The organism is Paenibacillus sp. FSL H7-0940 (genome assembly GCF_037979415.1).
Taxonomy (GTDB): Bacteria; Bacillota; Bacilli; order Paenibacillales; family Paenibacillaceae; genus Paenibacillus; species Paenibacillus amylolyticus.
In genome coordinates this window covers 2,941,242-2,998,912 of record NZ_CP150280.1, presented here as the reverse complement: position 1 = coordinate 2,998,912, position 57,671 = coordinate 2,941,242, and the positions used below count along the sequence as shown (strand labels likewise).

Genomic DNA, 57,671 nt, shown 5'->3' with positions numbered 1-57,671 from the left:
TGATATTAGAAAAAGTTATAAATAGAATTGCAATACAAAGTGAATATAAGGATTTGGTTGATAAGTATATAGATCATATACTTAACGAATTTAAAGATAAGATTCATAGCATTTATATGTGTGGCTCGATTCCAAAAGGAACGGCTCAACCTTTTAAGTCAGATGCAGACTTTACTATTGTATGTGCAAATCCCGAAGATATTGATTACGAAAGATTGTCAAATATCAAAGACAGGCTTTTGGAAGAATATCCATTCGTCACTAAGATGGATACGATCATTTGCTCGATTGATGATGTATTAAGTAGACCGAATGATTGGGGTTTTTGGATTAAGATCATTTGTGTTTGTATACATGGGGAGGACATTGGTGAAAAAGTACCCCCGATCATAATTTCTCCAGAATTCATTTTAGACTTAAATACAGATACCAAGGAGGAAGTAGATCGTGTACATCGTTCACTTTCTAATGTTAGTGATCACTCAATGAAAACTAGATATATTAAAGGTTACTCTAAGAGATTAATTCGTGCATTATACTCTTTGGTTTTAGAAGATACAGGGGTATGGGAAGATGAAATCATTAAGATGAAGAATGCCATATTAAACTATTGTGAGATTAACTCCGCTTTAGTTGAGTATCTATATGCTTGTTACTTGGATAGTAGCAATGTACTTGTTGAAGAGTTTTTGAGAAATGCAGATGAAGTATATCGCTATTTTGAGAACGCTTTAAATACAATGGCTGCTTCCAGAAATTCATTTGGCTAACAATATATTAACGATCTTAATCACCTTGAGAAGCGAGTGACCACATCCAGCCCCAAATCCCGTCGGGACATCGCCAATACAAAACGTTATCTGAAACTGGCAAGATTGAAAGGAGAAAACATGATACTTGGGTTATATGAAGCACATTTACCAGTGAGTAACTTACATCAATCAATCGAATTTTATTCTAAATTAGGATTAGAGCTGGCCTGGAGAGATGAAGATACAGCTTTCTTCTGGATTGAAAAAGATAAGAGTTGAGATGATCCAGATGGAAATAGTTTAGAATTAATGTGTTTTGTAAGTATCCCTGAAAACTTAAAGAATATATCAAATAAATTATCAATCGAAGAATGGGAAGATCTTTTGAAAGCTAAAAACTAAAGAATGTATTGGGGTATTTAAAAGAAGTATCAGCATCAGATAACATAATATTCACGCTGCGGCTCCTATGGAGCCTTGGTCTTGTAGATGGAAGCGCTTCAGCAGACACATTGAACTACGTTGGACGATGAATATAGAAACGTTAAGCGACATAATTGCTAGTGGAAGGAGATTTAAATGCATATTAGAGGAATAATTCTTGAAGGATACTCAAATGCCGGGAAGACTTCAGTATTAAAAGCAATTAAACGTTATCAATCACAAGAAGAATCCTCAGAACGGAGCGTAGTTATTCTTGGAGAACATTATACTCAAATTTTGAATAATAAACATGGAGAATATGTAAGTCTAACCCGAGAAGGACACATTGAGTTACTTAAAGAGCGGGTTGAAATGCTAAAGAAACTTAACGAATGGGCAATTCAACTTGGTCCTGCATCTAGAGGATCTAGGGGACTATTTTATGTTCTGGAAAGGTTTCACTTAAATCATAGAGCTGCATTTGTAGATTCGGATTTGGATGAGATAAATAAAATAGAAGAACAGCTTGAGTCTTTAGGTGCCAGGTGTATTCTGCTTACAATCTCGTCCGAAGTCGTAGAAGAAAGAATTAAAAGTAGACAACCAGAAGAATGGATCTATAAAACAGAAGAAGAAGTAAGATCGTCGGTAAGTGAATTATTAAAAATCCAAAATGTATTAAGACATCAAGCTCAAATCTCAAGAGTGCCAACAATAGAAATCAATACAGATGGTAAGGATTGGGATCAGTATGTAAGGGTAATCATGGAGGGCAACGACATCGCCTAACCAGATGTTCAAGCATCGTCGCTACTGCTCCTTGGTCGGATAGAAGCTATAAGCAGAAGAATGTATTTAGCCAGACGTATCAGGCATTCCCCGGTCGTCGTGAACACAAAATGTTAGATGAAATCAGTTAAAATCAATATCAATATGAGGTGCGTAATGGATCGTAAGATTATTCAAACCGCAAAAGAGATTGCAATAAGAATTATTCGCAAAGCAGGTTTAATCTCTAAAGAGAAGTTTGATAACTTTGTTGAACTGAGATCTAAAGATGAATTTGGGGATGTGGTTACTGAAGTAGATCATATCTGTGAAGAAATCATCATCAAACAAATACAAGACGTATTTCCAAATCATCAGATACACAGTGAAGAGGCAGGGCTTATCGGAACTAAGCACGATTGGTTATGGTTAATTGATCCTTTAGACGGAACTAATAATTTTGCGATTGGTTTACCTGTTTTTACGATATCAATTACCTTAATGTACAAAAGAGAGCCTGTGCTTGGAGTGGTCTATGAACCTCTAACAGAACGTTTATTTGTATCTGTTATTGGTGAAGGGACAAGCTGCAATAATCGACAAATACAAATTAAGAGTAACCCGAATATTTTCAAAGGAAATATAGGTTGGATTCAAGGTCACAGAGTACAAAACGACCCACAAGCAGTAAAACTAAGACAATACATTGATAATAGATTTAAACGAATGTTAAGATTGTGGGCTCCAACGCTTCAATGGTGTATGTTGGCCAGAAGATATTGATGGAATTGTTCTGTACAATTCTGAAGGTGATGACTTGTATTCAGGTATCTTAATGGTTAAGGAAGCAGGGGGGCTTGTTATAGATTTTGAAGGAAATAAGTTTAATGGAATGAAAGAAGAACCTTATTTAATTGCATGTCACCCAGACCACAAAGAAGAACTATTGCAAATTGTAAGAGAAGGATTGAGCTAACACCTAGAAGCAACTGACTTCAGCTAACATTATATCCACGTTTGGGAGCCTGACAGTTCCTCGATCGGCGAGAAGCAATCGGCAGGGAAGAGAATTCAGCGGACACATCCGTACGACTAACCGCATCGCGCCCGCTCCAATTGGTCGCTTAAGTTGGTGGGAGGGTCGTGGATACAGTAACGTTATGCGCCATTAAAGGAGATAATTTATGAAAGGTAAGATACTCTTATTAGTTTTTATTACAATAGTGTTTTCATCTTGCCAAAATAGTAGTCAATCGACTACCTTGAACAGCGAAACTAAATCAAAAATGAATTCTGAACTGCCTCCTGATGAAGAGAGTACAGGTAATGGAACAGAACCGAAAGAAATAACTGAAGGTCGATCAGATGCTTCTAACAATGAAGTGTTATCCATGAGCATTGGGAACTATGAATTGAAAGGAGAATTTTATGATGAAATGCTTCGAAATCCTATAGATCATGATTATGAAGTGGAATTTAATGAGGCTCAAAATTCAAAAGAGATTATTACAACAATGGGATGGGGGGCGTTGGAAAGCAAATATACAGAGATTTGGGATAAAGAGTTGAATCAAATATATAAAAAACTTCTTTCTAAGTTGGATAGAGAACCAAGAGAAGCACTAATCGAATCGCAGAAAGAATGGTTACAGTATCACTTAAAGGAAACAAAATTTGTAGAGAAGACATTTATTAATAATGGTTACCTTGGAACACAAGGATCGGTAAGCCTAGGCATGGTTATACGGGAGAGAATTAGGGAAAGAACAATGCAATTATTTGAATATCGATATTTGCTAGATGGTGAAGTTGAGTTTTTATACCAAAGTAAAAAATAAAGTTGGAATCTGGATCAAAGGTTTTTAGGTGATGCCTCGAAGCAGTAACGGCACATAACAATGTATTCAAGCTGGGGGGATACCACGCCTTGGTCGCCTGCGAAGTTTCGATGAAATGAATCCATACGACACTTTAATTTTACTTAAGATAAGAGCTATCTAAGGGGAATCAAAGTCAGGAATGGACATACGTTAGGTGAAACCGCGAAGTGCATTGAAAAAAAGGAGTTAGATGCAAACATGGAATTAAAACTTGTCCGAGTAAATTCTGAAGATAAAAGTATACTAATCAATTTATATGAATTGTACGAGTATGACTTCAGTAAATATACAGGTCGAGATATAGATAGAAACGGAAAATTCGAAGTAAACATAAATTATTATTGGGAAGGCGACGAAAGATGGAATCCATTTTTTATAGAAGTAGCAGGTAAACTCGTTGGTTTTATAGTAGTCCTTTTTGAGAATATGGATACTGATCCAGATCCGACGCATGTGATATACGATTTTATGGTTTTACAGAAATACAGAAGATCGGGCATAGGTCGTAAAGCAGCAATAGAAGCATTTAAGATGTACAAAGCGAATTGGAAGATTTCGCAAATGGAGAGCAATCTTCCGGCAAGGACATTTTGGAGAAGTGTAATAGAAAGTTTTAAAGGAACTAACTACACTGAACACTATGCACAAGATCGAAAAATATATATACAAGAATTTAGTACAAGAAATTAGAAAAAGAGGGTCATAAAACCCTCTAAATACTAGAATTCTGCAATTCACTAAATAGTTGTAGGGCATCTTTGAAACCTTGTATGTAGATACTTCTTTCTAGGATGGATTGGAGTGAGATTTGTGCGTCTTCGTAAAGAAAAACTGTATGTTGAAGTTGATCGGGCAAAGCATCACGAAGTGTTTTAAAATATTCATCTGTCTCAGCAGAAAGCTGAGTGTACTCTCTATGACACTCCAGAAGCTTAGTATAGAGCAAATCTAAACGTATTCTTATCAGTGGTTCTGTTAATGATTCTACAGTATTAATCATATTTAGTTCCTCCTTTAATTAACTCTATAAAGTTATTATATGACCTCTTAGAGTTAATTGCAAGGTGAATATTTGACTTTGTAGAGTTAAAACTTCGCTTTCAGTTGATGATTGCTAATATGAAAGATAAGATAGAATTACGGAGGGGAAAAGATGAACATAATCAAGTGTAATATACGAGAACTCATGGCAGAACATCGAATAGATGATATAACAGAATTGATGGCAAAATCGGGCTTAAGCCGGAATTCGATCAATAAACTCTATAGGGAAACAAATATAGAAACAACAAAGCTGGAAACTTTATTCAAGCTATGCGATACATTTAATTGTAAATTATCTGATTTGATCGAATACGTACCAGGAGAAAAATAAATAGTGAAGGTCCGGAGCCTTGGTCTGTGGATAGATTTTGAGAAGGAATTTCAGCAGCTCCCCCTTTGGGTTCAAGAATACAGAAACGTTATCCAATACTCCCAATCAAAACAACAAGCATAGGAGCAATATTATGACAATCATTTTCAAAGAAGTAAAAGACATTGATACACAAGCAATTCAAGAACTGTTTCACTCGGTTGACTGGAAATCAGGAGATTTCCCAGAAGATCTTAGACAAGCAATAAACAACTCGCATACGGTTATTACTGCATGGGATGATAACAAATTAGTTGGTTTAATAAATGCATTGTCTGACGGCGTGATGACAGTATATTTTCATTACATGTTAGTACACAAAGAATATCAATCATTAGGAATTGGAAAGAGAATGATGGAACAAATGCTTAGTCGATATTCTAATGTCAAAACAAAAGTACTTATATCCTATGATAGTGCAGAAAAATTCTATGGAATATTTGGATTTAAGCCAGAAGAAGGAACTAAAGCCATGTTTATTTCAGATATGGTATAGCATTGAAGTAAAGATTCCGATCAGATGAGAATTGATTAGATGAATTTGTTTTTGAGAAGGTCCTATATAAAGCTTCAATTCGGATATGAAGGGATACCAGATGATAAGTTATAAACCATTTCAAAAATTATTGATTGACAGGGAGATTAAGAAGCAGGAATTATTAAAAATCCCGGGGATCTCATCGGCAACGATGGCAAAACTCAATACGAATGAGTATGTATCTTTAGAAGTAATTGATAAATTATGTACGGCATTGGGATGCCAGCCTGGAGATCTATTGGAGCATATAGCAGATCAATGATGGGATGATAACATCTGCTGTTAACCAAAATTGAGATTCCGTCGTATGACATAAAGCAACGGCTCCTAACGGAGCCTTGGTCTGCTAAATGGATTTCGAAGTTGATATTTTGGCAGACACCTCCGAGAGTTTGTTGAACTGCATAAAAAAAGGAAGGTGATTAGAAATCACTGCAATAAATTAAAGAGGAGAAGCTAATTATGTCTAGACCTTTAAGAATTCATATTATAGGTTCAACTGGTAGCGGAAAAACATACCTTGGTCAAGTTTTGTCAGAGAAGTTAAATATAAAAATTCACGAACTAGATACAGTCATGTGGAGCAGTAAAGTGGAGTTTTCAGGAAAGAATTCTCCAGACGTGAGAGATAAATTACTACATAAAATAATTGATAATGATAGTTGGATTGTAGAGGGAGTATATTATAAATGGCTTTCTGATAGCTTTTCACGAGCAGATGTAATTTATTACCTAGACACTAATGTATTGATTCGACATTTTAGAATTATCATGAGATTTGTTAAACAAAGAATAGGCGCAGAAAGATCTATATACAAGCAAACATTAAGAGGACTAATTGAAATGCTTATTTGGAATCATAAATTTAATATTACAAATCGGAAAGAAATCTGTAGTTTCTTGTCCCCTTATAAAGACAAAGTGATAATCTTAAAAACCAACAGGCAAATGATAAGTTTACTCAATGAAGGCAGTGAAATCACATAACTCCGTATTTACACATCGGGATATACGTCCCTCTGTCAGCAGAAGTTTTGGTAGAGGACCAGAAGGTAATATAACAATTAAACGGTGGACATTGATCCTTGGGCCCAATAAGCAGTACACCCAGCCTACGCTGGGTCTTATATACAGATAAGTATGTGAAATCGACGAAACTATTTAATGAGGGTGAACGATGAAGATAATAAGAGATAGGGAAGAACTTGAAGGAACTGGTTATATTGAAGTTTTACCCGGGAAGTACCTTGGGCAATGTTGGAATGAGGACTCAATTTACTTTGATGAGGAAGTATTCGGCTTTGTAGAGAAAACAATAGAAAATATATTTTCTGGATATGATCATTATGCATTTAATGAAATACATCGAAAAACGTGGGAGGTGATCCTTGAGGATTTGAAAACGCTTGCTAATCTCCTTGATGAAAAAGTAACAATGGAATTAATAAATGAACATGTATATTTCTTCTTTGGCAGTTCTAAAGATGAGTTTCAACAAGATTTTCTCAATAGTGTTCGGAGACTTCGTGAATTAATCATAGAGTTTGTTGTATGGGTTGAAAAGCAATTAACAACTCAAGATTTTGTTTCAGTTCTAGGCATTTAGCTATTCCATTCGAGGAAGAGTGGTTATTTAAACCACCATAGGAGGAATTAAAATGAAATTTATCGTTTCTGCTAGTGTAATCGTTCTCAATGAACATAATGAGATTTTGCTCATGAAAGGTCGAAGAGGTTGGGAAATGCCTCAAGGTTGTGTTGAAGAAGGAGAGACTATTAGGCAGGCAGCGGTTCGAGAAGTGAAAGAGGAAACAGGGATTGACATTGAATTAATTAAATTTTGTGGTTTGTATCAGAACATAACGCGAGGCGTATGCAACAATATATTTACTGGAAAACCGATTGGTGGAGCTTTAACTACCAGTGATGAAAGTGAAGAGGTGGGCTACTTTACTTTAGAAGAAGCTGGGCAAATGATAACATGGGGGAATTTCTATGAAAGAATTCATAATGCATTAGATGAGAAAAGCCATCCTTTTTTGATTGAATTTTCAGAATAAGGTCACTCATTATGGTAGACTCCACCTTAAAGCCGCTCCTATCTTGGTTGGTGATGTTCTAGACAAACACCATTCGACCCAAGATAGGGGCGCTTTTTATATGCTTGTACCTTCGTAACTCAGGTTTAATTGCGCTAGTTTTCTAATCAAAATACAGATATGAGAGTAGTGTAATATAAGGAGCAGCCCGAGAATACAGGTTGCTTCTTTTTTTTGCTTTTACACTTCGTAAATGGAACATTGTGGGTTATATTGGATATGATTTGGTTCTATAGTAGAGAAATGGAGAGGTGGTCAACTTTGGATGAAAATGTACGCTTTCCGATAGGACACTTTGAGCCAAGTCTTAAATTCTCTAATGAGGACCGAATCCACATCATAGGTCGAATTCTCGGAATTACGAAAACCTTAAGAGAGATTACACAACATCTCAATGATGAACAACTTTGTACTCCTTATCGTGATGGCGGTTGGACAATCACACAGATTGTGCACCATCTTGCGGATAATGACATGAACGCTTATATCAGATTTAAGAGAGCCTTGACTGAAGATGAACCGATGGCAAGCTCATATCTAGAGGATTTATGGGCATCATTACATGATTACAGGAATACGCCCATCGAAGATTCAATTTTGTTGATGGAGATACTGCACAAGCGATTTCTCACTCTGCTGCTTGGTTTACATCCCGATCAGTTTAGACGAACACTCCGAACAGAAGTGTTAGGTACAATTACATTGGATATCGCGATTCAAAGATTTGTATGGCACGGGCAGCATCATATTGCTCAAATTAAATCTTGTATAACATCGCAGAGGTGGTAGGGTCTTATCTCAGGTGTGTAGGTAACATAATGGGAAATTGTGAATTGAATTTCTGAGGAGCCTTGGTTTGCTGCTATCATTTACTGAGCATTTGTATGTAAACGAATTCAGAACTAGATGAGTGACTACGCTTTAAATATAAATTCAAATAGAAGTAATTTTGATTTAGGGGGGATACAAATGTTGATTGAAGACGAAAAGTATACCCTGATTGCGCAGTTGAAATCAGAATAGTAGACGTTGGCGGTTTAACAAAACCACAGCTTATACAGAAACTGGACCAACACTCTATTTCATTGAATAAATATGGAGAACAGTTGTTAAATGATGAGAGATTTATAGTTTCCAGTACAAAGCGAAGATTGCAAACGGTTGAGTTGACCGTCAGACAACTTGGATTTTCGGATGGTGCTACGACTTTTCAGCTCTTTCGAAGAGCAAATGATCTTGGGTTAGAATGTTGTCCGGTTGAGTTAGGACCTTATCTAAGAATGCAATATTTGGATCAGCCTGAGATATGTTCTACCAATATTTCAGAGGGTAACAAAGCTCCGTCCGGCTCCATTACGATAGCATCTGCAGCCCTTACGGAGGATAATGAATTTCCAAAAGGTTTTTATCTCAGACGAATAAACGACAAGTTATGGTTACGAGGATATCTTGCGGACGATTTGCATATTTGGAGTCCTCAAGATCTTTTTATCTTCTGTAGGGCTCAGCTTCTATTGTATGAAGATCAGAAAGGTATTTTTGAAAACAAAGGAGTGAAGACCAATGGATATCAAAAACAAAAGCGGAGATGTGCTTGGAAAGATTCAAATTGAATCCTTACGCAATGATCATGCGATTGACCGGATCGTCATTGACTTAAAGCCTGGTGAGGGGAAGGCGATATACACCGCAGATGTTATAGAGAACCAATTCACGCAACAGACCAACTATGCACCCATTTCATGGGAAGACGGTTTGGAACAATTGCAGAAACATTATTCTCCATGGCAGCCGAAATTTCCGATTGATTCTGATATAGATGCCATTCATGTATTTTATGGATTTGATAATTTAACTCCGCAAGAAATCGATGAAATGATTGAAGAAAGTAACAGGTCAGGCAGAAATGTAGTGATACGAGACTTGAAGCCCAATAAGAAGGTTGTGGGCATCAGCATCACATATAAAGAATACGGTGGTTATAAACTTAATATTTTCGGGACAACAAAGAGCCGGATCGCATTGCCTGATCATGATGGTACTAAGGTTAAACAGGTAGCCATACGTGGCGTCCAAGCATTTTATATTTTCAATAACGAAACTTCCCAATTGGTATGGATCGAAGAGGATGTGCATGGGAAGGCGCTGCAATACGAGATCATTGGCGGAAACATGTCAGAAGATCTTGTGATGAAGATTGCGAAGTCAATGAACTGATAAATGATGATATTAATCTGAGTGAGGTGCAACGATGAGTTACAAAGCTATACTCATAGACCAATTAAACGCCTGTTATCATGACAAGAGCTGGTTTATTCCGCTTCATGATATTTTGACAGACCTCAATGCGGCGGAGGCCGCTTATGTAAAGAATGAGGGAGAGCATTCCATTTGGGCGATCGTCAATCATCTTATTTTCTGGAATGAGAAGTGGCTTGAGAGATATATTGCCGAACAGGTCAACGGGCAGAATTCAGTGAATAATGAGGATACATTTGACATAGATACGTCTAACCTGAATGATGTGGAGTGGGGCAAGACATTACATAGACTAAAAACCGTCTTTAGTGATTGGAACAGGGCACTTGAAGATAGTGAAGAACATAAATTGACACGTGAAGTCCCTTCCTATTTCAACGCGCCATGGTGGGGAGTTGTATCAAATCTATGTATTCATAATGCCTATCATATTGGCCAGATCATGCTGCTCAAAAAATCAATGAAACAAACGTAGTACATGCTGTATTTCGTTTATAAAATTATACTTAAGTAAGGAAGATGACTATCATGGAAAAAGGCAAAATTATATTTTTGAACGGTGTAACCAGCTCTGGTAAAACTTCAATTGTCGAAGCGATGCAATCATACGATGATCCGTTTTTCTATGTTGTGGCTAATGATTTATTTGAAAATACGATCGGTGATAAACACCTTCAGACGAATTACTGGAAGTATCTGAGTGAAGCGATTGTAATGATGTATCATACGGCAAAAGTATTTTCAGACCATGGAAAGCATGTTCTGATCGATGGCATACTTGTGGAAAGACCGGAGCTCGCACCTCATTATGAACAAGTCAAACATATTTTTGAAGGGTATCCACTGGATATTGTGGAACTGCACTGTCCTCTCGATATCTGTCGTCAGCGTAACATTGAACGTGGTGATCGAAGAGAAGAGCAATCGGATGAGCAGCATCAAATCATGGCCCAAAACATCAACTATAGCTACTCCATTGATACAAGTATGAACACACCGGAAGAATGTGCGGAGAAGATTATTGCAGCGCTGTTCAAGACCAATCATGAACCATTGAAAAATATGTAAAGATTATATTACGAAGCTGTAGTGGAATCGATATCTAGTAACAACTTTGTCTGCTTTGGTCTGGAGGATTAAATGAGGATTTCAATGGATTTACAATTAAGAAAAAGTATAGTTAATGATTTAAAGTCAATGGGGATAAGGGAGGGTATGACGATAATCGTTCATTCCTCCTTCAAAGCAATAGGTAAGGTTATAGGCGGCCCGGTAAGTGTTATTTTAGCTCTGGAAGAAGCCGTTGGAACCAATGGAACCATTGTCATGCCCACTCAAACAGAACATCTTTGTGAACCTTCAGAGCATGACGCGAATCTGTCCTCAGAGGAAATTGAGTTCATCAAAGACAATATGCCTATTTATTATCCTGATCTAACCCCAACCTCGTATATGGGCATCATTCCTGAGGTGTTTCGGAAGCAAGATGGTGTGTTTCGAAGCTCACATCCGCACATGTCTTTTGCTGCCTGGGGGAAAGAGGCAAAACGGATAATGGAAGATCACAACTTGCATTATGCATTAAATGAGAAATCTCCGTTAGGAAAAATCTATGATTTGAGTGGATACATTCTGTTACTTGGTGCGCCTACAAATAGTAACACCTCCTTGCACCTGGCCGAATATAAACAGCAGAATTCATTTGTTAAGCCAAAAGTTTGGGGAGTAAAAATGCTGGTGGATGGACTTGAGCAATGGACTACATACGATGATATTAACAATGAATCAGATGATTTTGAATTGATTTTTAATGAGTTTAAGATCCAAACTAACGCTGTTACCGAAGGAATGGTAGGGGAAGCTGTGAGTTATCTAATACCCCAAAGAGAGATGGTTGATTATGCTTTGGGATGGATGAATCGGAATCGAAGAGAACCTATAGAGCAGTGAATCATTTCAAAAAGAAAGAAAGGGGAAATGTAATCATGACTAAAGAGATTGAACATTTGCTTCAAAATTTTGAAGAATGGGCGTTGTTTGTCAAGACGATGAATCATCTTGAAGAGAAGACCTGGAATTCCAGCATGGAAGAAGGGAAATGGACGATTAAATCCATCGTCAGTCATATCATGTTATGGGACCGATATTTTTACAAGGAAGCGATTGAGAAGATTGCTCTGAAGCAGCCAGTTACGTTGAAACATATGAATTTTGAAGAGTTTAATCGCAAAGCTATTGAATTTGGTAACCGCACAGAGACGTCCGAAATCGTAAACAAGGCGATCACGTATCGCCATAAAATTATGAATGACATTCGAGGGTTATCGGAGGAACAGCTTCATCAGACGTATTTGGACGCAGAGGGAAACGTATTTTATATTCCCCAATATCTTAAAGATTTTATATGGCATGACCAGCATCATATGGAACCGTTGAAGGTATATCTTCTCCAGTCTTGAAGCGTAAAGGACTTAACATGTAGGAAGCGGCACGGAATGCAGCATGTGGCTTGCTTTGAAAATAATATGTATCCCAAACAAGGGAGGGATTGTAGTGAGTACACATACGATTGAATTAACTCAGGAAAATCTGATTGGTTCATTTACCAATGAGGTAACTCCCATTTTGAGCGTGAAATCTGGTGATTCCATTCGTTTTCAGACGCTGGATGCGGGCTGGGGAACGGGGGTGAGTTATGCGGAACGCATGAAACCTTTTGATCGTCAAGGTGAAAAAGATGGAGGTCATGCCTTAATCGGTCCGATCTATATCGATGAGGCGAAGCAAGGACAGACGTTGGAAGTTATTTTCAATGAGATCGTACCCGGGAGTTACGGGTTTACTTCCGCTGGCGGATATCCGAACTGGCAGAACCATAAGTTACATCTAACAGAGGTTGAAGAACTGTCGCTGAACTGGACACTTGATCGCCAAACGATGAATGGAACCTGTGAAATAAAAGGAAAGTCCTTCACTGTATCTCTCTCGCCGTTTATGGGTGTAGTGGGCATGCCGCCAGAGTCAGGTGGGATTCATACGACTTGGCCACCTCGCTATTGTGGAGGAAACATCGACTGCAAGGAACTGGTGCAGGGAAGTAAATTATATTTACCTATCCCCGTAGACGGGGGTTATCTCGCGATTGGTGATGGTCATGCACGGCAGGGGGACGGTGAAGTCAGCTGTCAGGCCATTGAATGTCCGATGGAAGTGGTGGATGTCACGCTTAATGTGATTGATGATATGATTTTGACCAATCCTCGTGCACATACGCCATCCGGCTGGATTACCTTCGGTTTTCATGAAGATTTGAATGAGGCTACGGTTCAAGCATTAGACGGGATGCTCAATCTGATGGGTGAGTTGTACGGACTAGATCGAGTGGAAGCGATTGCACTTGGAAGCGCGGTAATTGACCTGCGTATCACCCAAATTGTGAATGGCGTTAAGGGTGTACATGCTGTCCTTCCGCATGACGCTTTTAAGTAACTTGGGTCTGTTATACGTCGTATTAGTTGAACTCGGGGGTCGATAAAATGAAAGGCAGACCACAGATCGTTTTAGATATCGCAGGGGTTTTGTTAAGTAATATGTCGTTGACGTGCTGGAAAGATATGAGTGAGGAAACCAACCTATCGGCAGAATCTTTGAAAGTACATTTTGCAGGAATCAAACGAAAGCTCTGGACAGGAATGATGAGGGAAGAAGAGTTCTGGCAATCGTTGAAGGAGATGTATCCCGAATTATCGATAAGCCGAGCGAAGGACATCTTATACAATTCAATTGTTCCCTTACCAGCCGCTCAATACCTTGAGCGATGGAGTGAGTTCGCAGATATCCATCTACTCAGCAATCATTGTAAGGAATGGATTGAGCCGAATCTGAGCCGTTTAAGCTCATTTACCAAAAGTGTAACCATTTCTAATCAAGTGGGTTTATGCAAACCTGAGATTGAGATATACCAACGGGTCAAAACCCTCCTGGCAGCTGGAGAAGAGGTTCTATTTATAGATGATCAAGAGAAGAATTTACATTCGGCTAAGTTACTTGGCTGGGAGACTTTACTGGCTGACGAAGAAGGAGATTGGGTTAATGAAGTTGAGTCATTGCTAATTTAGAATGTAATCCAGAAACCAATCAGTTCCGGATATTACCTGCTGAACTCGTCAGTCAATGAAAGAGAGTAATAGAACAGCATGCATAACTGGCACACCGTGCATAACCGCTAAACTCCAAATTGCTTTAAATGATGATCTAAATGCTTATATATGCCTTTACCCCATTGCTCGGCTGTTAATTTTCCGAAGAAGGGATGGGGGTGGCGGGAGAATTTTTCTGAAGCACCTTGTTGAAAGATATTAATCTGCTGCTCAAGCTTTTCTTTTTCTTCCATAAACTGTCGTTGGTCATCAATAATGATTGTGGGGATCGTAGACATATTGTGGGGCAAGGGCTTGTCATTATAAAACATTGGTTTTGCGAACCGTCCTATAAGTCTCCCAAGTAATCCTCTAGGTGGAAAAGCATTTCCTAAGGGGATATCATGAAATGCTGAACAGTGAGCCAGCATTTGAGAGACCTGCATCGTGCCCCATTCAGGGATGGATTTTTCACTAAGTTGAGCCATGCGCTCTGTAATTTCAGCAGCATTCATCGTATCAAATATACTTTTCACAAGAACACCTCAGTCCTCTAGGATATAAAATTTGGACTTAAACTATCATCATTCTCCTATTGAAAGGTTTATCCTCTTACTATCAAGAATAATAAGATATGGTAAGTTTAGTCAATGTATTATAGGAAAACCACAATTGAAATCGGAGGATGCGAACTTGGAAAATAAGGAAACGTTTAATCTCGTAGCAGATGAATATGAACGATATAGACCCGTCTATCCGAGTGAAATGTTTGATGATATTTTTACATATCTGAATCTTAATAAAGAGGATTCCATTCTTGAGATTGGCTGCGGAACGGGGCAGGCCACTGGCGGATTGGTGAGCAAGGACTATACAAACATCACGTGTATTGAATTAGGCAGCAACTTGGCACAGTTCACCGCAGACAAATTCAAGTCATATCCATCGATTCAAGTAATCAACACTTCCTTTGAGGAGTGGAATAACGAAGGAAAGCTATTTCAATTGATTGTGTCAGGAACGGCCTTTCACTTCATTGATCCGGAGGTCGGTTACCACCGGGCTTGGGAATTGCTAGAGAATACAGGCGGCATTGGACTTTTCTGGACGATTCATGTACCGGTCTATGACCAGCTGCACAATGAAATTCGTTCCCACTACACAGCATTATCCCCTCATCTCGATGATTCGCACTATCCTTCGCCAGATGAAGTTATCCAAGAGCGTAAAGAAATAACAGAAAAATCCGGCTTGTTCACGGATATTGAGGTTAAGGAGTATAACTGGATACAGACTTGCTCCAGCGAAGAATATGTCGCTTTATTAAATACCAACTCCAAACATCAGCAGCTTTCTATTGATGTTCGGCGTTCACTTCTAGAGCGAATCAAACATTCCATTGATGCTGCAGGTGGAACGATAGAGAAACAACATAAGGTTGCGCTTTTTCTAGGGAAGAAAAAGGTCTAAGAATATATGTTTTTATTATTCTACTTAAGAACAGGAGAGAATATATGAGTGATCCGCGTTCAACATACAGTATCCAAACGGCAGTGTTAAGTTTACAAGAGGAATTAGAGAGGTTAAAGATGCAGGCGATAATGGGGTGGTCCAAAGAATTCCGAAATCTAGAGTGGTATGGTTTGAAAAATGGAATGCGTGTATTGGAGGTCGGAAGCGGACCAGGTTACATTACAGAGCAACTTTTGAACAGTCTGCCGGAGAGCGAGCTTACCTCTCTTGAGATTGATCGTTCACTGCAAGCACAAGCCAAAGAACGGCTGAAAGATATTCCTTCCACGCGATTACAATTTGTAGAGTCTTCCATCTACCAGATGGATCTGCCTGATGATTCTTTTGATTTTGTCGTGGCAAGACTGATCTTTCTTCACTTGAACAATCCTGACGAAGCTGCACAAGAGATATATCGTGTACTGAAGCCTGGCGGCCGTCTTGCCATTATTGATGTAGATGACGGCGTTTTTGGAGCAGTGAATCCTGATGTTCCTGCTTTGCATACGGTATTAATGAAAATTTCGGACTATGTAGCACAACACGGTGGTAATCGCTTAATTGGCAGAAGTCTGCCGCGTCTCCTTTCTGAGAGCGGATACATCGATGTTGACATTGATTCTGTCCTTCAACATAGTGATCTGTTAGGCATAGAAGGGTTTAAGCACCAGTTTAATCTTAATCGTTTTGTACATTTTGCTGAAAAAGGTGTGATCAGTTCGGAGGAATTTGCTCAGCTGCAACAAGCTTCTGAAGCGATAAATCATTCGCCGGAAGCCTATGCCATGATGAATTTCATTACAGCTTGCGGCACGAAGCCATTGACATAGCTGAATTGAAACTAATTAAGGACGGAGGATGGGGATGAATATCGTTCATTCTTTTCAGGAATTATTAGTTCGAGGGGATCATCAGGGTATGATTGAGTTACTGAAAAACTTCGAACAATCCAGGAAATTGTCTGTCCATGAACAAGGCTGGGTCTACTGGAATATTTCAGATGGTTATGCCTTGTTAAGAGAGCCTGAACCGCTTTATGCCAATCACCGGGAATTCTTCAAATGGGGGAAAGAAAATCTCGCCCCGGAGCAGTTACACTGGATTGTTTCGGATTCAACACAAGCGTTGTCATTATCTCTGGGAAACTACTTTGATCATTGGATGGACTGGTACCAATATGCTTGCGATAATGCTCCGAAGTTGGATACCAATCGAGGTGTTCGATTCGAGAGCCATCGGGCTTTGGGTGGTTCGCTTTGGGTTTTGGAGAGATACAGTGAAATGGACAGTGTGCTTGAAAATATGAACCAGCTTATACAAGAAGATGAGACATGGTCCAATATTCTTTTTGCCCGAATTACATACAACAAACAGCGTTTGGCCTATCTGCATCATGTTGGGGAGGTTAGAGAAGTAAATCTGCTTCTGGATGAAACGCCGAATTTGATAAACAAGATCGACTGGTCAGCATTAGATCAAATAAAAAATCAGGAAGTTGTAGGTAGCTGGAGACAATTGAATTCATCCAGTAACTCACAGAGAGATGTTCACATCGCGATGAACAATCTGGCATGTATTTTGACAGATATTGAAAAGGTAGAGGAAAGTGTGGGGTTATTCAGACGGCTACAGGACAATGGATATGCTTTGAATGGGTATGCTTTTTCTAAATATGTCTGTTCGGTCTGGAAGTCAGAGGGGGTTGAAGCTGTTAGGGAAGTGTTAGGTGCCAATAAATCTTTTGAAATCGCTGAACTGATTAAACATAGCCCTATGCTTTCAGAGATCGAAGATTAGGTTTTAGGTTGTCTAAAAGAGGACTGAACTTCAAGGACTAAGAAAGAAGGAATGCATGAAGTGAACCATGACATCTTGTTAAACAGATTTCCGAATGTGAACATTGTTAAGCTAACAGGTGGTTATACCAATACGACCCTTTTACTTGAGGGAACTGATCCGCAGATGATTGCTAAAATCTATCATGTAGAAAATACAGATGCAAGGACAGAAATAAGCGCGCTAAGGTTGTTAAATCATTCTGGCGTGACTCCGCGAGTGCATGATTGCTTTGAAAAAGAAAACTGGCTGTTTGTTATGATGGATTATGTTCCAGGAATAAATGCACAGAGGCTGCTGGATCAAGATGGACGTGACCAAGGCAGGAAAATTTATGAGCAACTTGGTATATATCTCGCCAGAGACGTGCACACAATCAAACGAGGTGACTGCGAAGCAGAGCTGCCAGTCATAACGAAGTCCGCTAATGATGTGGAGGAACTTGAGTTTGTACCCTCCGGAATCAAAAGCATGGTAAAAGAAGTGTTGGACATTTCCGATCATGGGGAGCAAACTCTGATTCACGGAGATTACGGACCACATAATGTCATGTTATCCAACGATTCAATGTTCATTTTGGACTGGGAGTGGGCAGGATGGGGCAATCCGTTGTTTGATATCGCATGGGTGGTCTGGTTTGTGCATCTTCATTACCCTCACATGGCAAAGGATCTGTCAGAAGTCTTCTTAAATGCATATACAGAACGTACAAATATTGATGTAACAAATGATCTAATTCGGGCATATTCCACATCCAAAGTAATACAGATCATGCACCGAATTAAGAATGCTCATCCAGATGTACATAGGGAATGGCTCCGCAGATTAGAATGGACACTGCAAGCGAGCTTTAACAAGGCTTAATCGTGAAATTTCGTTGAAACGCTGAAATATACGTGAAAGGAGTGATGTGATATGAGAAACAATACAAATCTGAGTAGAAGAAATGAAGTTGCAAGAGGTGTTTTTGTCTAGCACAGAGGACCAAAGGAAGGTTTCCGAGGGATTCCTCTGTGTAATTTTCACGAGGAGGAGTTTCAATTTATGATTCAATTAAAAAGTGTGTCGGTGGATAATTGGTATGCTTGCACCCAACTGGATGTAACTGAAGAGCAGAGAAAAAGTTTTCCAGCGCCGGTTGTATATTGGATTGCTGAATCCAAGGTTGTGACCGATTTTCAACCCATGGCCATCTATTTTGATTCGGATCTGGTTGGTTTTGCCGTGTACTCAGATAAGGCGGATCATGAGGATAACTATTGGCTTCTTGCTCTAATGATAGATACAAAATATCAGGGCAGAGGTTATGGAAGAGAAGCGTTGAGGAAGTTAATTGATCTAATGAAAGAATCGCTGAATTGTAAACGCATCATGATTGGACACAGGCCGGAAAATGGTATCGCCGGATATCTCTATGGATCACTTGGTTTTCACAGCGTAAGTGAAGGGCTGATTGATGGCGAAGTCGTTCGGCTTCTAAGATGCAAGTAGTGCCAAATCACACGCGATTTGGATTGTAAAGGAGGTAGCTTGTCTTTGAAGCATGTACACATTATTTTCTCATTACTCTTTATCATGTTAGGAATTGTGATTATTACGATCTCGAAAATGATTGAAGAGGTGATTCCCAAGCTAGGGTATGCAGCATTCCAGTCAGCAGCAGCTGGCAGTTATGATTCGAGTGCTTATCAAGTGGATTTTGTACTGAATTATTGGATAGGCGCGATATGCATTTTAGGTGGAGTTATCTGTTTATTAGCTAGAATGAATTGGGTTCAGAACTCCATTCGTGAATTGAATATAAGAAACAAAGCGTTTGATGAAACTCATAATTATGACGACACAAGAGAACTGAAATAGGATATGATATGACGTAAAAAAGAGGGGCGGATATACATGATTACATTCCAATACTTTGAACCGGAGGATTTTGATCTACTGATCGAATGGAGTGGGGATGAAGCATTTTTGCTCCAGTGGGCCGGTCCTCAGTTCCAATATCCACTTTCCAGAGAACAGCTATCGGATTATTTGCATGGTGCCAATGATAAGAACACTTCAAATAAGTTCATTTATAAAGTGATGGATGAGTCGACTCAGGAGAGTGTGGGCCATATTGCTCTTGGCGGTATCGATCGATATAATCGTTCAGGGCGCATTGGTAAGGTGCTCCTTGGCAAGCCATATCAGGGTAAAGGCTATGGAAAGCAAATGATCGATGAGGCACTTCGAATTGGATTTGAAGAGGAGAAGTTACACCGGATCAGTCTGGGCGTATTTGATTTTAATGTCGCAGCCATCCGATGTTATGAAAAAGCGGGCTTTGTACAAGAAGGACTTATTCGTGATGCGAGAAGATATGAAGATACCTTCTGGAATCTTATTGAGATGAGCATATTAGAAAACGAATGGAAAAAATAACTTCTCATAAGGTATCATATACTTGAGGTTCATATTTCTTGAGAAACCCTTCGTTGAATGGAAGTCATAACTACATTTGCGAAATTTAAAAGGGGATGTCCGCCTGTCATCAGAATGACAGGCAGACATCCCCTTAATTGCTTCCTTCCTGATTTATTTCAATGATCCCCGTATCAATAAATTCCTTCACAGGCACACCTTCGCTTGCAAGTAACAGGGTCTCCATCATTTTGGTACCCCAGACTCCTTCATTCTGAGAAATGACGGCAGACAATTGACCGTTGAGCAACCCGTTTTCACTGGTCGGGCTGTCACCGAACGCGATTAAATGCCGATTAAGGCCTTTTGCTTTCCAGATCAGGGTAGAGGCAGAGACAGAAACAAAATCGAGCCCGATAATCGCATTGAAGTGAGGGTGAGCTTGAATCATGTTCTCCATATCGGACATGGCCTGATCTTCATTCCCTTGATGATAACGAACTTCCAAGATTTCGATGTCTGTTTCACTGCGGATATAATCAATGAATCCATTAAGCCGCTGCTGCAAACCTTGCATCTCCTCCAAGCCATTCTCGACAAGAATCATACCTTGATTATGCAGGAGTCGTGTAGTCGTCATTGCGAACTGCTGGCCAGTACGGTAGTTATCGGCGCCCACATAAGCGATTCGATGACTCGATGGGACATCTGACTCAAATGTAATGACAGGAATACCTGCAGCTTGGGCTGCATCAATAACGGGGGTAAGTGCAGCAGCATCCACAGGAGATATAGCGATCCCGTCCACATGCTGTTTGATCATATTCTCCATGATACGGATCTGTTGTTCGGTGTTGGCTTCATCAGGGGCGTTTACAATCAACGTGATATTGTGTTTCCCTGCATACTCCGTTGCATCCTTCGTGATCATCTCATAGGTTGGATACGTCATTGGATAAATAATACCAAAAGTTTTGCTCGCTGCAGATTTCTCTACAGGTGAAGTTGCAGGAAGTGTTGCAGCCATTTGCTGTGGACGATTGTGTGCCGAACCGGATGAAATGATCATCGGGAACAGAAGTATTAGTGTAAGTAAAAGTGCAAATCTGGCTTTATTCATACATCGGCTCTTTTCTCATATCTGATGGTCCGGCTTGCGATTCCTCGGTTCCTTGAGTTCGGTATTCTCTTGGTGTAAAACCTGTTGTTTTCTTGAATATATTGGAAAAATAGTGAGAGTCGTTGTAACCAACTTTATAAGCAATCTCAAAGGTTTTGTTGTTGGTTGTTTTCAGTAGCTCCTTGGCTTTACCGATTCGAATCTGGGTTAGATACTCCGTTATCGTTTGACCGGTTTCCTGACTGAAAATCTTGCTTAGATGACTTGGACTGATTCTAACGTGTGCAGAAATCATCTTCAACGAGACCTGTTCGTTATTGTATTCACGGGATACATAGGCTTTCACCTGATCAATGACATCACTGTATTTTCCAGAGCACGCTGCTCTTCTCTGCCATAACAGGTTAAGCAGGGAACACAGATATTGGTTACAATCCTCCCAGCACGTAATCTTCCGAATCGTCTGTTGCAGGGAAGTAATGTTCTCATCCGAATGGTCACTCATGCGGAACAACTGATTCGCGAGCCGAAACGACTCCAGCGTAAGATCATTCAACAGATAGAAGCCATACGAGGAGGACTTCCAGTCGAAGGACTGTAATGGAGCGGCAAACTCTTGCACAAAATGGTCACGCAGATTGGGGCTGCCGATTTTGAGAAATTCAAGAAACGAATTCCTGTCGAGAAAAAGAGTCGTTTGCTCATCCAGGTTAATTTCATGTAGAGAAGCTCTGTTCTGAAGGGTGAGTCGATTAATATATTTGTCCTCCTCCGCTTCCAGATACGAGACATGAATTCCTTGCAGCCGCTCCTGTTGACTGCCAATGCCCAGAATAATATTACATTTGAACGTATGCTCAAGTTCCATACGAACCCGCCCGCGAAGCTGCTCCAGATATACGGATATGCTGTCATCGGAGTGATACTTGAGTAGAAGCACCAACTCGGTCCGGCTTCGAATATAAGGAAGAAGTTCAACGTGGGGATCACGAGTTTCCTCCAGTATGGGAAGCAGCTTCTTCATCAGGGATTCCGGGTCCCGGGAGTCATCTGTTAATCGAACGTCGATAATGACAATTGTATAATACCTGGCCGAGAGAGGAAGTGAGAGTTGTTTAGCTGATTCAATCGCATCGGTTGTACCGATGAGTCCTCCGCACAGATCGGCCAGCAGTTTTTCTTTGGTGATCGTCCGGTTTGTCATGCGTTGATGTTCTTCATCCATTTGTTTGCTGACCTTATGCAGCATTTGGATTAGCTCTGCTGCGCTAATGGGCTTTAGACAGTACTCGGTCACACCAAGCCGGATGGCCTCCTGGGCATAGCTGAATTCATCATGACCGCTCATAATAATGATTTTGATATCAGGTTGTTGAGTGCGAACGATGGAGGTCAGTTCCAATCCGTTCATAAATGGCATTTTGATATCTGTAATCAGAATATCCGGAGCCCATTCATGAATTAAAGGTAACGCAAGCTCGCCGTCGGGTGCATCCCCGCAATAGTGAAAACCTTCCTTTTCCCAATCAATGCAGCTCCGTATATTCTCCCGAATTCCAATTTCGTCATCCACGATCATCACCTTTTTCAACGGTTAACCTCCTTGCTTTTGGGGATACGAATCATAAATGTGCTGCCTTCCATATACGTACTTTCCATTTCAACGCCATAAGATGGTCCGAAATAGAGTCGAATCCGGTGATGTACATTGAGCAGACCAAATCCGCCCTCCTGCTCGTCATCTTGGGGTGAACGGGAACCGGCCGGCTTCTCCAGCTCTTCACGTAATTGTGTCAATCGATCCGCAGACATGCCAATTCCGTTATCCTGTACGGTCAGAATGATGCTATTGTCCTCTACATATCCGTGTATGGATATCAGCCCTTGACCGCGTTTGTTCTTGATCCCATGGTAGAGCGCGTTCTCAATCAGGGGCTGCAGCGTCATTTTCAAAATGGGATAATCCTGAAGATCACGATCAACGCTGATCTCGTAAGTGAGAATATCGTGGTACCTCATCTGTTGAATAACCAAGTAACTCCGCGCATGTTCAAGCTCGGTTTGAATGGATACCCAGTCGAATCCTTTGTTCAGACTCAAACGAAAGAACTTCGAGAGGGCCTGCACAAGTTTGATTACATTTTCTTTTTTCTCAGCTTCAGCCATCCATAGGATGGATTCCAACGTGTTATACAGGAAATGAGGGTTGATTTGAGCTTGCAACGTACGTAGTTCAGCTATTTTCACCTGTTCATTCTCTCGAATGCTCTTTTCGATTAGCATTTTGAGTTTATCCAGCATCACATTGAAGCTTTTGCCCAGATCAGCAATTTCGTCCGAGCCGTGTGGTGTGACTTTGGCTTCCAAGTAACCGTTTGCAGCTTTACGCATCTTGTTCATCAGAATTCGGATGGGAAGAATCAATCGGTTATTCAGGAAAAAATATAACGATATCGCAAAGAAAGCACTTAACAAAACCGTAATGATGATCAATTGGCGAATGCTATTGGCCTCTGCAATGATTTCCTGATAAGGAGCTACCCCGATCATTTTCCATCCGGTCTGTTTTGAGGTGCTGTATACAACAAACTGGGGCTTGGATCCTGCAGACAGGATAAAGCTGTCGTGCTGTAGATGTAAAGGGACCGATCGGATCTGATCCATCATGGTTATGGATGCAGGGGTGACATCTGGCCTAAAGAGTGTATTTCCGTATTGATCACTAATATAGAAAAAACCGGAATCCTTAATTGGGGTATTCGTCAAAAAATCATCAATGAATGAATCATTCAAATCAATCACTATGAACCCGATGACCTCATGCGTAATTCGCTCTTTGACCGTGGTTATAATTGAAAGCGCATTCTGTTTAGGGTAAGCAAACCCATCCAGCCTGTTATATTCGGCATAGGCTGCAGAATGAGGGATGCGCAGAATGGCATCCGGATACTGTATCAGATACTTGAAGTACGGGTTACGCAGCGGATTTCGTTCCAGCTTGAACACGCCTTTTCGTTCACTTATGCCTTTTCCATAGAAATTCACGAATGAGATATTAAGTACCTTGTCATACTTGTAGGTTTCCCGATAAAGATTGTATGTCTGAAGGATGGCTTTGGCTTCCGGGTAGGACTCCGATTGAGAATACAAGTATTGAAGCACTTGCGGGTTCTTGCCCAGTTCGAGCAGCCTTTCCGTATCCTCAAACAAGATGTCAATGTTCCTGGCAAGCTGGTCGGCAACCAGCTGTGTTGAGGCCTTGTTATGATTGGATACGACCGTATAGGATTTGTGGTAAGAAATCAATCCAACCACGATCAGTGGCACTGAACTGAGGATGATAAACATGCTGAGTAATTTAAGCCTGAGGCTTGAAGCAATCCATTGAATGAGTTTCAACGTATTCCACTCCATCTGAAGGGATCAAAAATGTATCATTAGTATAACATGATTTTCTAATATGTAAGAGAATCGCTAAATACTACACAATTAAACAAAAAAATTACACTTTTTAAACTCCATTTTTTGAAATTACTAAATTATTACATAAATAAAGTATGAGACTCCATATAAGCTCGGAATGAAAGCGTTCTATAATGTGGTCACACCACAAGGTGAAACGAAAAAAGGGAGGATCACAACATGCGAACCAAAAAAAAGTGGGGACTTGCCATAACATTGGCTATGGTGATGCTGGTCAGCACGGCATGTAGCAGTACCAATGGAGGAGCAGGCTCCGATAATGAAACTTCAACGAGTGGGAATGGCAGTACACCTGCCAGCGCCAAAACAATTACGCTTGGTTTTTCGCAGGTTGGTGCGGAGAGTGGCTGGCGTTCGGCGAATACCAAGTCGATTCAGGATTCAGCCAAAGAAGCGGGTTATGATTTGAAATTCTCCGATGCGCAGCAGAAGCAGGAAAATCAAATTAAAGCTTTGCGATCCTTCATACAACAGAAGGTGACGGTGATTGCTTTTTCCCCTGTTGTAGAATCCGGTTGGGATACCGTATTGAAGGAAGCGAAGGATGCAGGAATTCCCGTGATTTTGACGGACCGTGCTGTGGATTCGCCGGATAAAACCCTCTACAAAACCTTTATTGGTTCCGACTTTGTAGAAGAAGGACGCAAAGCAGGTCAGTGGCTTAGTGACCAATACAAAGACACACAAGACGAAATCAACATTGTTGAGCTGCAGGGTACAACAGGCTCCGCACCAGCGAATGACCGTCAAGAGGGCTTTATGGAATTGATTGCTTCCAATTCGAAGCTTAAAGTGATTGCTTCACAATCGGGTGACTTTACACGTGCCAAAGGCAAAGAAGTCATGCAAGCTTTCCTCAAAGCACATAAAAAAATAGATGTTCTCTATGCACATAATGACGATATGGCACTTGGGGCAATCCAGGCCATTGAAGCGGCAGGATTGAAACCAGGCGTAGATATTACCATTATCTCTGTGGATGCCGTGAAGGATGGGATGCAGGCTGCTGCTGATGGCAAAATCAACTTTATCGTTGAATGTAATCCGTTGTTAGGACCTCAATTAATGGAAGCGGTTCAATCGGTAGTGGACGGGAAAGACATCGAACCCCGAATCGTTACGGATGAGACGACCTTCACATCGGAGCAAGCCAAAGAAGCATTGCCAACACGTGAATATTAAAAGCAGATTCGTATAACACCGAAAAGTCATTTTTCGACCAGGCTGTCGCTAAATGACTTTTTTCCATAACAAAGGAGAGGGTTATATGGCCGAGCAAGCACCCATTTTGCAAATGACAGGCATCACCAAACAATTTCCCGGGGTTAAAGCACTATCCAGCGTCAGCTTTCGCTTGTTTCCGGGCGAGATTCATGCCTTGATGGGTGAGAATGGAGCGGGGAAGTCGACGCTTATTAAAGTTCTGACTGGCGTTTATTCCATTGATGAAGGAACGGTAACCATGGATAACCGGCATCTTTCGATCTCCGGTCCGCTTGAAGCGCAAAAGGCGGGAATCAGTACCGTTTATCAAGAGGTCAATCTTTGTCCGAACTTAACGGTCGCTGAGAATATTTTCATCGGGCGGGAGCCGATGCGATTTGGAAAAATCAATTGGAAGCAAATGAACAAAGATGCGGAGAACATTCTGCGAGACAGATTACATCTGTCCATCGACGTTAAGGCTCCTTTACAGACTTACTCGGTCGCGATGCAACAACTGATTGCAATTGCAAGAGCACTCAGCATCTCGGCAAAAGTGCTCATATTGGATGAACCCACATCCAGTCTGGACAAAAACGAGGTTCAGCAACTGTTTCGTATTATGCACAAATTAAAGAGTGAAGGTCTCGCAATTCTTTTTGTTACTCATTTTCTTGATCAGGTATACGAAATGTCGGATCGTCTAACGGTGCTACGTAACGGGGAATTGGAAGGAGAGTACATAGCCGCAGAACTTCCACGCATGGAACTGGTGCTCAAGATGATCGGCAAGGAGCTTGAGGTGCTTGAGGAGCTTCCGAAGGAAGCGGATACTGCCCAGGCGGAGTCGGGAGAAATGTTAATTACCGCTAAGGCACTTGGACGCAAAGGAGCAATTGAGCCATTTGATCTGGACATTCGCAAAGGAGAAGTCGTTGGCTTGGCTGGATTATTGGGGTCTGGTCGTACTGAGATTGCTCGCCTTTTCTTTGGTGCAGATCGTTCAGATGAAGGCAAGCTGCTCGTTGTAGATACAGGAAGTACGGTCAAGTCTCCCCGTCATGCAATTGATCAGAATATTGCTTTTTGCTCCGAGAACCGTAAAACCGAAGGCATAATCGATGATTTGACCATTCGGGAGAACATTATTCTGGCTTTACAAGCGACACGAGGCTGGTCCAAACCCATCTCACGCAAGAAACAGGATGAGATCGCCGAAAAGTACATCAACCTGTTAAATATCCATCCGAAAAACCCGGAGCATTTAATTAAAAATCTGAGCGGCGGTAATCAGCAAAAGGTGTTGCTTGCACGGTGGTTGCTGATGAACCCCGATCTGTTGATTCTCGATGAACCTACGCGTGGAATTGATATCGGTGCAAAGACTGAGATACAGAAGCTGGTGCTCTCTCTGTCGAAGCAGGGAATGGCCGTGCTGTTCATTTCGTCCGAGCTGGAAGAAGTGATTCGTGTCAGCCACCGGATTGCCGTAATCCGGGACCGCAAAAAAGTGCAAGAACTTAGCGGGGATCAGATCCATCAACAGCAAATCATGAAAGCAATGGCAGGAGGTTAAAGAGATGGCGGGCAAGATGCGTAAACATCATTTGTTTTGGCCGTTATGTATGCTTGGTTTACTTTTAATCTTTAATTTGCTGTACTCTCCGGATTTCTTCTCCCTCGTCATGCGTGAAGGGAATCTGTATGGCAGCTTGATTGATATTCTCAATTTTGGAGCGCCCTTAATTCTGGTATCGATCGGCATGACACTGGTGATTGCAACCGGAGGTATCGATTTGTCCGTGGGCTCTATTGTAGCGATCTCCGGTGCCGTGGCTTGTATGAGCATCAGCAGAGGAGTGGATCAGAGTTCGCTCTGGCTTGTGTTGGGTGCACTTGGATTATCTATAGGTCTCTCACTGATCTTGGGCATATGGAACGGGGCGCTGGTTTCGGTTGCCCGAATCCAGCCCATTATTGCAACGCTTATACTGATGGTAGCCGGACGTGGGATTGCGCAATTGATTACGAGTGGACAGATTATTACTGTATCCAACGCGAACTACGCCTATATCGGTGCAGGTTCGCTTGCAGCATTGCCTTTTTCCATCTTCATCGTATTAACTGTGCTACTAGTTGCCTCATTGTTGACGAGAAAAACGGCACTGGGACTGTTTATCGAATCGGTTGGAAGTAACGCAAACGCGAGCCAACTGGCAGGTATTCGTTCAAAAACGGTTATTCTCACGGTATATGTCTTCTGTGGTCTGTGTGCCGGCATTGCCGGGCTTATTCTCAGCTCGAATGTATCCAGCGCGGATGGCAATAACGCAGGTCTGTGGTATGAACTTGATGCCATTCTTGCTGTAGTCATCGGGGGTACTTCGCTCAATGGTGGTCGTTTCTATCTAATGGGTACCGTCGTTGGAGCACTCATTATCCAAACCTTAACAACGACGATCTATATGATTGGAGTCCCGCCAGAAGTTACGCTGGTTGTCAAAGCCTTTGTTGTACTGGCCGTTTGTTTGATTCAATCCGATTCATTCCGCAATTCCATGGTGATCCGTTGGAAAAAACGGAAGTTTCCAGCCGAACAGGGGGTTAACCGCCATGTTTCTTAATCGTAAGTATCTCCCGGTCTTTGTCACCTTCGGCTTACTGGCCGTGATGTTTGCCATAGGCTCTTTCCGGTATACGGGGTTCTTTTCCACACAGGTACTGCTTAATCTTCTCATTGATAACGCATTTCTGATTATCACGGCGATTGGCATGACTTTTGTGATTGTATCGGGAGGAATCGACCTGTCGGTAGGTTCTGTCATTGCGTTAACGACCATCATTAGTGCAAGTCTGGTCGAGAAGCAAGGGTGGTCGCCTGCGATCGTTATACCTATGGTGCTTGTCTTGGGTGCGTTGTTTGGCACAGTCATGGGGGCTATCATCCACTATTTTAAAATTCAGCCTTTCATCGTGACACTGGCAGGCATGTTTTTGGCGCGGGGGCTGTGTTATGTCATCAGTCTCGACACCATTACCATTACGAATCCATTTTACACACAGGTTGCGCAGGCGAAAATCTCCTTACCAGGGGGCAGCTTTGTCTCCATTAATGTGATTATTGCACTGGTTATTGTACTGCTCGCGATCTACCTGGCACATTACACCCGGTTTGGGCGCAACGTTTACGCCATCGGCGGAAGCGAGCAATCTGCGCTACTCATGGGGCTGCCGGTTGCACGTACCAAAATCCTGGTGTACACGTTCAGCGGTTTGTGCTCCGCGCTTGCCGGTGTTGTCTTCACCTTCTATATGTTATCCGGTTATGGATTACACGCCATGGGTCTTGAACTCGATACCATCGCGGCTGTTGTGATAGGAGGCACCTTGTTAACAGGTGGTGTAGGGTATGTGGCGGGAACCTTTATTGGTGTATTGATCCAGGGGGCTATCCAAACTATAATTAGCTTCGAAGGTACGCTCAGCTCATGGTGGACCAAGATTGTGATTGGTCTGATGCTGTTTGTTTTTATTTTGTTCCAGCGACTTCTTAGCGGGCGGCGAGTATCCTCGAAATCACTGCATTAAGTTGATCGAATTAAATGATATTGAATACGGATACCGACACAATGTTATAACAATATGCGCTTTGCATTGCTGAATGCTGAGCGTAACATGGAGATGGGGGATACGTGAGTGAGAAGACATGTGAACTGGTTGTGTTTGTTCATTCTACTGCTGCTTGTCGGCTGCACAGCCCCTGAGTCTGAATCTGTTCCTCCTCCCATCTCGTCTAACAACTTAGAAACTCTTCCCTCCGTTGAGGAATGGATGGAATCAGCGGTAGCAAGGGATACCTCTACGAAACCGATTGTCTTAGGTTTTTCACAACTGGGCAGAGAGAGTGCCTGGCGTCTGGCAAACTCCACGTCTATTCGCAATGCTGCGGCTGAATCGGGAATCTCCCTTGTCATAAAAAATGCAGAACAGTCTCAGACGAAACAGTTCGAGGCTGTTCGGTCGTTCATCAGGCAAAAGGTGGATGTCATTGCCATTGCACCGGTCGTGGAATCGGGCTGGGATGGTATTCTTCAGGAGGCCAGGGATGCAGGCATACCTGTGATCATCGTAGACCGGTCAGTTGATGTCAAAGACACTTCACTTTTTGTGACAACGATTGGATCGGACTTTTATGAGGAAGGTGTGAAGGCCGGGAAGTACATTCAGGATCGGATGCGAAATCATCCGGGTTTGATACGGATTGCCGAACTGCAAGGCACAAGTGGTTCTACACCCTCCATCCAGCGTGGTGAGGGCTTTAGAAGCATTTTTGACACCAGAGCAGATATCATCTTCTCACAAAGTGCTCCTGCCGATTTTACGGAGGACAATGGCAAACAAGTCATGAAAGAATTCCTTCAGGTCCCGGAAGACAAACGGCCGCAGGTTCTTTTTGCCCATAATGATGAAATGGCTTTTGGCGCCATACAAGCGATAGAAGAAGTTGGGCTGAAGCCGGGAGAGGACATTATCATTGTCTCGGTGGACGGCTCCCGCAAAGCACTTGAAATTCTGGCGAGTGGGAAAATCAACGCTGTGGTGGAATGTAACCCGCTGCTTGGTCCTCAGCTTATGCAGGCTACAAAAGAAATTATTGCAGGGCGTACACTCCCGAAGCGCATGGTGCCCCCGGAGGATATTTTTACAAAGGAGAGTGCTGGACGGGAGATGTACAACAGGCGATTCTAGAATTCGCGAAAAATTAGAACATTTTGGATAAAATTCAATTTACTTTAAATGGAGGTATCGTTTATACTGAACTCACCTTGAACTAAAAGCTCTTCTCTATGAGAAAGGACGTAGCGGATTACATACTTTTGAAAGCGCTTTTTTCGAGGGGTGAGAGTTCGATAAAGAGAGGGAGTGTAGAAGGTATTATGCTGTGAATATAACTATGAGGGAGGTAATTTTATGTTCAAAGTTAAGCTGGCAAAGGCGGTAATATCTCTCGCACTTTTCGGTACCTTGTTTTCTATTCCGGGGGTGCCTGATGCTCGTGCTGCAGATGCAAGTTGTCCGAATGGTTATGTAGGTCTGACGTTTGATGATGGCCCATCTGGAAATACAACAAACATGCTTAACGCGTTGAAGCAGGCTGGCTTACGGGCAACGATGTTCAATGTTGGACAAAATGCACAAAATAATAAATCTCTGGTTTCTGCACAAGTAGCAGCTGGTATGTGGATTGGCAATCATTCCTATACACATCCAAACATGACTACATTGAACAGTTCTCAGATGTCGTCAGAGATTACTCGGACACAACAGACGATCCAGTCTATTACCGGAAGTTCACCTAAACTGTTCAGACCTCCTTACGGTGCGACAAATGCGACCTTGAAATCCGTTGTGAGCCAAAACGGTCTGAAGGAAGTACTGTGGAACGTAGATTCCCAAGACTGGAATGGTGCCAGCGCAACCCAGATTGTAGCAGCTATGAATACGATGAAAAGTGGTGACGTCATACTAATGCATGATCAGTACCAGACGACACTTCAGGCCATTCCGCAGATTGCACAAAATCTGAAGAATCGCGGCCTTTGCTCCGGCATGATCTCATCAACTACCGGTCGGGCAGTCGCACCCGATAATAGCACTACTAATCCCCCGAGTAACGGAACAAAAGTGGAAGCTGAGAACATGACCAAAGGTGGACAATACACCGGCAATATCAGTTCTCCTTTCAATGGTGTGGTCCTTTATGCCAACAATGATTTGGTTAAATACACTCAGAATTTTGCAACGAGCACTCATAATTTCTCGCTTCGTGGAGCTTCAAACAATGCCAACATGGCTAGAGTTGATTTGAAGATTGGCGGACAGACGAAGGGAACCTTTTACTTTGGCGGAAGCGCTCCAGCGGTTTATACCCTGAATAATATCAGTCATGGGACGGGAAATCAGGTCATTGAGTTGGTTGTAACAGCCGATGACGGGACATGGGACATATATATCGATTACTTGGAAATACATTAACAAGCTTAGGTTGATTGAAACATAATGCACTATAATGAAATCCCGTTGGGTTGACCCAATGGGATTTCATCATGTTTTTTGCCATTTTGTAACACAAAAGTGGAAGGAAAACATTTATAATGGATGAAATTGTATATGAGAAAGATTGTTTCTATTGAAAAATTTCATTGAATGGGAGTGAAAGGATCAAATGATTATAATGATTAACGGAGCGTTTGGTTTGGGAAAAACTTCTGCAGCTGAAGCACTTCAGCCCTTAATTGCAAACAGCATGATCTACGATCCTGAAGAAATAGGTTATATGCTCAGAAAACTTCTTCCGGAGAATTGTAGAGAGGAAAGGGAACGTACGGATGATTTTCAAGATATCGATTTATGGAAAATTCTAACCGTAAAGACGGCTAAAGAAGTAAAGCAGAAATACAACAGACACTTAATTATCCCCATGACCATCTATAAAGAGGAAAACTTTAATTACATCTATAACGGGTTGAAAGAGATCGATCAGGACATTCATCATTTTTGCCTTACGGCTACAGAAGAGACGATTTATCATCGTTTGGCTAAACGTGGAGATGAGTATGGAGGCTGGCAGTATCAACAAGCACCAAAGTGTGTTGAAGCTTTCAAAGATGAAAAATTTCAAACTCGCATTATTACCGATCATCTGGAGACTAGTGAAATCATAGAACTCATATTGAGGAAGGTCCTATCCAAATAATTATCATTTTTTATTAAGGAGGATTTTAGGATGATGATTGTACATGTACTCTTAAGAAAAGAGTGGGAAGCCGCGTTGATTAATGGAATTCTAACATAAAGTCAGAAGCTATATGGGAAGATCTGTATAATGAAGGCAGGGAATATCCTCATATTTACGGTGAATTAAATCTAGACGCGGTATTTCATACATATGATGAAGAAATGAACAGAAGAGGATGGAACCTAATTGACGACTGTGACTTTTGAAGAGGTAACCGAACAACACCTCCCTGAAATTAGAGTGATTTATAACTATTATGTAATGAATACAACGATTTCGTTTCATACGGAGGAATTAGATCTTGATCAGATTAAATCCTCTGTCATGAACAAGGATACACGGTATAAAACTTATGTAATTCTTGAAACCGATCAAATGATGGGCTATGTTCTGATCACCCAGTATAAGAGTAAACAGGCATATGACATTTGCGGTGAAGTCACCATATATTTGAAGCCCGATATTTTGGGAAAAGGCTTAGGGAAACAAGCACTACGTTTTATTGAGAAGATTGCAAAAGAACAAGGGTTTCATACCTTAATTGCGACGATTTGCATGGAGAATACAAGAAGTAAATCATTATTTGAGAGAAATGGTTATGAACAATGTGCTCTTTTTAAAGAGATTGGATATAAATTCGATAGAAAGCTGGATATTGGAAGTTTCCAAAAGATATTGTAAGGAGAATAGAGAATGAGTAGAAACCTATATATTATATCTGGCCCCCCTGGAGTAGGGAAATCTACAACTTCCAAGCTGCTGGTTCAGACTTTAGATAAAAGTGCCTACATTTCTGGAGATGCGGTTAGTCACTTTCCAGTCAAAGGGCGAGGTAAACCCTGGCTTGATAAGGATACAAACGACTTAACTTGGAAAAATATATCTAGTCTAGTGAAGAACTTATTGGATTATAAATACGATGTAGTGCTGGACTATGTGGCCTTTCCGGAAGACATTGATGGATTAATGACAGAATTGGCAGACTATCATGTTGGCATAATCTATGTTGTAATAATGGTTGATCGTCAAACCATTATTCGTAGAGACCGTCTAAGAGCAGAAGAATATCAAATGAAAGAAAGAAGTATAATTCTGCTGGATGAGTTTGAAAATCATCCGGATCTGAGAGTAGATAACAAGCTGTATACGAATCATTTTACAGAAGCACAATTACCTGAAATAGTAAGTGGAATTATAAATAATGAGAAGTATCGATTGAAATAACTGTACTGTTATTATGCTTCGAATTGTAAATGATAAGAGGGTGAGTAGATGAACAGAGGAATACGTTTTGAAATACCAAATGCCTATGGTCGCTTTCTTGGGGAGATTTTAAAACCAATGGAAGTATCTAATTTCGATTGGTTTATTGGTGAGGAGGAGTCCTACTTCGTTGTTGATGATACGTTAGGGGATGATCTTTTTCCAGATATGATTATGGGTATGAATGGAGAAGAATTACAGAAGATTATTGATAACAACGAGTATTATTTAATATTTGCGAATTTAAAAGCATTTCCAAAAGGCTCACAAATAACAGATGTAATCACCTATGAAGATTATATTTTGAGTGACTGTCAGATGGTTCTTCTTGTGATCGATAGTACCTACGTCACGGTTTATTGTAAAGATTTAGAGAAAGTCGAGGAATTGTATAATCATATAAATAGACAGGGATTTGAATCTCTCGAATATTTAACAGATGAGAATGATGCTAGGACAAAACTATCGGTCTGGTGATAAAGAAGCTTGGGATTAACTGCTAAGGTTTGATAGAACTTCCCATGCTTTCGTTGTTATGCATTAGCATAGCGTTGAGTTTAGTGTTAGGTGTTAACGCTAACGAACCTGACACGTCTTATTCGGGAATTTGAAACGCCCTCCGAAATCTAAGAAATCTGAGACACGCTATACCAGAAAAAATAGCCTTTTGTAGCATTTTTGTCAGATGATTTTGAGAAATAAGATGTCTCATGTTCCTTACAATTCTAAAAGAGGACCTGAAGGCCGAATAAGATGTCCTGTGTTCCTTAGAAATCACCTGGCCATTCGCCAGCATCAGTCACCCTGAACTTTAGCAATTTTCGGACGGTAAGCTGGCACCCATCACCGTTTACTTGCCTGAGTTTGAAGACACACTCTAGTCCGTTTCCCCCATGATATTTGAATGTGTATGAATACGATTACATCTTTATGAATGAAGAAGGAGTTGAGAGAAAGATGGAGACAGAACGACTTGAATTTCGGAAATATACTAAAAATGATTTTGATTTACTTTTTGAGATGACACGTGAGCCAAATATGATGAAATTTATAAGACATGGAGGACCTTGGACGAAGGAAGAAACCATGCAAAGCCTGGAAAAGTTCATCAACTGGAATAAAGATGATAAAGGACTGTTCCTCGCATTTAATAAAGAGGATAACAAGTTAATTGGAACCTCTGGACTGATTCCTCAAATCATTGAAGGCACTGATGAGCTTGAAGTTGGTTACTGGGTCATAGAGCAATACTGGGGAATGGGTTACGGATATGAACAAGCGAAAGCGTGGAAAGAGTATGGCATGGGTCACTTGAAGCAGAAAAGATTAATATCTCTAATTCAACATGGCAATGTGGGTTCTATGAAAGTCGCGCAAAAGAATGGCATGAAACACGAGAAGGACGTAGATATAATAGGGAAAAATGTAGCAGTATACTCGATTGAGGTGAAGTGAATATGACTCCATTTCCTGAGCTAGAAACCAAAAGATTGCTGCTAAGAGAGATTAAACAGAGTGATTCCCAAGACATATTTCAATATTTTTCGTCAGATGAAGTTACAAGATTCTACGATGTAGAAAGTTTCACAAATATAAAACAAGCTGAAGAACTCATACAAAGATGGAAAGAACGATTCGAAAATGGTCAGGTTATTCGCTGGGGAATTGCTTTGAAATCGGACAACAGAATTATTGGAACATGCGGATTTCATGGTTGGATGAAACAACATCATAAAGCTGTGATGGGATATGAGCTAGCACCGGAGTTCTGGCGGCAGGGTTATATGACCGAGGTAACTCAGAAAATCGTTGAATATGGATTCAAAAACCTTGAATTAAACAAAATTGAAGCATTTGTAGAGCCAGAGAACGCGGGATCAAGAAAGTTACTTGAGAAAATTGGGTTCAGTGAAGAAGGCATATTGAAAGAACATTTTTATTGGAAAAATCGATTTGTTGATAATGTCATCTATGCATTTTTGAAGAAAGAATATGTATGAGAATACGAATTATTGGATCTTGCGGTAGTGGGAAATCAACATTAGCCAAAGAATTGTCGGATAAATACGGTATTCCTTCCTATGAATTAGACAATCTCATATGGGACAGAAGCGCCGAAAATCTGAGATATCCTGAAAGTGTTAGGGATGACTCGATCCAATCTATTATCAGTTCAGAGGCTTGGATTATAGAAGGAGTGCAGTGCAAAGATTGGACCATTAAGTCCATCCAGGAAGCGGATTTGATTTTTGTATTAGCTCCAAATGTTTTCATTAGAGATTATCGGATTATAAAAAGGTTTGTATTGTCCAGACTGGGTTTGCAACTGTGGAATTACAAGCAGTCATTCAAGAACTTATGCAAGATGATTGTGAAATGGAACCATCAATATAATATAGAAGAAGTTATATGTACAATTAACAAAAACCATAAGACTGCAACAATCACGAAGAATAAAAAACAAGCGATACAGTTGATTGAACATCATTTGGAAGTGGTTGTAAGTGAAATTGAAAAGAACTTTAGAATTAAACAAGGATTGTCGAAAGAGGAGATGCAGTGGTGAATATAAGAATACAACCAGTCACCCGAGAGAATTGGGAAGAGGCGCTGAAGATCTCTTTGTATGAACACCAATTGTCATTAGTTCCATCTGTTATTGAGGGGATCGCTTACGCCTATATAAAACCGTGGGATGAAGCATTTGATCCTTACGTACTTGAGATCGATGGTAAGATATTTGGTTTCTTTTATCTGAGTTATACGCCAGATAGTACAGAAAATTACTGGATTGGTGGTTTTCAAATCGATAAATCCTATCAAGGAAAAGGAATGGGAAAGCGCGCTATAAGAGCCATTCTAGATTACATTACAAAACAGCATCCGTTGTGCAAGGTTATTTCATTAACGGTTGAACGGGATAACGAAATAGCACAGCATTTGTATAAGAGCATGTCCTTCATTAGTGAGAACAGAACCAATTCAGATGATGAAGTGATCTACAGGTTGGAAATAAAGTGATAGACTCAATATTTCAGAGGGCAATATATCTTTGTTAACCAAAAGCGAGGATTGATTGCGGTATTCACAACGATTATATCCGATGATAGCTTGTTACCATTTCAATGGTTTAACAATTATATATTGAAAGAATAGTTGTTTATGGGAGAGATAACATGAGCCACTGGTTTGATCTAGATGAACTTGATCCGGAGTTAATCAAATTTGCAGTTATGATCGCGAAATACAACAATAAATTCATCATTATAAAAAATAGGAAAAGAGGAGGTTGGGAGATCCCAGGAGGCAACAAAGAAATAGGGGAAACCATTTTACACACGGCAAGTCGAGAACTCTATGAAGAGACAGGGGCAGTACGCTTCGAATTGATACCTTATGGTGTATATGAATGGAATGGAAGCTTTGGTATGGTTTCTTATGCTGAGGTTAAATCGCTGGAGAGCTTACCGGAGTCTGAAATTGATGAAATAAAGCTTGTGGATGTATTACCTGAAGGGATGAACTTCGGAGATATGTTTTATCGTTTCTCAGACAGATGGGATGGACTTGAGAACCATAAGCTTAAGAAATACACTATCGAAATAAATCATTTGAATGAGTTACCTGAAATTAAAATAAGCTAGTTTTAGTTGGAGGAACTCTGTTTTGAAACTAAAGGAGATGAAAAGAACTAGTGAATAAGAATAAGGGACTCATCATGTCACTATTACTTTTATTGATTTTAATTTTGTTATGGAATTCCTTTCGAACTTCAATTTTTGAAGCAGTTACTGTTCAAAAGATTAGTGAAAATGAAATGACTGTAATTAATTTTAATAATCTTGAAAGAACAATAGCCGTTCCAATGGATATGTCAAAACTAATTGAAGAGAACAAGGAATACACTATTTTGTACGATAAAAGGGTCTTTGATAAATATAGACTTCGATCAATAAAGCCATAGGATCTTAGAAATAACATGGGGAAGGAGAGATGCAACAATCATGATAACGTATAGAACGTTGACCCTTGATGATGTGAATCAGCTGCAGGAAATAGATCGTTCGGAACATATTGATCTCATTTATGAAATGAGAGAGAACCGATTGGTTGAGCTTGAACAAAATCATGAGTGCTCAAACTGGGATGAGATGCTTTTGAAGGAGATTCAAAATCGATATGTGTACGAATTAGAACAAGGTGGCATGGCATATGGTGCGTTTGCTGACGATCAATTCATCGGATTTGGTGTGCTGGCACATCAATATAGAGGAAAAGAACGAAATCAATTACAAGTTGACTTGATGTATGTCTCACGCGGGTACAGAAGACAAGGTATTGGTAAACGTATTCTAAACGAGTTAGGTGAAGAGGCTAAGAAACGTGGTGCACAGTATCTGTATATCTCCTCCACAGAGACGAAATCAGCGGTATCCTTTTATAAAAGTCAGGGCAGTCAGATTGCAAGCGAGATTGATCAAGAACTTTATGACAAAGAGCCGAACGATATACATATGATAAAGGAGCTGGGCACATGACAACGGTTGGGATACTCGGAACCATTCATATGTATCGTTGGAGCCGATCACAATTACATCTTCCAAGAAGAGCTGATGATAGAACCCGTTGAATTGTTGTATCCGTTACGATAAAGGAACCGTTGGTAGAATTACAAATGAAACTTATATTTAAGGAGCATTACATGCGCAAAAAAATACGTAAAACACTCAAATACAGCATACCTAGTATTATTTTAATAGTTATAGTAGCTCTGATATTTCCCACATGGACACCCAAAATTAAAGGTGAAAACAGCATCAGCATGTTAGAGCAGGTCGAAAATAACGGTACAGGACATGAAGTCATGATCAGGGGTGTTGATCGGACTAACCCTATCCTGATTTTTGTGCATGGTGGGCCAGGATGCTCGGAGATTCCATACGTAAGGAAGTATCAGAAAGAGCTTGAGCAACACTTCACGGTGGTGCATTACGATCAACGTGGGAGTGGAAAGTCCTATCACTTTTTTGAAGATTACTCGAATCTCACAACAGATGTATTAGTAGATGATTTGTTAGCGTTAAGGGATTATGTATCTAAGGAGTTAGGTCAAGAGAAGGTTATATTAATCGGTCATTCATTTGGTACATACATCGGGATGAAAGCTGCGGCTAAAGCACCTACTCAGTTTCACGCTTATATAGGGATTGGACAGATGGCTAATACACTTCAGAGCGAACTGGAAAGTTTGGAGTACACGTACGAGCAAGCGAAACAAGCCGGTAATGAAGATGATGTTAAAAAACTGGAGCTAATCCGCAGCTCGATCGAGCAAGGAAAGGAACTTACGCCTAGAATTTTGTTGCAAAAGTACGGTGGTGCAGCCAGACTCATCAACGAGAATAGAGATTATATTTCAGGATTCCTTTTAAATCCCGAATATAATGGGCTGGATATGATTCGCTTTTATTCAGGGATGTTCAGTTCACAAGACATCTTACTGAGGGAAGCATTTGATCAAAATTTACCTGATATTGTTAATCATCTGGAGATTCCTACCTATTTTGTAACGGGTAAATATGATTATATGACCACTGCAAATGCAGCACGTGATTATTTTGACGTATTGGATGCACCGATCAAAGACTTCATTGTATTCAACGAGTCGGCGCATTACCCACAGCTCGAAGAGAAAGAAAAATTCGTAAAGTGGTTAAATGAGCTATTTTAATATGCATTGAGAGGAGCAAGATCATATTGTTAAATGAATTCATTGAGCTTGAAGAAGAGAGTGATGAGAGTTACCGGTGTTACACTCTGCAAAATACTGTGCAAATATTTAAACATTGCATACAGGATGAGGATTTAAATGACGTTCGAATATATGTGTCTACTAATATACCGTTAGATTCAGTTGTTCATAATATAGAAGACTACATTAAGTGGTTTTCAACTTGTGAGACTGTCTTTCGAGATTATTATGAGAATGAACTTCAGGAAAAAGTACATCAGAATTGGTTTAATGAGATTGAAGTCTATCGTGTGGATATCACATTTAACAGTATAGCCGATTACGGCGCAACAATATCTTACGGAGATCATATTTTGCGCGATCACATTATGATTATTGATTTTGATAGAGAACAAATCCAAGCAATCCACTTAAACGGATAGATGGATTATTTTGTAGTAAATAGTCACAAAAAACAATAAAGATATCGCTTTATTTTCCATAAATGTGTTATTATGTTGGTGTTGGACGAAGAATTCATTTGTTTGATCGATAGAGAGAGGAGGCACGTATTCTCGAATCATTCAATCTGTATGCATAGATTAACTGCACTGCTTGTTAAAAATAATAGAATAAGCGGAGGTATGGTTATGTTCAAAAAATGGAAGAAATTTGGCATCAGCAGCTTGGCACTGGTATTAGTGGCTGCGGTAGCCTTTACGGGATGGAGCGCTAAAGCATCAGCAGCGGACGCTTCGCAAATAGTGTCTGAGATGGGTGCAGGATGGAATCTCGGCAATCAGCTGGAAGCGGCGGTGAACGGTACACCGAATGAGACAGCTTGGGGCAATCCTACGGTAACTCCAGAGTTAATCAAAAAGGTAAAAGCGGCAGGCTTCAAATCCATTCGTATTCCCGTTTCCTATTTGAGTAACATTGGAAGCGCTCCCAATCATACAATCAATGCGGCATGGCTGAATCGAATTCAGCAAGTCGTGGATTATGCGTACAATGAAGGTCTGTATGTGATCATCAATATTCATGGTGATGGGTTTAATTCCGTACAGGGTGGATGGCTACTCGTGAATGGTGGCAATCAGACTGCCATTAAGGAAAAATATAAGAAGGTGTGGCAGCAGATTGCCACCAAGTTTAGCAACTACAATGACCGTCTTATTTTCGAATCCATGAACGAAGTATTCGATGGTACCTATGGCAATCCAAACTCGGCCTATTACGCCAATCTGAACGCATACAATCAAATCTTCGTGGATACGGTTCGTCAGACTGGAGGTAACAACAATGCCAGATGGTTGCTGATTCCAGGCTGGAATACCAATATTGACTACACTGTTGGTAATTATGGCTTTGCTCTTCCGACAGATAATTACAGATCCTCGGCTATTCCTAGTTCGCAGAAGAGAATCATGATCTCGGCACATTATTACTCTCCGTGGGATTTTGCAGGTGAGGAAAACGGTAATATCACACAGTGGGGTGCAACTTCTACGAATCCTGCCAAGAAGTCTACTTGGGGACAAGAGGATTATCTTGAATCGCAGTTCAAGTCCATGTACGACAAATTTGTGACTCAGGGCTATCCCGTAGTGATTGGTGAGTTCGGTTCCATTGATAAAACGTCCTATGATTCCAGCAACAATGTATATCGTGCTGCTTACGCCAAAGCAGTTACAGCAAAAGCCAAGAAATACAAAATGGTTCCTGTTTATTGGGATAACGGGCATAACGGTCAACATGGATTCGCCTTGTTTAACCGTTCAAACAAAACCGTGACGCAGCAAAATATCATTAATGCCATCATGCAAGGTATGCAATAAATTACTGTCTGGCTGTATCCGTGTAAACGGCGTGTTCCTGTAAAAGGGACATGCCGTTTTTTTGTGCTACCGGAGATGAAGATGAACAACATTTACCAATGCATTTTACATAAGCCACATACAGAATTCATTAAATCCCACAATAGCTTTTATATACTTAATTTGCTTGATATAGCGAACTAAAAGGACTAGGTGGTAGACAGAATGTTAAAAAAACGTGATTTGCAGGAATGCCTTTCACTGTACAGCTTAATGATGGACCCCGCAGTTTCTCCTTACGTTCGTTATCAATGCCAATCGTATGAAGAATATCTATTCCTGACCAAACAATTGATGGTCGAAGAAGAGCAAAAGACAGTGATTTCCCGAACGATTTTGAATGAAACAGGGCAGCCTATTGGTACCATTGATCTATATCATATTGAGCATCAAACCGGTTTTTTAGCCACATGGATTGGTTCACCGTTTTTTGGAAATGGGTATAGCCAAAGAGCCAAATCAGCCTTTTTTGTTGAATTGTTTCTGGAACATGGGATTGAAACGGTATTTATGAAGATACGCAAGCAGAATATAAGATCCAGAAAAGCGGTACAAAAACTGCCTTATGTGAAGTTAGCCAATGATGTGTGTCCAGATGTATATCAACGGATTAATATGAATGAACAGATGTATGATCTGTATTATGTTGAACGGTCAACCTTTTTCGAAAATAGTATGGATCTGCACCAAGTGGTAGCTACGTAACTTATACCGTTAATATAACATGCAGGAATATGGACTAGAGAATCGAAAGACATTAAGTAGATAACCTCATAAAAAGTGGACGGTTAATCAAGGAGGCATGAAATGAATAATATTAACAAGATTTTGGGTGTAGTCCTCATGCTTGGCAGTGTGTTTATTTCAACGATGGAGAGAATTTCAATCCGAGTCTCTGTCGCTATAGTAGAAGCAGGATATGCGTCAGGAGGGACGAACGTACCCCAGTTTGCTCAGATGAACGAGCATCCAACAGGTTTACTCGTATACTTCATGTTTTTTGTTGGATTCATACTATTGGTGGCGGGATTCCCCGGGAGTTATAAGAAAAATCGTAATCATGGGTATAACAAGGAAGTTTAGCTTGAGGAGGGATGAAAGTGGCCCAACAGGAGGAAGTGTTATCGGGAGGTAATGTGAATCAGGTCGTCAGAATAGGTGAGACGGTTCGCCGGCATGTGAAACCAAATCCATATGTGGTTGAACTGCTTTTACATCTCGAAAAAGTTGGTTATGATCATGCCCCTCTATTTCTGGGAATAGATGAACAGGGGAGAGAAACGCTCTCTTACCTTGAAGGCATCGTTCCAGGCAATGACTACCCTGATCTAGAAGAGTATATGTGGTCAGACGAATCTTTGATTGAAGTCGCAAAACTGTTGAGGAGTTACCATGATGCGACCGTTGGATTTACAACAACATCAGTTTCAACGAACAGATATCCAGGCATAACAGAAGAGGAAGTTGTATGTCATAACGATTTTGCGCCGTATAATGTGGTGTACAAGGATGGCCGTCCTCAAGGCATTATTGATTTTGATATGGCGGGTCCGGGTCCGCGAATGTGGGATATCGCCTATGTCTTGTATACATCCGTTCCACTCGCAAATTTCTCACCAGAGATGGACGGAAAGGGTGTAATGCCATACGTCAGCCAGGCACACGGAACTGTTCGAAAAGAACGGATTGCCTTATTCATGGCTACGTACGGGCTGAGTGTTCCAGCAGATTTGAAGGATTGGGTCATATCCCGTATCCGTTTCATGTGTAAAACACTGACTGATCGTGCGGCTGATGGAGATGTCGCTTTTATGAAGATGGTCGAAGAGGGGCATCTGGCCCACTATGAGAAAGAAGTCATTTTTCTTGAAAACCATTGGGATGAATGGGTTTGAAAGGTAATGCTAATGGACCGCGTGATAGCCTACGGGCTGGACAGCGGTTTTTTTTGTTTTCATCTTTCAAATCCCTATAAATTCCTTTCTAATCATTTTCAACAATTGTGATCAACAATACAGCAATATAGTTCAGATTAGATCGAAATAACTGTGATACAATTCATTGTAAAGCGCTATCATTGTAAATTATTAAACTATATTGCTTTTTATATTCTGGGAAGGGAGATCTTACTGATGCTAACCATACACACCCCGACGAATATTGCTTTGCAGGAAAATGAAGTTTATGTGCGATCAGAAGCAGATAATTTTCAGGATGAATGGCCTGTTCATACGCATAATGGGTATGAGATACATTATTTTATTCAAGGAGATGCAACCTTTTTAATCGGTGACCGAATATATAAGCCGCTGCCTGGAGATATGTTTATATTCAGAGGCGGTGTGCCCCACCGAATCAATCCTTCAAGAGAAATGGTGTACAAGCGAAGTTTTGTCAATTTCACGGAATTATTGCTTTTGGACATGCTTGCTGTCAGTCAGTTGGAGAATCTGATGTCCATATTCCGTCATCCGAATGGGTTATTGGTGCATTGGCCTCCGGAGGAGCGTGAGTATATCACAGCTATATTTAAGGGAATCAAGGAGGAGATGGGGGCAGGAAATACAGGGTACAAAACAATGGTCAAATTGAGTCTTACCCAATTGCTACTGCGGATTTACCGGAAAACAACCAGTGAGCAATCCGCCAATCCTATCTTATGTTCTTCCCAGAAGCAGACAAGCGTAAGCCGGGTTCTTCATTATTTAAACCAGAACTATACGGAGAATGTTTCATTGGATGAACTGTCCAAAACACTCCATTTGAATAAATACTACATTTGTCATTCTTTCAAAGAGACGACGGGATATACCATAAGCAACTATGTTATACGGAAAAGAGTTGCAGAGGCCAAAAAATTGTTGCTGTCTACGGATGCACCGATTTTGTCCATATCTGAGACGCTAGGTTTTAACACACCTGTATATTTTAGCAGGGCCTTTAAACAATATGTGGGTGTATCACCACAGTTATTCCGTAAAAGTGAATTGCTCAACGAAGCCAAAATTCATTAGAACCTTCCAAGGAGATGTTGATATGACAAGAAGAACAACGTTTAAGCTCATCACTAGCATGGTATTGGTCATGTTACTCATCGTATTGACTGCTTGCGGAAATTCAGGTACCAATGCTAATCCAAAACAAACAACCCTGGATTTCCTGTGGTTCTCTGACGGAAAAGAAGGAGAAGTCATCAAGGAAATCATTAAAGAGTATGAGCAGACCAATACCAAGGTTAAAATCAACCTGATTGAAGTTGGCTTCAAGGATATCCAAACCAAATTAAAAACAATGTTATCCGGTGGAAAGCCACCTGCCTTGAGCCGGGTCACGGATACCGGATCATTTGCTAATCAGGCGGTTGATCTGACACCTTACGTGGACAATGCGGACCAATTCGAGGATCAATTTATTGACTCACTTAAACCTTATTATGTTATTAATGATAAGCTGGTAGCGGCGCCTATGGATGTTACAGCGAATGGGCTTATTTATAACAAAACCTTATTTGATAAAGCGGGCGTCAAAGTACCGACCTCTCCTGACCAGGTATGGACGTGGGATGAATACACAGCTGCGTTAAAAGAGGTTATGGACAAAGGCGGAGCACGTTATGGCATGGTATGGGATGTCACACCGCATAGATGGTCCACTCTTTTGTATCAGAATGGCGGAAGCATCTTAACAGAGGATGGCACTGCAGCAGCGATTAACAGTGAAGCCGGAATTCGTAGCATGGAGCAGTTCAAGCAGCTTCATCAAGAAGGAATCATGCCCGAATCCGTATGGCTCGGAGGGGAAAATCCGAACAACCTGTTCCGTTCCGGGACGGTGGCTACCCACTGGGCTGGCAACTGGATGATCAGCAATTACAAGGATATCACTGATTTTGAATGGGGAGTCACCTACATGCCAAAAGGAACACAACGTTCTTCCGTACCAGGCGGGAAGTTTCTGATGGCATTCAAAGGCAGCGGATATGAGCAGGAGGCGGCAGAATTTATTGAATACTTAACGTCCAAAGAAGTGAATTCAAAATATAACCAAGAATCATTGTTTATGAGTCCACGGAAGGACAGCTCTGTATTGAATTATGAATTCGGCAAGGAAATGTTTGAAATTTTCGCAGATGAACTGAAGAACAGTTCGCCTCTTGCAGCTAATGACTGGTCCAGACAGACCATTATATCCAAAATTTCAACGGACCTAAAAAATAATATTGTTGAGGTTTTATCCGATAAGGCAACTCCGCAGGAGGCATTGGATCGAACAGCCAAGCTGATTAACGAGGCTATTGGCAGTCAATAAACGTAAAGCCATGTGGTTAATTCGTATACGGGGGCTTAGCGATTCCTGTAAAGCCTCCCTTTCGAATAACGCATAAGGAAGGGGCAAGCAGATGAGTGAAGGACAACGATTAAACAAAAATACGCTGGCAAAACAGAACAGGAAGCTCATTATTGCTCCTTATCTGTTTATACTACCTAACCTCCTGATCTTTGGAACTTTTATCGTATTTCCCTCTTTATTGGGCCTCTATTATTCCTTCCATGTCTATGATGGATTGAACCCAATGAAGTTCAACGGGCTGGATAATTATATCAAAATTATAGGGGATCGGGAATTTTGGTCGACCATCGGACGAACGGGGATTTATGCAGCGATTGTTGTCCCGCTAATATATGCAGCAGCGTTAGGCATTGCTTTGCTGCTTGCGCGCGAGATTAGAATGCGCGGGTTCTTCAGGGCCGTATTTTACTGGCCGACCATGATTTCTTACATTATCGTTGGATTGACCTGGAAGTGGATTTTCGGAGATTCATTCGGCATCTTGAATCATCTGTTAACCGTGGTTGGTGTGGAACCTGTTGGTTTTTTAACTTCTTCCTTTTGGGCAAATACGGCTGTAATCATCGCGACAGTGTGGTCACGTGCAGGCTTTTTCATGGTCATTTTTATCGCGGGTTTGCAGGCTATACCTACGGATTATTATGAGGCTGCCCGCTTGGACGGGGCAACGGGAATAAAGGTGTTTCGATATATTACGCTCCCGTTGTTGAAGCCCACAAGTTTACTTGTTGTTATGCTGACTCTGATTGACGCGTTCAAAGCATTCCCACTTATGTTTGCGCTTACAGGTGGTGGGCCGGGCAAAGATACCACCTATATTGTTCAATATATTTATGAGATTGGCTTTAACAGACAGGAGCTCGGTCTAGCCAGTGCCATGTCGGTGATACTGTTTATCCTTATTGGTGGATTCTCGGCTCTGCAATTCCGTCTATCGAAAGGAGGGGCTACGTAATGGTAATGAAGCCTATGGTCAAAATCTTCATCTACAGTCTGTTAAGTGTTGCCGCAGTGGTGTGGCTCCTGCCTGTCCTGTGGGTCGTGATTTCTTCTCTGAAAACGAATAGTGATCTGTACAGCTTCCCTCCCAAGTTGTGGCCGCAACCCGTCACCTTTGAGCATTTCAAGGAGGCATTCAGTAAAGGCGATTTTGGCTTGTATTTTATGAATAGTACGATCGTAACTGTAAGCTCAACGCTGCTACTGTTATTGATTAACTCCATGGCAGGTTTTGCATTGGCGAAATATCGCTTCCGCGGAAGCGCGATCATATTACTTGCTTTTGTCTCAACACTCATGATTCCGATTGAGGTAATTATGATCCCCATATTCAAGGTGCTGAGTGCACTGGGGCTTTATAACAGTCTGCTCGCGATTATTATCCCGCCAGCAGCAACCCCAACAGGTGTGTTCCTTATGCGGCAGTATTTGTTGTCCGTACCGGACGAGCTGCTGGAAGCTGCCCGGATGGATGGAGCTGGCGAATGGAAAATTTACTGGAGCATTATTCTTCCGATAGCGAAGCCGATTCTTGCGGTGCTCGCAATTTTCTCCTTCATGTGGAGATGGGATGATTTTGTATGGCCGTTAATTGCGATTAGTGATCCATCGAAATATACGATTCAGCTTGCGCTCTCTAATTTTATTGGAGAATACAACGTGGATTGGGGAAGTTTGCTTGCGATGTCCGTCATCACGATGCTTCCGGTACTCATTGTTTTTATGGTTTTCCAGCGGTATTTTGTCAGCGGTATGATTACTTCAGGAATGAAAGGATGAGTTGAATGTCAGATACCACCCGGAGTGGGATGGATACCTTGAATTATAAACCTATGAAATTAGGTCACAATCAGGTCATTAATCATTGGATGATCAGCGGCATATATACAAAGCCTGTTGCCTTTGTTCCAACAACGATGGAGGGAGATATTAATGATTGGCTTATCGATGGTTTTGCCATTCATGAGAATCCATGCAGAAAGGAATTTGTAGAACATAGGAGAACGCAGCCTGTGAACCGATTTTTTGATCAATGGAGCGAGTTTCCTAGCCCGGGAGACGACTTCGTTGGAGAAGAGAACGGAATGCCTTGGGCACTGTATTCTCCTTGGAATAATCCACGTGTGGAGCAATCAGGATTTTGGTTTGTACCGACACATCTGCGCAGTTACGCGGCGACAAGACTCATTTCTCCGACTGCTCATACCGCCTCTTTGCGGATTAAGACCTATGGCAGTCTGACGTTGTGGGTGAATGGGGAAATGGTAACGGATTTTGCGCCACTCATGCGTAACAAGGAGCAGGAAATCGTTATTAAAGCTGAACTTGTAGCTGGAATCAATGAGATCTATGCCTGCTGGGAGGATCTGGCTGAGCGGGATACCATGTATGCTTTTGCGGTGGAATATCTGGGAGACGAGGAATTGGTGATTTCCCTGCCTATTGCTCCTCATTTGGCGGAGTCTGTAAAATCCGCAGAGCAAGCCCTCGAACAGGCTTATTTTCCTTCGGATCTCTTCAGAGGTGAGCAGATTAAGCTCAAGCTGCCTCTTCCCTTACCGGATATCGTTAGAGAGGTTGATATTCAGTATGGCAATTTTTTTGACGGTACCGAAAACAAGACGATACACATCGCCGAAAAGGAAACGGACTTGGTCCTGGCACATACGAATCAACTCGGTCATCATTACGTATATTTCACGCTGGCTATTTCAGTTTCAAATGTTGTACTAACCAAGAAGTTTGGCTGCCAATCCTATGATACGAGCTATGATGAGGCAGCTCAGCAAGCTGCGGATATTGAAGCTCGCAAATCCCTGGCTCTGCGATGCATTGCCGAGAAGGGCAGTTCCAATATTCATAAGGCCATCGCCATGCTCAAAACAGGAGGCAATCTGCAAGAAGCGGAGAACATTTTGCTTGAGGGTGTGGAAGGGATTGAGCAACGGAAGGATTGCAGTGACTTCTATCTGGTGGGACTTTTCCGTCTTTGGAGAGATGAGCGAAATAGCGGTCTGTTCAGTGAATCGTTCTGGGATCGGGTAAAAGCAAGCATTCTGGGCTATCGGTATTGGATAGATGAACCTGGCGATGATGTGATGTGGTTCTTCAGTGAGAACCATGCCTTGTTGTTCCATACCAATGAACTGTTAGCCGGACAGCTGTTTGGGGATGAAACGTTCAGCAACAGTGGTGAATCCGGTGAAGTACACCGTCAAAAAGCAGAGCAGAGGCTTGCATTATGGTTTGAGCGCTTTTTGGATGAAGGATTGGCAGAATGGAATTCAAGTGCATACATTCCAATTGATGCGGTTGGGCTATTGCATATCTATGAATTTGCCCATAATGAACAGCTCAGAGAGCAAGCCAAAAAGGCAATGGACTTGTTATTCTATTATATTACCGTTCAGATGCATCAAGGAGTCTTGTCCACAACGTTTGGGCGCAGCTATGAGAAGGAACTGCTGGGTGGTTATGCAGCGGGAACAACTTCAATGTGCTGGATCGCTTATGGCGTTGGCAATGTAAACAATTATTCAATAAGCAATGTTGCCTTGAGTTTATCGGATTACAGCCCTCCAGCAGCATATCAGGAGCATCTGTTGCTTGGGGACAATCAGCAGTTGGTGTTCGCTAATCAGCAGGGCAAGGGAGGTTACGCCAAGCTCTATCATTGTCGGACCAGGGAATACTCCTTATCCTCAATCATTCGCTTTCGTCCAGGCAAGCCAGGTTATCAGGAGCATGTCCAGCATTTATCTCTGTCACCTGAGGCGCTAATCTGGGTGAATCATCCGGCAGAAATATACAAGCATGGGGATGGTCGACCTTGCTTCTGGGCTGGGAATGGGATATTGCCCGATGTTGTTCAGCATGAGGGGATCGCGTTGATGATGTTTGATATTCCTGCGGATAACAACTCTGACTGGACACATGCTTATTTTCCTACTCACTCCTTCACGGAATGGGTAAGGCATGAGAACTGGCACTTTGCCCGTTTGGATAAGGGTTATGCAGCTATATATGCGGCCAACGGGTCGAGTATGGAGAGCGGCGGGGTGACAAGAAAACGTGAGCTTATTTCACCTGGCTTGCGTAACGCCTGGATTATAAGAGCAGGAAGCGAACAGCAATTCGGGTCATTTGACGCTTTTATCAACCAAGTTCGTTCTGCAAGTCCGCAATTCGATAATCAAGCTTTAACTCTCACTCTAACAGACCCGGTATATGGTCCAATTCAATGGGGAATGAACAAGCCTTTTCTTATTAAAGAAGAGGAAATTATACACGAAGGTTATGGAGTGAAGGGACAACTGAAGTTACTGGACATGGAGCGCTGAATCGTGTGTAAGAAACCAAGGGAGTGATAACCAACATGCTGAATCAAATGGTGCTACAGGAGAGAATAAGCAAGGTATCCCAAGCGATGGAGTCTATGAAAAACACAAGCATCAATGAACAGTTTCCCATCGGACTAATCGACATACATCTATGGGAATGGCCGCAAGGTGTCGGTCTGTATGGCTTGCTCCAGCTCCATGAGGCAACGAAAGATCCCAAAGTGCTAGAATTTCTGGAATCATGGTATAATGCAAGGCTGATGGAAGGGTTACCGGAAAAAAATGTGAACACCTGCGCTCCGCTCCTTACTTTGATCTCATTATGCGAGCTGACCGGAAACAAGGAGTACGAACAGGTCTGTGAGGAGTGGAGCAGTTGGATCATGGATGGACTGCTGCGAACCGGAGATGGTGCGTTTCAACATATGATCACGGGAGATGCCAATGATGGTCAAATTCTGATTGATACCCTGTTTATGACGGTGCTATTTTTGGCCAAGGCAGGGGTATACTTCAAGAAACCCGACATGGTGGAAGAAGCCAAACGACAGTTCCTTGTGCATATCAAATATCTATATAACAAGAAAACCGGATTGTTCTATCATGGCTGGGATTTCAATGAAAATCATAACTATGGTGCTGTTCATTGGGGAAGAGGCAATGCATGGTATACGGCGGGAGTTATGGATTTCCTGAATATCATTCCGATCGAAGACGGGCTAAAGGCCTATCTGTTGGATACAGCAACCGCTCAAGTTAGAGCACTGAGCAAGCTTCAAGGTGAGGATGGCATGTGGCACACTGTGCTGGATGATCCAACCTCTTACAAAGAAACCTCGGCAACGGCAGCGATTGGATACGGCATTCTTAAGGGAATCCGGTATGGATACCTGGATGAATCCTATCGCCAGAATGGCTTGAGTGCGCTTGAAGCGGTGTTGAAACAGATTGATGATAACGGCGTTGTACAGCAGGTGTCCTATGGTACACCTGTGGGGCAGGATGCTCAGTTTTATAAAGATATAGCGATCAGTCCGATGGGATATGGACAAGCACTTACGTTGTTTATCCTGATTGAGGGCTTGCGGGCTCCAACCGCCGAATAGAATCAGGCGGACTTGTACGGAGGATAGGGGATACAGTTTCCTGTATCCTCCTTTTTGTTTTAGTAAGCTCGAATCTCGATTAATTCGGCATATCTGCTGCCATTTGTGGCATCAATTATAATTCTCAGAGCCTGAGCTGACACAGGGACATCCAGGGGATGAATAACTTTTCTTTTGTGATTTTCTTGAACACTTGCGACTTGTGTCCATTCGCCAGCAGGAGTCAGTACCTCCACGTGATAATCACGCACCAGCTCAGGCATCACACGGAATGTTGTCTGATGGTGATGTAAATTAACCAGATCCTCGTTCACATCATCATTAAACGTCAAGTGCAATCCAGCCAAGGTTTGTGGCTCTTCCCATGTCAGTTGTACCCATTCTGGCTTCCCAGACTGCATCGGCTGCGACATCCATTGCTGCGGCCCACCGTAAGGGCGATGATAACCGTTAATCGTGTTGTCCGCTGAATATGCCGAAGTCTCAGAGAGGGTACGACAGCAGAATGGCTGACGCGCCAACCCCTGCATGGACCATAATACGACAGGCTGATTCGTGGCATGATCCTCCAGATTTTTGGACACGTGGTTTTCTTCTGTTTTGAAGAAGATCAGCACTCCGCTGTGTGCTTCTGTCGAATGGTAGAGTGAGACGGCTTTATTGGAGCGGATGATTATAAAAGCATTCTGCGGTTCTTCCGGTCGCCATTCGAGCGGCAGCTTCACCCACTGCGCATTTCCTGTTGTAACGTTAACAGTCGCCGTAACTTGTAACGAATGCGGGACGTAGTTCTCCTTACGCCCCGTATCCCACAGCTCTACCGTCAGTGCGGTATCGCTGGATGCATCCAGCAGTAGCTCCAGGCCGCTGAGCACTGGATGCACAGGCAGCAACAGGGCGACATCTGTACCCAGCGGGTACGTCTCGCCAGGCTGCTCAAGGGCGATGCCCGTCAGCGTGCTGGAGGCTGTAGCCTTGGCACGCCGGGCCAGATCCAGCTCATCGTGGCTGCGCACCCCGATGATAGAAGCGTCCTGCCGCAGCAACGTCTGCTGCAGGACCGCCAGATGCCTCGCGTGCAGCTCGCGCGGCGACACCCCCATGGCCGCGCAGAGCGCCGCGCCCGTACCCGCGGCTTCGCCGATGACCGCGCATGTTGCCATGACGCGCGTTGTGCCGAAGGCGACATGTGATGCACTGATGTCGCGCCCGGCCATGAGCATATTCCGCACATTTGCGGAATACAGCGAGCGGAACGGCACGTGATATACGCCATCGGCATGCATATGCTTCGAGCCACTCGCTTCGGCGTACATGCCCTGCGGGGGATGCAGGTCAATGGACCAGCCGCCAAAGGCAACGGCATCCGGGAACTCCCGCTGGCTGATAATATCGTTCTGGGTGAGCACATAGTCACCCGTGAAGCGGCGGTACTCCCTTTTGCCAGGTAGAGAACCAATCCACTCCAGCGTCATATGATCTGCATCAAACTTGCCGGAGTTCTTGATATAGTCCCAGATCCCGTAGATCACGGACCACAGTTCATCACGGATCAGCTCATTGTCATGAACGGTGTCATGTTCACCGCCCCATTCAATCCACCAATAATGACAACCGGAATCCCCGCTGCGAATGACCCGGCGAATCGGAATGCTGGTCTGTGTAATATCCTTGGCAAAAGAAGGCGGGATATAACGGACAGGCGCACCAGCATCCTTGGTATAAAAGAGGAGTGTACTGCCCAGCGTGATCTGATCAGCCACCTCTGGTGCCCACTCTTCGCCATACTCGCTGCGGGCTTCCCGGCCGAGTGCAAACTTGGCTCCAGCCAGAAAGCCGACCAATCCATCACCCGTACAGTCCAGATAGATCTGACTTTCGAATCGGATTTTGCGCTCAGAACCCATCATCCAGCCAGTGACAGAGGTGATCTTTCGTTCATCCCCATCGCCAGTAGCCTCGACTTCATGTACATCCGTGTTCAGGTACAGGCTGATGTTGGATTCAGCTCGAACGGCTTCCAGAATGATTAAGTCCCAGAGATACGGGTTGCCTTCCGGGTTGCGGTACTGATTCTCTACAAACAATTCCCCCATAATACCCGTTTCCCGGGCATAACGGTTAATCCCGTGGGCGGTGGCACCGCACACCCAGACCCGAACCTCGCTGCTGGAATTGCCGCCAAGCACGGGGCGGTTCTGCACCAGCGCCACCTGCTGCCCCATGCGGGCAGCGGCTATCGCGGCGCATACACCAGCAAGTCCTCCGCCGATGACGGTGATGTCGTATTGTACATGCTCTTGTTTCATATCTGTGACCTCCTTAACTGAAGTTAGATCCACCTTGACTCCAACTACATATCTATAATTTCATCTTAGATTTATATATTCACTTTTTAAATGCACTATACTATCATCAAACATATACTTTATTTCACAGAAAGGGTGGTCAAGTCATGGAGCTGCTTAACCACATCTACTGGAAGCAAAAAGGGGAATTTGCTCTTACGGAAGATATCTATACGACTTGGGTGGCTTTTGCCGTCGAAGAGGGAATATTCCATTATGAGATTGGGGGTCAGATCGGAGAAGCGAGTTTTGGCGATCTGGTGCTGTGCCCCCCGGCGGTTCCTTTTCGGCGGACAGTCATTACCCCGCTGACATTTCACTATTTACAGTTTAGCAGTAGCCTGGAGGAGGAGGAGTTTCTGCCACCAGCCGGAAAATCGCTGATTAATGACACGAAGCGGTTAGCCTCGACGTACGCTTATTTACGCCAGGACAGTGAGGAGAATAAGGGGGAAGTTGCCCGTTGGAAGACACATTTTATGATGGATTTGTGGCAGTTGTATCAGGTGGAACGCAGACAGAATCGCTTAAAGGAGCGGAGATTTACCGAAGATGCACGAATGGCTGAAGCGGCAGCGCTGCTGGAGGAGCGGGCGGAAGAGGAGATCAGCCTTCAGGAATTGGCACAGCGACTGGCCTTGAGTCCGGTGCAGTTGACAAGGCGTTTCCGGGAAGCTTTTCAGGAGACGCCATCAGGCTATCTCAAACGGGTCCGTCTGAAAAAAGCGCAGAACCTCTTGGCTGACAGCAGCCTGACCCTTAACCAAATTGCCGAGCGATGCGGATATGAGAACGGTTTTTATCTAAGTAGAGTGTTCTCCAAAACGTTGGGCATAAGTCCATCTGAGTATCGCAGGAGACACAGGGTGTAAGCTGAATGAAGTAAACTGCATTTCTAACCGAAATTAGAGGGGGAAGTACATTTCAGTTGTAGATCATAGACAATTTATACTATAATTTACCATATAGAGTCCTTATCCGAACGTATGCCCCCCCGTATCCGTTTGAATGAGGACTCTGATTTTATAACTAAAACCAAGGAGGTGGATATGGCCTTAGCCTTTGGAATAAGGAATTCATCCTAATATTCGATAAAGGAGAATGGAAGCGATGAGAAAAATGATATTTTTGAAAGCGCTTAAATTTGTTTTGATGATAACGTTGTTAGTTCCTTTGTATTGGGCGGCTTCATCTGTCCATGCGGCAGAAGGGGAAAATACCTTGATTCTGAGTCATGATTTTGAAGATGGCACGGTCCAGAGCTGGAGCGGACGCGGTGAAGTAGAAACGCTTCATGCAAGCGCCGTTGCAGCGCGTACCGGAGATTATGGACTGGAAGTGAGCGGGCGTGCTATGACATGGCATGGGCCAGCGCTGGATGTGACAGAACTTTTGGAGGTGGGACAGGCGTATGTGTTCACTGGCTGGGTGAAGCTTCCGGCGGGAGCGTCCAGCACAAACCTCAATATGTCTTTACAGCGTACCCTGCCAGATACAACACATTATGAAAATTTAACATTTGGTACCGCATCCGCAGGCGGATGGACCAAGCTTACTGCACAGTTTAAAATGCTGGAACCAGCGAATCAGTTATCGGTTTATTTTGAAGTGCCAGACCGTGCCACAGCTTCTTTTTATGTGGATGATTTCCGATTGGAGAAGTTGCCGGATCTCGGACCCATTGTGATCGAAGAAGACATTCCTTCCCTACAGGATGTTTTTGCGGGCAAGTTTCGAATTGGGACGGCCTTCACGAACAATGAACTGCTGACCGAACCTGACAAGCAGCTGCTTACGAAGCATTTTGATAGTCTGACACCAGGCAATGTTCTGAAATGGGACAGTACCGAGCCGCAAGAGGGTATGTATAATTTCAGCGGGTCGGATGCCGCAGTCGCTTTTGCAGCAGCGAACGGACAAGAGATACGTGGGCATACCCTCGTTTGGCATACACAAACTCCGGATTGGGTATTCCACGATGCCAACGGCAATCTGGTGAGCAAAACGGTGCTGTATGAACGGATGCAGCAGCATATTGAGACGGTAATGGAGCGTTATCAAGGCCAGATCTACGCTTGGGACGTTGTGAATGAAGTCATTGATGCCTCCGAACCGGATGGCCTGCGGCGCAGTCTGTGGTACCAGATTGCCGGGGAAGAATATATTGAGAAAGCATTTGAATTCGCCCATGCAGCCGACCCGGATGCGAAGCTGTTCATTAATGATTACAATACCCATGAGCCGGCCAAAAGCCAGGCCCTCTACAATTTGATCACTCGCCTTCAAGCCAAGGGTGTGCCTATTGACGGAGTCGGCCATCAAACACACATCAGCCTCTTTTATCCAACCCTTTCGGAAATTGAGAGTTCCATTGTCAAATTTAAGGCGCTGGGCCTCGAAACACATATTACTGAGCTTGATGTAAGTGTATATTCCAATGATTCGCAATCTTATGATATCTTCCCGGAAGAACTGAAGACACAGCAGGCGGCGCTGTACAAGTCCCTGTTCCAGATCTTCCTGAGGCATACGGATACAGTCAAAAATGTTACCTTGTGGGGCAAGGATGATGCCAATACCTGGCTACGAACCTTCCCGGTCGCCCGCAACAACTGGCCGCTGCTTTTCGACGAGCGACTCCAGTCCAAGCCAGCCTATTGGTCCGTATTAGAGACGGTCCAGGTCGAGGCAGTACCTGCCGCTCCGCAGAATCTGACTGCCACTGCGGTTAGCGACAACAGCATCAATCTAAGCTGGAGTGCATCTGCAAGTGCGACCTCCTATACGGTAAACAGGTCGCTGACAGCAGCCGGACCGTATACATCTGTGGCCATTGTATCGGGAACAAGCTATAAGGATATGGCGGTATCTGCTGGAACCACCTACTACTATGTGGTGAATGCGGTTAACAGCGTTGGGAAGAGTGTGAACTCCGTTCAAGCTTCCGCAAAGGTCCAGGGTGGAGGGCCGCCAGAGCCTGCTGGCAATCTGACTCTAGCCTATCGTGCAGGGGATACAAATCTGCTCGATAACCAAATGAAACCGCAGTTTGTCATTCACAACAACGGTACCTCCGCAGTTAGCCTGAATGAACTGACAATTCGTTACTGGTATACAGTGGACGGGGAGAAACCACAATCCTTTTTCTGTGATTATGCACAGCTTGGAGGCAGTCAGATCAGCGGCAGCATTGTGAAACTGCCTGCACCTGTTTCTGGAGCGGACCATTATCTGGAACTGAAGTTCGGCACCGGAGCAGGCGTAATCCCGGTCGGAGGAACCTCTGGGGAGATACATACCCGGTTGCACAAAGCAGACTGGTCCAATTACAGCGAAGGGGATGATTATTCCTTTAACCCGCTGCAGACCTCTTTTGCCGATTGGACCAAGGTAACTCTTTACCGGAACGGCGAGCTTGTCTGGGGAGTGGAGCCTATATCCTAATTTGCTAAGTCGTTATATCTAGCCTAGCCGGAGATCCCAGATCTCCGGTTTTTTTAATGCAATAGAACAAATCTGTGTATCTCTATCCCTTCCCTGGCAACTGGTATCACATATCCATGCGAATGAGCCCGGCCCCGGCCGAAGCGGGGGAACTGATGGTATAATGATCTCAATAATTGCAGGGGGAGCGCTGAGAGGATGACAAAGCCCGACTGGAAGACCTTTTTGCCGCATAAGCTCAGGTATCGGCTGTTTGGTGCGTTTGTGGTGCTGATTCTGCTGCCATTCAGCGTACTTAATGTCTACAACTATGGACAGATCGAATCTCTGGTTGAGCAAAAAATCAGCGAACAGAGCCACGAGCAACTGGTGCAGATGTATGGTTCTCTAGAGGACCAGATGAGTATTGCATTCAAAACCCTGATTTTTCTGGAACAGGATTCAGCCGTAAGAAACGTCCTGACTTCTCCAGACAATCGTTCTCCGCTTGAGAATAAGTCGTTGGTGGAAGAGAAGTTCAAGATGATCAACAACAGCTTTTTTCTATATAATCCTTCCGTGTACTTCACACTGTTAGATTTTCATGA

64 protein-coding genes and 2 pseudogenes (2 of these 66 cut by a window edge) are annotated in these 57,671 nt (G+C 42.4%); 60 read left to right on the top strand and 6 right to left on the bottom strand.

Going from position 1 to position 57,671, the window contains the following annotated elements:
* From MHB71_RS13000 to MHB71_RS12970, 7 genes and pseudogenes are all read left to right on the top strand, one after another.
* Nucleotides 1–770, top strand: the 3' portion of a protein-coding gene (locus MHB71_RS13000) for a nucleotidyltransferase domain-containing protein (RefSeq protein WP_340029844.1). The gene continues 1 nt to the left of window position 1, outside the view; 770 of the gene's 771 nt are visible here — the last part of the coding sequence; the start codon is cut by the window's left edge — 2 of its three bases fall inside, at nucleotides 1–2; the stop codon is at nucleotides 768–770.
* 120 nt (nucleotides 771–890) lie between these two features.
* Nucleotides 891–1,154, top strand: a pseudogene (locus MHB71_RS12995) (hypothetical protein).
* Nucleotides 1,155–1,331: 177 nt separating this feature from the next.
* Entirely contained in the window at nucleotides 1,332–1,964 is a 633-nt protein-coding gene (locus tag MHB71_RS12990; protein ID WP_340029843.1) for a hypothetical protein, read from the top strand.
* A 156-nt stretch (nucleotides 1,965–2,120) separates the two neighbouring features.
* On the top strand, nucleotides 2,121–2,726 hold the full coding sequence (locus MHB71_RS12985; RefSeq protein ID WP_340029842.1) for an inositol monophosphatase: 606 nt from the start codon (nucleotides 2,121–2,123) through the stop codon (nucleotides 2,724–2,726).
* A 34-nt stretch (nucleotides 2,727–2,760) separates the two neighbouring features.
* Nucleotides 2,761–2,919, top strand: coding sequence for a hypothetical protein (locus MHB71_RS12980; protein ID WP_340029841.1), 159 nt, complete (start codon nucleotides 2,761–2,763; stop codon nucleotides 2,917–2,919).
* Nucleotides 2,920–3,127: 208 nt separating this feature from the next.
* On the top strand, nucleotides 3,128–3,781 hold the full coding sequence (locus MHB71_RS12975; RefSeq protein ID WP_340029839.1) for a lysozyme inhibitor LprI family protein: 654 nt from the start codon (nucleotides 3,128–3,130) through the stop codon (nucleotides 3,779–3,781).
* A gap of 240 nt (nucleotides 3,782–4,021) precedes the next feature.
* On the top strand, nucleotides 4,022–4,513 hold the full coding sequence (locus MHB71_RS12970; RefSeq protein ID WP_340029838.1) for a GNAT family N-acetyltransferase: 492 nt from the start codon (nucleotides 4,022–4,024) through the stop codon (nucleotides 4,511–4,513).
* 22 nt (nucleotides 4,514–4,535) lie between these two features.
* Here the strand turns inward: MHB71_RS12970 and MHB71_RS12965 are convergent, their stop codons facing one another.
* Nucleotides 4,536–4,823, bottom strand: a complete 288-nt coding sequence (locus MHB71_RS12965; RefSeq protein ID WP_036609138.1) for a hypothetical protein — start codon at nucleotides 4,821–4,823, stop codon at nucleotides 4,536–4,538.
* Between the two features lie 153 nt (nucleotides 4,824–4,976).
* On the opposite strand from MHB71_RS12965, the gene MHB71_RS12960 reads away from it, so the two are divergent.
* The 15 genes and pseudogenes from MHB71_RS12960 to MHB71_RS12890 all read left to right on the top strand — a co-directional run bounded on the left by MHB71_RS12960 (nucleotide 4,977) and on the right by MHB71_RS12890 (nucleotide 14,251).
* Complete coding sequence (locus tag MHB71_RS12960; RefSeq protein WP_179086413.1) at nucleotides 4,977–5,198, top strand: helix-turn-helix transcriptional regulator; 222 nt, start codon at nucleotides 4,977–4,979, stop codon at nucleotides 5,196–5,198.
* Between the two features lie 133 nt (nucleotides 5,199–5,331).
* On the top strand, nucleotides 5,332–5,733 hold the full coding sequence (locus MHB71_RS12955) for a GNAT family N-acetyltransferase (RefSeq protein ID WP_036670471.1): 402 nt from the start codon (nucleotides 5,332–5,334) through the stop codon (nucleotides 5,731–5,733).
* Between the two features lie 100 nt (nucleotides 5,734–5,833).
* Entirely contained in the window at nucleotides 5,834–6,037 is a 204-nt protein-coding gene (locus tag MHB71_RS12950) for a helix-turn-helix transcriptional regulator (RefSeq protein WP_338708533.1), read from the top strand.
* 200 nt (nucleotides 6,038–6,237) lie between these two features.
* On the top strand, nucleotides 6,238–6,762 hold the full coding sequence (locus MHB71_RS12945; RefSeq protein WP_340029837.1) for a DNA topology modulation protein FlaR: 525 nt from the start codon (nucleotides 6,238–6,240) through the stop codon (nucleotides 6,760–6,762).
* A gap of 190 nt (nucleotides 6,763–6,952) precedes the next feature.
* Nucleotides 6,953–7,381, top strand: a complete 429-nt coding sequence (locus tag MHB71_RS12940) for a hypothetical protein (protein WP_340029836.1) — start codon at nucleotides 6,953–6,955, stop codon at nucleotides 7,379–7,381.
* A gap of 52 nt (nucleotides 7,382–7,433) precedes the next feature.
* Nucleotides 7,434–7,835 carry an NUDIX hydrolase gene (locus MHB71_RS12935; protein ID WP_047842564.1) on the top strand — a complete coding sequence of 134 codons (402 nt, stop codon included), beginning with the start codon at nucleotides 7,434–7,436 and terminating at the stop codon, nucleotides 7,833–7,835.
* Nucleotides 7,836–8,135: 300 nt separating this feature from the next.
* Nucleotides 8,136–8,663, top strand: a complete 528-nt coding sequence (locus tag MHB71_RS12930) for a YfiT family bacillithiol transferase (protein ID WP_340029835.1) — start codon at nucleotides 8,136–8,138, stop codon at nucleotides 8,661–8,663.
* A gap of 224 nt (nucleotides 8,664–8,887) precedes the next feature.
* Nucleotides 8,888–9,382 (top strand): annotated as a pseudogene (locus tag MHB71_RS12925) (helicase); the annotation flags it as partial.
* A 55-nt stretch (nucleotides 9,383–9,437) separates the two neighbouring features.
* Nucleotides 9,438–10,091: a DUF4367 domain-containing protein gene (locus MHB71_RS12920; protein ID WP_340029834.1), complete on the top strand. Its 654-nt coding sequence runs from the start codon at nucleotides 9,438–9,440 to the stop codon at nucleotides 10,089–10,091.
* A 34-nt stretch (nucleotides 10,092–10,125) separates the two neighbouring features.
* Nucleotides 10,126–10,608: a DinB family protein gene (locus MHB71_RS12915; protein ID WP_340029833.1), complete on the top strand. Its 483-nt coding sequence runs from the start codon at nucleotides 10,126–10,128 to the stop codon at nucleotides 10,606–10,608.
* Nucleotides 10,609–10,661: 53 nt separating this feature from the next.
* The gene (locus MHB71_RS12910; RefSeq protein WP_340029832.1) at nucleotides 10,662–11,201 is read left to right on the top strand and encodes an AAA family ATPase; all 540 of its coding nucleotides are present in this window, start codon (nucleotides 10,662–10,664) and stop codon (nucleotides 11,199–11,201) included.
* A gap of 84 nt (nucleotides 11,202–11,285) precedes the next feature.
* A complete protein-coding gene (locus MHB71_RS12905; protein ID WP_340029831.1) occupies nucleotides 11,286–12,083 on the top strand; it encodes an AAC(3) family N-acetyltransferase in 798 nt (265 codons plus the stop codon).
* Between the two features lie 35 nt (nucleotides 12,084–12,118).
* On the top strand, nucleotides 12,119–12,592 hold the full coding sequence (locus tag MHB71_RS12900; protein ID WP_340029830.1) for a DinB family protein: 474 nt from the start codon (nucleotides 12,119–12,121) through the stop codon (nucleotides 12,590–12,592).
* A gap of 94 nt (nucleotides 12,593–12,686) precedes the next feature.
* Nucleotides 12,687–13,622 (top strand): acetamidase/formamidase family protein, encoded by a 936-nt coding sequence (locus MHB71_RS12895; RefSeq protein ID WP_340029829.1) that lies wholly within the window; start codon nucleotides 12,687–12,689, stop codon nucleotides 13,620–13,622.
* Nucleotides 13,623–13,669: 47 nt separating this feature from the next.
* Complete coding sequence (locus MHB71_RS12890; RefSeq protein ID WP_340029828.1) at nucleotides 13,670–14,251, top strand: HAD-IA family hydrolase; 582 nt, start codon at nucleotides 13,670–13,672, stop codon at nucleotides 14,249–14,251.
* A 107-nt stretch (nucleotides 14,252–14,358) separates the two neighbouring features.
* Here the strand turns inward: MHB71_RS12890 and MHB71_RS12885 are convergent, their stop codons facing one another.
* Nucleotides 14,359–14,808, bottom strand: coding sequence for a DUF1569 domain-containing protein (locus tag MHB71_RS12885; RefSeq protein WP_340029826.1), 450 nt, complete (start codon nucleotides 14,806–14,808; stop codon nucleotides 14,359–14,361).
* A gap of 157 nt (nucleotides 14,809–14,965) precedes the next feature.
* On the opposite strand from MHB71_RS12885, the gene MHB71_RS12880 reads away from it, so the two are divergent.
* The 7 genes from MHB71_RS12880 (at nucleotide 14,966) to MHB71_RS12850 (ending at nucleotide 20,041) form a co-directional block, all read left to right on the top strand.
* Entirely contained in the window at nucleotides 14,966–15,742 is a 777-nt protein-coding gene (locus MHB71_RS12880) for an rRNA adenine N-6-methyltransferase family protein (RefSeq protein ID WP_340029825.1), read from the top strand.
* Between the two features lie 44 nt (nucleotides 15,743–15,786).
* A complete protein-coding gene (locus MHB71_RS12875) occupies nucleotides 15,787–16,614 on the top strand; it encodes a methyltransferase domain-containing protein (protein ID WP_340029824.1) in 828 nt (275 codons plus the stop codon).
* Between the two features lie 34 nt (nucleotides 16,615–16,648).
* Nucleotides 16,649–17,581, top strand: a complete 933-nt coding sequence (locus tag MHB71_RS12870; protein ID WP_340029823.1) for a hypothetical protein — start codon at nucleotides 16,649–16,651, stop codon at nucleotides 17,579–17,581.
* Nucleotides 17,582–17,641: 60 nt separating this feature from the next.
* Nucleotides 17,642–18,484: a phosphotransferase gene (locus tag MHB71_RS12865; RefSeq protein ID WP_340029822.1), complete on the top strand. Its 843-nt coding sequence runs from the start codon at nucleotides 17,642–17,644 to the stop codon at nucleotides 18,482–18,484.
* A gap of 180 nt (nucleotides 18,485–18,664) precedes the next feature.
* On the top strand, nucleotides 18,665–19,111 hold the full coding sequence (locus MHB71_RS12860) for a GNAT family N-acetyltransferase (RefSeq protein ID WP_340029821.1): 447 nt from the start codon (nucleotides 18,665–18,667) through the stop codon (nucleotides 19,109–19,111).
* Nucleotides 19,112–19,156: 45 nt separating this feature from the next.
* A complete protein-coding gene (locus MHB71_RS12855; RefSeq protein ID WP_340029820.1) occupies nucleotides 19,157–19,480 on the top strand; it encodes a hypothetical protein in 324 nt (107 codons plus the stop codon).
* A 36-nt stretch (nucleotides 19,481–19,516) separates the two neighbouring features.
* A complete protein-coding gene (locus tag MHB71_RS12850) occupies nucleotides 19,517–20,041 on the top strand; it encodes a GNAT family protein (protein WP_340029819.1) in 525 nt (174 codons plus the stop codon).
* Nucleotides 20,042–20,174: 133 nt separating this feature from the next.
* Here the strand turns inward: MHB71_RS12850 and MHB71_RS12845 are convergent, their stop codons facing one another.
* The 3 genes from MHB71_RS12845 to MHB71_RS12835 are packed head-to-tail and all read right to left on the bottom strand — an operon-like array spanning nucleotide 20,175 to nucleotide 24,539.
* Nucleotides 20,175–21,140, bottom strand: coding sequence for a substrate-binding domain-containing protein (locus MHB71_RS12845; protein WP_340029818.1), 966 nt, complete (start codon nucleotides 21,138–21,140; stop codon nucleotides 20,175–20,177).
* Nucleotides 21,133–22,722: a response regulator gene (locus MHB71_RS12840; protein ID WP_340030171.1), complete on the bottom strand. Its 1,590-nt coding sequence runs from the start codon at nucleotides 22,720–22,722 to the stop codon at nucleotides 21,133–21,135. Before MHB71_RS12840 ends, MHB71_RS12845 begins: the two co-directional genes overlap by 8 nt.
* Before the next feature lie 5 nt (nucleotides 22,723–22,727).
* Nucleotides 22,728–24,539 carry a sensor histidine kinase gene (locus tag MHB71_RS12835; protein WP_340029816.1) on the bottom strand — a complete coding sequence of 604 codons (1,812 nt, stop codon included), beginning with the start codon at nucleotides 24,537–24,539 and terminating at the stop codon, nucleotides 22,728–22,730.
* 243 nt (nucleotides 24,540–24,782) lie between these two features.
* Between MHB71_RS12835 and MHB71_RS12830 the strand changes: the two genes are divergently transcribed.
* The 28 genes from MHB71_RS12830 to MHB71_RS12695 all read left to right on the top strand — a co-directional run bounded on the left by MHB71_RS12830 (nucleotide 24,783) and on the right by MHB71_RS12695 (nucleotide 51,292).
* A complete protein-coding gene (locus MHB71_RS12830) occupies nucleotides 24,783–25,805 on the top strand; it encodes an ABC transporter substrate-binding protein (protein WP_017689009.1) in 1,023 nt (340 codons plus the stop codon).
* Nucleotides 25,806–25,890: 85 nt separating this feature from the next.
* A complete protein-coding gene (locus MHB71_RS12825) occupies nucleotides 25,891–27,402 on the top strand; it encodes a sugar ABC transporter ATP-binding protein (RefSeq protein WP_339199073.1) in 1,512 nt (503 codons plus the stop codon).
* Between the two features lie 4 nt (nucleotides 27,403–27,406).
* Nucleotides 27,407–28,450: an ABC transporter permease gene (locus MHB71_RS12820; protein ID WP_083657362.1), complete on the top strand. Its 1,044-nt coding sequence runs from the start codon at nucleotides 27,407–27,409 to the stop codon at nucleotides 28,448–28,450.
* Complete coding sequence (gene yjfF / locus MHB71_RS12815) at nucleotides 28,440–29,414, top strand: galactofuranose ABC transporter, permease protein YjfF (RefSeq protein ID WP_340029815.1); 975 nt, start codon at nucleotides 28,440–28,442, stop codon at nucleotides 29,412–29,414. The genes MHB71_RS12820 and yjfF overlap by 11 nt, the downstream gene beginning before the upstream one ends.
* Before the next feature lie 108 nt (nucleotides 29,415–29,522).
* Complete coding sequence (locus MHB71_RS12810) at nucleotides 29,523–30,575, top strand: ABC transporter substrate-binding protein (protein ID WP_340029814.1); 1,053 nt, start codon at nucleotides 29,523–29,525, stop codon at nucleotides 30,573–30,575.
* Between the two features lie 222 nt (nucleotides 30,576–30,797).
* Entirely contained in the window at nucleotides 30,798–31,862 is a 1,065-nt protein-coding gene (locus tag MHB71_RS12805) for a polysaccharide deacetylase family protein (protein ID WP_340029813.1), read from the top strand.
* Nucleotides 31,863–32,052: 190 nt separating this feature from the next.
* Nucleotides 32,053–32,583 (top strand): AAA family ATPase, encoded by a 531-nt coding sequence (locus tag MHB71_RS12800; RefSeq protein ID WP_340029812.1) that lies wholly within the window; start codon nucleotides 32,053–32,055, stop codon nucleotides 32,581–32,583.
* 237 nt (nucleotides 32,584–32,820) lie between these two features.
* Complete coding sequence (locus MHB71_RS12795) at nucleotides 32,821–33,306, top strand: N-acetyltransferase family protein (RefSeq protein ID WP_340030170.1); 486 nt, start codon at nucleotides 32,821–32,823, stop codon at nucleotides 33,304–33,306.
* Nucleotides 33,307–33,318: 12 nt separating this feature from the next.
* The gene (locus MHB71_RS12790) at nucleotides 33,319–33,849 is read left to right on the top strand and encodes an AAA family ATPase (protein WP_340029811.1); all 531 of its coding nucleotides are present in this window, start codon (nucleotides 33,319–33,321) and stop codon (nucleotides 33,847–33,849) included.
* 48 nt (nucleotides 33,850–33,897) lie between these two features.
* Complete coding sequence (locus MHB71_RS12785; protein WP_340029810.1) at nucleotides 33,898–34,365, top strand: DUF2691 family protein; 468 nt, start codon at nucleotides 33,898–33,900, stop codon at nucleotides 34,363–34,365.
* 480 nt (nucleotides 34,366–34,845) lie between these two features.
* Nucleotides 34,846–35,343 carry a GNAT family N-acetyltransferase gene (locus MHB71_RS12780; RefSeq protein ID WP_340029809.1) on the top strand — a complete coding sequence of 166 codons (498 nt, stop codon included), beginning with the start codon at nucleotides 34,846–34,848 and terminating at the stop codon, nucleotides 35,341–35,343.
* A 2-nt stretch (nucleotides 35,344–35,345) separates the two neighbouring features.
* Nucleotides 35,346–35,888, top strand: a complete 543-nt coding sequence (locus MHB71_RS12775) for a GNAT family protein (RefSeq protein WP_340029808.1) — start codon at nucleotides 35,346–35,348, stop codon at nucleotides 35,886–35,888.
* Entirely contained in the window at nucleotides 35,885–36,454 is a 570-nt protein-coding gene (locus tag MHB71_RS12770; protein ID WP_340029807.1) for a hypothetical protein, read from the top strand. Before MHB71_RS12775 ends, MHB71_RS12770 begins: the two co-directional genes overlap by 4 nt.
* The gene (locus MHB71_RS12765) at nucleotides 36,451–36,909 is read left to right on the top strand and encodes a GNAT family N-acetyltransferase (protein ID WP_340029806.1); all 459 of its coding nucleotides are present in this window, start codon (nucleotides 36,451–36,453) and stop codon (nucleotides 36,907–36,909) included. Before MHB71_RS12770 ends, MHB71_RS12765 begins: the two co-directional genes overlap by 4 nt.
* Before the next feature lie 155 nt (nucleotides 36,910–37,064).
* Nucleotides 37,065–37,532 carry an NUDIX domain-containing protein gene (locus tag MHB71_RS12760; RefSeq protein WP_340029805.1) on the top strand — a complete coding sequence of 156 codons (468 nt, stop codon included), beginning with the start codon at nucleotides 37,065–37,067 and terminating at the stop codon, nucleotides 37,530–37,532.
* 360 nt (nucleotides 37,533–37,892) lie between these two features.
* Nucleotides 37,893–38,426, top strand: coding sequence for a GNAT family N-acetyltransferase (locus MHB71_RS12755; RefSeq protein ID WP_340029804.1), 534 nt, complete (start codon nucleotides 37,893–37,895; stop codon nucleotides 38,424–38,426).
* Between the two features lie 164 nt (nucleotides 38,427–38,590).
* Nucleotides 38,591–39,619, top strand: coding sequence for an alpha/beta hydrolase (locus tag MHB71_RS12750; RefSeq protein ID WP_340029803.1), 1,029 nt, complete (start codon nucleotides 38,591–38,593; stop codon nucleotides 39,617–39,619).
* 26 nt (nucleotides 39,620–39,645) lie between these two features.
* Entirely contained in the window at nucleotides 39,646–40,062 is a 417-nt protein-coding gene (locus MHB71_RS12745; protein ID WP_083677368.1) for a hypothetical protein, read from the top strand.
* Nucleotides 40,063–40,269: 207 nt separating this feature from the next.
* Nucleotides 40,270–41,457, top strand: coding sequence for a glycoside hydrolase family 5 protein (locus MHB71_RS12740; protein WP_340029802.1), 1,188 nt, complete (start codon nucleotides 40,270–40,272; stop codon nucleotides 41,455–41,457).
* 204 nt (nucleotides 41,458–41,661) lie between these two features.
* Nucleotides 41,662–42,201, top strand: coding sequence for a GNAT family protein (locus MHB71_RS12735; RefSeq protein ID WP_340029801.1), 540 nt, complete (start codon nucleotides 41,662–41,664; stop codon nucleotides 42,199–42,201).
* 102 nt (nucleotides 42,202–42,303) lie between these two features.
* Nucleotides 42,304–42,579, top strand: a complete 276-nt coding sequence (locus MHB71_RS12730; RefSeq protein WP_036609065.1) for a hypothetical protein — start codon at nucleotides 42,304–42,306, stop codon at nucleotides 42,577–42,579.
* An 11-nt stretch (nucleotides 42,580–42,590) separates the two neighbouring features.
* Complete coding sequence (locus MHB71_RS12725; RefSeq protein WP_340029799.1) at nucleotides 42,591–43,391, top strand: phosphotransferase; 801 nt, start codon at nucleotides 42,591–42,593, stop codon at nucleotides 43,389–43,391.
* A 237-nt stretch (nucleotides 43,392–43,628) separates the two neighbouring features.
* Entirely contained in the window at nucleotides 43,629–44,510 is an 882-nt protein-coding gene (locus MHB71_RS12720; protein ID WP_036609061.1) for an AraC family transcriptional regulator, read from the top strand.
* Nucleotides 44,511–44,532: 22 nt separating this feature from the next.
* Complete coding sequence (locus MHB71_RS12715; RefSeq protein WP_076216234.1) at nucleotides 44,533–45,804, top strand: sugar ABC transporter substrate-binding protein; 1,272 nt, start codon at nucleotides 44,533–44,535, stop codon at nucleotides 45,802–45,804.
* 91 nt (nucleotides 45,805–45,895) lie between these two features.
* Nucleotides 45,896–46,801 (top strand): sugar ABC transporter permease, encoded by a 906-nt coding sequence (locus tag MHB71_RS12710; protein ID WP_076327780.1) that lies wholly within the window; start codon nucleotides 45,896–45,898, stop codon nucleotides 46,799–46,801.
* Nucleotides 46,801–47,625 carry a carbohydrate ABC transporter permease gene (locus tag MHB71_RS12705; RefSeq protein WP_340029797.1) on the top strand — a complete coding sequence of 275 codons (825 nt, stop codon included), beginning with the start codon at nucleotides 46,801–46,803 and terminating at the stop codon, nucleotides 47,623–47,625. Before MHB71_RS12710 ends, MHB71_RS12705 begins: the two co-directional genes overlap by 1 nt.
* A 5-nt stretch (nucleotides 47,626–47,630) precedes the next feature.
* On the top strand, nucleotides 47,631–50,186 hold the full coding sequence (locus MHB71_RS12700) for a hypothetical protein (protein ID WP_340029796.1): 2,556 nt from the start codon (nucleotides 47,631–47,633) through the stop codon (nucleotides 50,184–50,186).
* Nucleotides 50,187–50,221: 35 nt separating this feature from the next.
* A complete protein-coding gene (locus MHB71_RS12695; protein ID WP_076327783.1) occupies nucleotides 50,222–51,292 on the top strand; it encodes a glycoside hydrolase family 88 protein in 1,071 nt (356 codons plus the stop codon).
* Between the two features lie 59 nt (nucleotides 51,293–51,351).
* Here MHB71_RS12695 and MHB71_RS12690 read toward each other — a convergent pair whose 3' ends face one another.
* On the bottom strand, nucleotides 51,352–53,601 hold the full coding sequence (locus tag MHB71_RS12690) for an FAD-dependent oxidoreductase (protein ID WP_340029795.1): 2,250 nt from the start codon (nucleotides 53,599–53,601) through the stop codon (nucleotides 51,352–51,354).
* A 146-nt stretch (nucleotides 53,602–53,747) separates the two neighbouring features.
* Here MHB71_RS12690 and MHB71_RS12685 point away from each other — a divergent pair, with 146 nt between their 5' ends.
* From MHB71_RS12685 to MHB71_RS12675, 3 genes are all read left to right on the top strand, one after another.
* Nucleotides 53,748–54,512 carry an AraC family transcriptional regulator gene (locus MHB71_RS12685; protein WP_036670526.1) on the top strand — a complete coding sequence of 255 codons (765 nt, stop codon included), beginning with the start codon at nucleotides 53,748–53,750 and terminating at the stop codon, nucleotides 54,510–54,512.
* Between the two features lie 238 nt (nucleotides 54,513–54,750).
* The gene (locus MHB71_RS12680; RefSeq protein ID WP_340029794.1) at nucleotides 54,751–57,084 is read left to right on the top strand and encodes an endo-1,4-beta-xylanase; all 2,334 of its coding nucleotides are present in this window, start codon (nucleotides 54,751–54,753) and stop codon (nucleotides 57,082–57,084) included.
* A gap of 198 nt (nucleotides 57,085–57,282) precedes the next feature.
* Nucleotides 57,283–57,671 carry the start of a sensor histidine kinase gene (locus tag MHB71_RS12675; protein ID WP_340029793.1) on the top strand. It continues 1,432 nt past the right edge of the window, so the window shows 389 of its 1,821 coding nt (coding positions 1–389); it begins with the start codon at nucleotides 57,283–57,285; its stop codon lies off the right edge, out of view.

Excerpts from the sequence above, each read along its gene's own strand:
- MHB71_RS12990 (WP_340029843.1), top strand. The coding sequence starts at position 1,332 with ATGCATATTAGAGGAATAATTCTTGAAGGATACTCAAATGCCGGGAAG.
- MHB71_RS12985 (WP_340029842.1), top strand. The coding sequence starts at position 2,121 with ATGGATCGTAAGATTATTCAAACCGCAAAAGAGATTGCAATAAGAATT.
- MHB71_RS12975 (WP_340029839.1), top strand. The coding sequence starts at position 3,128 with ATGAAAGGTAAGATACTCTTATTAGTTTTTATTACAATAGTGTTTTCA.
- MHB71_RS12970 (WP_340029838.1), top strand. The coding sequence starts at position 4,022 with ATGGAATTAAAACTTGTCCGAGTAAATTCTGAAGATAAAAGTATACTA.
- MHB71_RS12965 (WP_036609138.1), bottom strand. The coding sequence starts at position 4,823 with ATGATTAATACTGTAGAATCATTAACAGAACCACTGATAAGAATACGT.
- MHB71_RS12960 (WP_179086413.1), top strand. The coding sequence starts at position 4,977 with ATGAACATAATCAAGTGTAATATACGAGAACTCATGGCAGAACATCGA.
- MHB71_RS12955 (WP_036670471.1), top strand. The coding sequence starts at position 5,332 with ATGACAATCATTTTCAAAGAAGTAAAAGACATTGATACACAAGCAATT.
- MHB71_RS12950 (WP_338708533.1), top strand. The coding sequence starts at position 5,834 with ATGATAAGTTATAAACCATTTCAAAAATTATTGATTGACAGGGAGATT.
- MHB71_RS12945 (WP_340029837.1), top strand. The coding sequence starts at position 6,238 with ATGTCTAGACCTTTAAGAATTCATATTATAGGTTCAACTGGTAGCGGA.
- MHB71_RS12940 (WP_340029836.1), top strand. The coding sequence starts at position 6,953 with ATGAAGATAATAAGAGATAGGGAAGAACTTGAAGGAACTGGTTATATT.
- MHB71_RS12935 (WP_047842564.1), top strand. The coding sequence starts at position 7,434 with ATGAAATTTATCGTTTCTGCTAGTGTAATCGTTCTCAATGAACATAAT.
- MHB71_RS12920 (WP_340029834.1), top strand. The coding sequence starts at position 9,438 with ATGGATATCAAAAACAAAAGCGGAGATGTGCTTGGAAAGATTCAAATT.
- MHB71_RS12915 (WP_340029833.1), top strand. The coding sequence starts at position 10,126 with ATGAGTTACAAAGCTATACTCATAGACCAATTAAACGCCTGTTATCAT.
- MHB71_RS12910 (WP_340029832.1), top strand. The coding sequence starts at position 10,662 with ATGGAAAAAGGCAAAATTATATTTTTGAACGGTGTAACCAGCTCTGGT.
- MHB71_RS12905 (WP_340029831.1), top strand. The coding sequence starts at position 11,286 with ATGGATTTACAATTAAGAAAAAGTATAGTTAATGATTTAAAGTCAATG.
- MHB71_RS12900 (WP_340029830.1), top strand. The coding sequence starts at position 12,119 with ATGACTAAAGAGATTGAACATTTGCTTCAAAATTTTGAAGAATGGGCG.
- MHB71_RS12890 (WP_340029828.1), top strand. The coding sequence starts at position 13,670 with ATGAAAGGCAGACCACAGATCGTTTTAGATATCGCAGGGGTTTTGTTA.
- MHB71_RS12875 (WP_340029824.1), top strand. The coding sequence starts at position 15,787 with ATGAGTGATCCGCGTTCAACATACAGTATCCAAACGGCAGTGTTAAGT.
- MHB71_RS12870 (WP_340029823.1), top strand. The coding sequence starts at position 16,649 with ATGAATATCGTTCATTCTTTTCAGGAATTATTAGTTCGAGGGGATCAT.
- MHB71_RS12860 (WP_340029821.1), top strand. The coding sequence starts at position 18,665 with ATGATTCAATTAAAAAGTGTGTCGGTGGATAATTGGTATGCTTGCACC.
- MHB71_RS12850 (WP_340029819.1), top strand. The coding sequence starts at position 19,517 with ATGATTACATTCCAATACTTTGAACCGGAGGATTTTGATCTACTGATC.
- MHB71_RS12845 (WP_340029818.1), bottom strand. The coding sequence starts at position 21,140 with ATGAATAAAGCCAGATTTGCACTTTTACTTACACTAATACTTCTGTTC.
- MHB71_RS12830 (WP_017689009.1), top strand. The coding sequence starts at position 24,783 with ATGCGAACCAAAAAAAAGTGGGGACTTGCCATAACATTGGCTATGGTG.
- MHB71_RS12825 (WP_339199073.1), top strand. The coding sequence starts at position 25,891 with ATGGCCGAGCAAGCACCCATTTTGCAAATGACAGGCATCACCAAACAA.
- MHB71_RS12820 (WP_083657362.1), top strand. The coding sequence starts at position 27,407 with ATGGCGGGCAAGATGCGTAAACATCATTTGTTTTGGCCGTTATGTATG.
- yjfF (WP_340029815.1), top strand. The coding sequence starts at position 28,440 with ATGTTTCTTAATCGTAAGTATCTCCCGGTCTTTGTCACCTTCGGCTTA.
- MHB71_RS12805 (WP_340029813.1), top strand. The coding sequence starts at position 30,798 with ATGTTCAAAGTTAAGCTGGCAAAGGCGGTAATATCTCTCGCACTTTTC.
- MHB71_RS12800 (WP_340029812.1), top strand. The coding sequence starts at position 32,053 with ATGATTATAATGATTAACGGAGCGTTTGGTTTGGGAAAAACTTCTGCA.
- MHB71_RS12790 (WP_340029811.1), top strand. The coding sequence starts at position 33,319 with ATGAGTAGAAACCTATATATTATATCTGGCCCCCCTGGAGTAGGGAAA.
- MHB71_RS12785 (WP_340029810.1), top strand. The coding sequence starts at position 33,898 with ATGAACAGAGGAATACGTTTTGAAATACCAAATGCCTATGGTCGCTTT.
- MHB71_RS12780 (WP_340029809.1), top strand. The coding sequence starts at position 34,846 with ATGGAGACAGAACGACTTGAATTTCGGAAATATACTAAAAATGATTTT.
- MHB71_RS12775 (WP_340029808.1), top strand. The coding sequence starts at position 35,346 with ATGACTCCATTTCCTGAGCTAGAAACCAAAAGATTGCTGCTAAGAGAG.
- MHB71_RS12770 (WP_340029807.1), top strand. The coding sequence starts at position 35,885 with ATGAGAATACGAATTATTGGATCTTGCGGTAGTGGGAAATCAACATTA.
- MHB71_RS12760 (WP_340029805.1), top strand. The coding sequence starts at position 37,065 with ATGAGCCACTGGTTTGATCTAGATGAACTTGATCCGGAGTTAATCAAA.
- MHB71_RS12755 (WP_340029804.1), top strand. The coding sequence starts at position 37,893 with ATGATAACGTATAGAACGTTGACCCTTGATGATGTGAATCAGCTGCAG.
- MHB71_RS12750 (WP_340029803.1), top strand. The coding sequence starts at position 38,591 with ATGCGCAAAAAAATACGTAAAACACTCAAATACAGCATACCTAGTATT.
- MHB71_RS12740 (WP_340029802.1), top strand. The coding sequence starts at position 40,270 with ATGTTCAAAAAATGGAAGAAATTTGGCATCAGCAGCTTGGCACTGGTA.
- MHB71_RS12735 (WP_340029801.1), top strand. The coding sequence starts at position 41,662 with ATGTTAAAAAAACGTGATTTGCAGGAATGCCTTTCACTGTACAGCTTA.
- MHB71_RS12730 (WP_036609065.1), top strand. The coding sequence starts at position 42,304 with ATGAATAATATTAACAAGATTTTGGGTGTAGTCCTCATGCTTGGCAGT.
- MHB71_RS12725 (WP_340029799.1), top strand. The coding sequence starts at position 42,591 with ATGAAAGTGGCCCAACAGGAGGAAGTGTTATCGGGAGGTAATGTGAAT.
- MHB71_RS12720 (WP_036609061.1), top strand. The coding sequence starts at position 43,629 with ATGCTAACCATACACACCCCGACGAATATTGCTTTGCAGGAAAATGAA.
- MHB71_RS12715 (WP_076216234.1), top strand. The coding sequence starts at position 44,533 with ATGACAAGAAGAACAACGTTTAAGCTCATCACTAGCATGGTATTGGTC.
- MHB71_RS12710 (WP_076327780.1), top strand. The coding sequence starts at position 45,896 with ATGAGTGAAGGACAACGATTAAACAAAAATACGCTGGCAAAACAGAAC.
- MHB71_RS12705 (WP_340029797.1), top strand. The coding sequence starts at position 46,801 with ATGGTAATGAAGCCTATGGTCAAAATCTTCATCTACAGTCTGTTAAGT.
- MHB71_RS12700 (WP_340029796.1), top strand. The coding sequence starts at position 47,631 with ATGTCAGATACCACCCGGAGTGGGATGGATACCTTGAATTATAAACCT.
- MHB71_RS12695 (WP_076327783.1), top strand. The coding sequence starts at position 50,222 with ATGCTGAATCAAATGGTGCTACAGGAGAGAATAAGCAAGGTATCCCAA.
- MHB71_RS12690 (WP_340029795.1), bottom strand. The coding sequence starts at position 53,601 with ATGAAACAAGAGCATGTACAATACGACATCACCGTCATCGGCGGAGGA.
- MHB71_RS12685 (WP_036670526.1), top strand. The coding sequence starts at position 53,748 with ATGGAGCTGCTTAACCACATCTACTGGAAGCAAAAAGGGGAATTTGCT.
- MHB71_RS12680 (WP_340029794.1), top strand. The coding sequence starts at position 54,751 with ATGAGAAAAATGATATTTTTGAAAGCGCTTAAATTTGTTTTGATGATA.